Source organism: Acinetobacter sp. YH12021 (genome assembly GCF_013420145.1).
Taxonomy (GTDB): domain Bacteria; phylum Pseudomonadota; class Gammaproteobacteria; order Pseudomonadales; family Moraxellaceae; genus Acinetobacter; species Acinetobacter towneri.
The window spans coordinates 1-55116 of sequence record NZ_VOYT01000014.1 but is presented as its reverse complement, the minus strand read 5'-3'; the positions used below and the strand labels follow the sequence as shown (position 1 = coordinate 55116).

Annotated in this window: 55 protein-coding genes and 2 pseudogenes; 35 read left to right on the top strand and 22 right to left on the bottom strand. The window is 41.9% G+C overall.

Going from position 1 to position 55116, the window contains the following annotated elements; translation table 11 throughout:
• The first annotated feature begins 114 nt into the window (after positions 1-114).
• The 12 genes from FTT91_RS10975 (at position 115) to FTT91_RS10920 (ending at position 8634) form a co-directional block, all read left to right on the top strand.
• Entirely contained in the window at positions 115-741 is a 627-nt protein-coding gene (locus FTT91_RS10975; protein ID WP_180169409.1) for a P-loop ATPase, Sll1717 family, read from the top strand.
• Between the two features lie 115 nt (positions 742-856).
• Positions 857-1000: a zinc ribbon-containing protein gene (locus tag FTT91_RS10970; protein ID WP_004972403.1), complete on the top strand. Its 144-nt coding sequence runs from the start codon at positions 857-859 to the stop codon at positions 998-1000.
• A 106-nt stretch (positions 1001-1106) separates the two neighbouring features.
• Positions 1107-1679, top strand: coding sequence for a DUF4126 domain-containing protein (locus FTT91_RS10965; protein ID WP_180169408.1), 573 nt, complete (start codon positions 1107-1109; stop codon positions 1677-1679).
• A gap of 564 nt (positions 1680-2243) precedes the next feature.
• The gene (locus tag FTT91_RS10960) at positions 2244-2495 is read left to right on the top strand and encodes a DUF6868 family protein (protein WP_004972400.1); all 252 of its coding nucleotides are present in this window, start codon (positions 2244-2246) and stop codon (positions 2493-2495) included.
• 119 nt (positions 2496-2614) lie between these two features.
• Positions 2615-3328, top strand: a complete 714-nt coding sequence (locus tag FTT91_RS10955) for an SIMPL domain-containing protein (protein WP_004972399.1) — start codon at positions 2615-2617, stop codon at positions 3326-3328.
• A 151-nt stretch (positions 3329-3479) separates the two neighbouring features.
• On the top strand, positions 3480-4145 hold the full coding sequence (locus FTT91_RS10950; RefSeq protein WP_104853295.1) for an RluA family pseudouridine synthase: 666 nt from the start codon (positions 3480-3482) through the stop codon (positions 4143-4145).
• A gap of 281 nt (positions 4146-4426) precedes the next feature.
• Entirely contained in the window at positions 4427-5359 is a 933-nt protein-coding gene (locus tag FTT91_RS10945) for a DUF5660 family protein (RefSeq protein ID WP_180169407.1), read from the top strand.
• 185 nt (positions 5360-5544) lie between these two features.
• A complete protein-coding gene (locus FTT91_RS10940) occupies positions 5545-5922 on the top strand; it encodes a ribonuclease E inhibitor RraB (protein WP_004972392.1) in 378 nt (125 codons plus the stop codon).
• 115 nt (positions 5923-6037) lie between these two features.
• On the top strand, positions 6038-6403 hold the full coding sequence (locus FTT91_RS10935; RefSeq protein ID WP_180169406.1) for a DUF488 domain-containing protein: 366 nt from the start codon (positions 6038-6040) through the stop codon (positions 6401-6403).
• A 93-nt stretch (positions 6404-6496) separates the two neighbouring features.
• Entirely contained in the window at positions 6497-6838 is a 342-nt protein-coding gene (locus FTT91_RS10930) for a zinc ribbon domain-containing protein YjdM (protein ID WP_004972388.1), read from the top strand.
• Between the two features lie 240 nt (positions 6839-7078).
• Entirely contained in the window at positions 7079-7420 is a 342-nt protein-coding gene (locus FTT91_RS10925) for a YegP family protein (RefSeq protein ID WP_004972386.1), read from the top strand.
• A gap of 146 nt (positions 7421-7566) precedes the next feature.
• Positions 7567-8634 carry a DUF1176 domain-containing protein gene (locus tag FTT91_RS10920; protein ID WP_180169405.1) on the top strand — a complete coding sequence of 356 codons (1068 nt, stop codon included), beginning with the start codon at positions 7567-7569 and terminating at the stop codon, positions 8632-8634.
• A 331-nt stretch (positions 8635-8965) separates the two neighbouring features.
• Here FTT91_RS10920 and FTT91_RS10915 read toward each other — a convergent pair whose 3' ends face one another.
• A complete protein-coding gene (locus FTT91_RS10915; protein WP_180112135.1) occupies positions 8966-9901 on the bottom strand; it encodes a tRNA-dihydrouridine synthase in 936 nt (311 codons plus the stop codon).
• Between the two features lie 316 nt (positions 9902-10217).
• On the bottom strand, positions 10218-11027 hold the full coding sequence (locus FTT91_RS10910; protein WP_004972376.1) for an inner membrane protein YpjD: 810 nt from the start codon (positions 11025-11027) through the stop codon (positions 10218-10220).
• 139 nt (positions 11028-11166) lie between these two features.
• Between FTT91_RS10910 and ffh the strand changes: the two genes are divergently transcribed.
• Complete coding sequence (gene ffh / locus FTT91_RS10905; protein ID WP_180169404.1) at positions 11167-12576, top strand: signal recognition particle protein; 1410 nt, start codon at positions 11167-11169, stop codon at positions 12574-12576.
• 136 nt (positions 12577-12712) lie between these two features.
• Here ffh and FTT91_RS10900 read toward each other — a convergent pair whose 3' ends face one another.
• Positions 12713-13453 (bottom strand): type III pantothenate kinase, encoded by a 741-nt coding sequence (locus FTT91_RS10900; protein WP_004972372.1) that lies wholly within the window; start codon positions 13451-13453, stop codon positions 12713-12715.
• The gene (locus FTT91_RS10895; RefSeq protein WP_004972369.1) at positions 13450-14217 is read right to left on the bottom strand and encodes a biotin--[acetyl-CoA-carboxylase] ligase; all 768 of its coding nucleotides are present in this window, start codon (positions 14215-14217) and stop codon (positions 13450-13452) included. The genes FTT91_RS10900 and FTT91_RS10895 overlap by 4 nt, the downstream gene beginning before the upstream one ends.
• Before the next feature lie 28 nt (positions 14218-14245).
• On the opposite strand from FTT91_RS10895, the gene FTT91_RS10890 reads away from it, so the two are divergent.
• From FTT91_RS10890 to ligA, 5 genes are all read left to right on the top strand, one after another.
• Positions 14246-15055 carry a sulfite exporter TauE/SafE family protein gene (locus FTT91_RS10890; protein WP_004972366.1) on the top strand — a complete coding sequence of 270 codons (810 nt, stop codon included), beginning with the start codon at positions 14246-14248 and terminating at the stop codon, positions 15053-15055.
• A gap of 219 nt (positions 15056-15274) precedes the next feature.
• Positions 15275-15970 carry a GntR family transcriptional regulator gene (locus tag FTT91_RS10885; protein ID WP_004972365.1) on the top strand — a complete coding sequence of 232 codons (696 nt, stop codon included), beginning with the start codon at positions 15275-15277 and terminating at the stop codon, positions 15968-15970.
• Positions 15971-15980: 10 nt separating this feature from the next.
• Entirely contained in the window at positions 15981-19445 is a 3465-nt protein-coding gene (gene smc, locus FTT91_RS10880) for a chromosome segregation protein SMC (protein WP_180169403.1), read from the top strand.
• 1 nt (position 19446) lies between these two features.
• Positions 19447-20496, top strand: coding sequence for a cell division protein ZipA C-terminal FtsZ-binding domain-containing protein (locus tag FTT91_RS10875; protein WP_179988528.1), 1050 nt, complete (start codon positions 19447-19449; stop codon positions 20494-20496).
• A gap of 183 nt (positions 20497-20679) precedes the next feature.
• Entirely contained in the window at positions 20680-22716 is a 2037-nt protein-coding gene (gene ligA / locus FTT91_RS10870; protein ID WP_004972359.1) for an NAD-dependent DNA ligase LigA, read from the top strand.
• Between the two features lie 86 nt (positions 22717-22802).
• Here the strand turns inward: ligA and FTT91_RS10865 are convergent, their stop codons facing one another.
• Positions 22803-23864, bottom strand: a complete 1062-nt coding sequence (locus FTT91_RS10865) for an aldehyde reductase (protein ID WP_004972358.1) — start codon at positions 23862-23864, stop codon at positions 22803-22805.
• 324 nt (positions 23865-24188) lie between these two features.
• Between FTT91_RS10865 and bfr the strand changes: the two genes are divergently transcribed.
• The 6 genes from bfr to bioD all read left to right on the top strand — a co-directional run bounded on the left by bfr (position 24189) and on the right by bioD (position 29575).
• A complete protein-coding gene (gene bfr, locus FTT91_RS10860) occupies positions 24189-24653 on the top strand; it encodes a bacterioferritin (protein ID WP_004972356.1) in 465 nt (154 codons plus the stop codon).
• Between the two features lie 188 nt (positions 24654-24841).
• Complete coding sequence (locus FTT91_RS10855; protein WP_096902085.1) at positions 24842-25573, top strand: alpha/beta fold hydrolase; 732 nt, start codon at positions 24842-24844, stop codon at positions 25571-25573.
• A 99-nt stretch (positions 25574-25672) separates the two neighbouring features.
• The gene (bioA, locus tag FTT91_RS10850; protein WP_180169411.1) at positions 25673-26956 is read left to right on the top strand and encodes an adenosylmethionine--8-amino-7-oxononanoate transaminase; all 1284 of its coding nucleotides are present in this window, start codon (positions 25673-25675) and stop codon (positions 26954-26956) included.
• Positions 26953-28110, top strand: coding sequence for an 8-amino-7-oxononanoate synthase (locus FTT91_RS10845; protein ID WP_180169402.1), 1158 nt, complete (start codon positions 26953-26955; stop codon positions 28108-28110). The genes bioA and FTT91_RS10845 overlap by 4 nt, the downstream gene beginning before the upstream one ends.
• 8 nt (positions 28111-28118) lie before the next feature.
• Positions 28119-28928 carry a malonyl-ACP O-methyltransferase BioC gene (gene bioC, locus FTT91_RS10840; RefSeq protein WP_180169401.1) on the top strand — a complete coding sequence of 270 codons (810 nt, stop codon included), beginning with the start codon at positions 28119-28121 and terminating at the stop codon, positions 28926-28928.
• The gene (gene bioD, locus FTT91_RS10835) at positions 28925-29575 is read left to right on the top strand and encodes a dethiobiotin synthase (RefSeq protein ID WP_178319274.1); all 651 of its coding nucleotides are present in this window, start codon (positions 28925-28927) and stop codon (positions 29573-29575) included. The genes bioC and bioD overlap by 4 nt, the downstream gene beginning before the upstream one ends.
• 367 nt (positions 29576-29942) lie before the next feature.
• Here bioD and rluB read toward each other — a convergent pair.
• The 5 genes and pseudogenes from rluB to FTT91_RS10810 form a co-directional block, all read right to left on the bottom strand.
• A pseudogene (gene rluB, locus FTT91_RS10830) lies at positions 29943-30863 on the bottom strand (23S rRNA pseudouridine(2605) synthase RluB); the annotation flags it as partial.
• A 41-nt stretch (positions 30864-30904) separates the two neighbouring features.
• The gene (gene scpB, locus FTT91_RS10825) at positions 30905-31498 is read right to left on the bottom strand and encodes an SMC-Scp complex subunit ScpB (protein WP_096902078.1); all 594 of its coding nucleotides are present in this window, start codon (positions 31496-31498) and stop codon (positions 30905-30907) included.
• Positions 31495-32289: a ScpA family protein gene (locus FTT91_RS10820; RefSeq protein WP_180169400.1), complete on the bottom strand. Its 795-nt coding sequence runs from the start codon at positions 32287-32289 to the stop codon at positions 31495-31497. The genes scpB and FTT91_RS10820 overlap by 4 nt, the downstream gene beginning before the upstream one ends.
• Before the next feature lie 234 nt (positions 32290-32523).
• Positions 32524-33141 (bottom strand): L-threonylcarbamoyladenylate synthase, encoded by a 618-nt coding sequence (locus FTT91_RS10815; protein WP_168525101.1) that lies wholly within the window; start codon positions 33139-33141, stop codon positions 32524-32526.
• A gap of 91 nt (positions 33142-33232) precedes the next feature.
• A complete protein-coding gene (locus tag FTT91_RS10810; protein WP_104853112.1) occupies positions 33233-33895 on the bottom strand; it encodes an elongation factor P hydroxylase in 663 nt (220 codons plus the stop codon).
• Positions 33896-33993: 98 nt separating this feature from the next.
• Here FTT91_RS10810 and FTT91_RS10805 point away from each other — a divergent pair, with 98 nt between their 5' ends.
• The 6 genes from FTT91_RS10805 to lysM all read left to right on the top strand — a co-directional run bounded on the left by FTT91_RS10805 (position 33994) and on the right by lysM (position 37777).
• A complete protein-coding gene (locus tag FTT91_RS10805; RefSeq protein ID WP_179993626.1) occupies positions 33994-34551 on the top strand; it encodes a DUF177 domain-containing protein in 558 nt (185 codons plus the stop codon).
• Positions 34552-34627: 76 nt separating this feature from the next.
• Positions 34628-34813, top strand: coding sequence for a 50S ribosomal protein L32 (gene rpmF / locus FTT91_RS10800; protein WP_000290730.1), 186 nt, complete (start codon positions 34628-34630; stop codon positions 34811-34813).
• Between the two features lie 204 nt (positions 34814-35017).
• Positions 35018-36004 carry an ACP S-malonyltransferase gene (fabD, locus tag FTT91_RS10795; RefSeq protein WP_096902067.1) on the top strand — a complete coding sequence of 329 codons (987 nt, stop codon included), beginning with the start codon at positions 35018-35020 and terminating at the stop codon, positions 36002-36004.
• Positions 36001-36735, top strand: coding sequence for a 3-oxoacyl-ACP reductase FabG (fabG, locus tag FTT91_RS10790; RefSeq protein ID WP_019837736.1), 735 nt, complete (start codon positions 36001-36003; stop codon positions 36733-36735). Before fabD ends, fabG begins: the two co-directional genes overlap by 4 nt.
• An 83-nt stretch (positions 36736-36818) precedes the next feature.
• A complete protein-coding gene (gene acpP / locus FTT91_RS10785; protein ID WP_001279871.1) occupies positions 36819-37055 on the top strand; it encodes an acyl carrier protein in 237 nt (78 codons plus the stop codon).
• 248 nt (positions 37056-37303) lie between these two features.
• Positions 37304-37777 carry a peptidoglycan-binding protein LysM gene (gene lysM / locus FTT91_RS10780; protein ID WP_004972325.1) on the top strand — a complete coding sequence of 158 codons (474 nt, stop codon included), beginning with the start codon at positions 37304-37306 and terminating at the stop codon, positions 37775-37777.
• A gap of 326 nt (positions 37778-38103) precedes the next feature.
• Here lysM and FTT91_RS10775 read toward each other — a convergent pair whose 3' ends face one another.
• From FTT91_RS10775 to FTT91_RS10755, 5 genes are all read right to left on the bottom strand, one after another.
• The gene (locus FTT91_RS10775) at positions 38104-39387 is read right to left on the bottom strand and encodes a ribonucleotide-diphosphate reductase subunit beta (RefSeq protein WP_178319240.1); all 1284 of its coding nucleotides are present in this window, start codon (positions 39385-39387) and stop codon (positions 38104-38106) included.
• A gap of 28 nt (positions 39388-39415) precedes the next feature.
• Entirely contained in the window at positions 39416-39895 is a 480-nt protein-coding gene (locus FTT91_RS10770) for a hypothetical protein (RefSeq protein ID WP_180169399.1), read from the bottom strand.
• Positions 39896-39917: 22 nt separating this feature from the next.
• Positions 39918-40046, bottom strand: coding sequence for a preprotein translocase subunit YajC (locus FTT91_RS10765; RefSeq protein ID WP_180169398.1), 129 nt, complete (start codon positions 40044-40046; stop codon positions 39918-39920).
• Positions 40047-40078: 32 nt separating this feature from the next.
• The gene (locus FTT91_RS10760; RefSeq protein WP_180169397.1) at positions 40079-40393 is read right to left on the bottom strand and encodes a hypothetical protein; all 315 of its coding nucleotides are present in this window, start codon (positions 40391-40393) and stop codon (positions 40079-40081) included.
• 104 nt (positions 40394-40497) lie between these two features.
• Positions 40498-43332 (bottom strand): ribonucleoside-diphosphate reductase subunit alpha, encoded by a 2835-nt coding sequence (locus FTT91_RS10755; protein WP_180169396.1) that lies wholly within the window; start codon positions 43330-43332, stop codon positions 40498-40500.
• A 589-nt stretch (positions 43333-43921) separates the two neighbouring features.
• Between FTT91_RS10755 and bfmR the strand changes: the two genes are divergently transcribed.
• Complete coding sequence (bfmR, locus tag FTT91_RS10750) at positions 43922-44638, top strand: response regulator transcription factor BfmR (protein ID WP_096902057.1); 717 nt, start codon at positions 43922-43924, stop codon at positions 44636-44638.
• A gap of 62 nt (positions 44639-44700) precedes the next feature.
• Positions 44701-46368 carry a sensor histidine kinase BfmS gene (bfmS, locus tag FTT91_RS10745; protein WP_373686115.1) on the top strand — a complete coding sequence of 556 codons (1668 nt, stop codon included), beginning with the start codon at positions 44701-44703 and terminating at the stop codon, positions 46366-46368.
• A 99-nt stretch (positions 46369-46467) separates the two neighbouring features.
• Here the strand turns inward: bfmS and putP are convergent, their stop codons facing one another.
• The 5 genes from putP to FTT91_RS10720 all read right to left on the bottom strand — a co-directional run bounded on the left by putP (position 46468) and on the right by FTT91_RS10720 (position 51288).
• The gene (putP, locus tag FTT91_RS10740) at positions 46468-47958 is read right to left on the bottom strand and encodes a sodium/proline symporter PutP (RefSeq protein ID WP_180169395.1); all 1491 of its coding nucleotides are present in this window, start codon (positions 47956-47958) and stop codon (positions 46468-46470) included.
• Positions 47959-48179: 221 nt separating this feature from the next.
• The gene (locus FTT91_RS10735) at positions 48180-49037 is read right to left on the bottom strand and encodes an SPFH domain-containing protein (protein WP_004972306.1); all 858 of its coding nucleotides are present in this window, start codon (positions 49035-49037) and stop codon (positions 48180-48182) included.
• A gap of 1 nt (position 49038) precedes the next feature.
• Positions 49039-49524 carry an NfeD family protein gene (locus FTT91_RS10730; RefSeq protein ID WP_096902094.1) on the bottom strand — a complete coding sequence of 162 codons (486 nt, stop codon included), beginning with the start codon at positions 49522-49524 and terminating at the stop codon, positions 49039-49041.
• 130 nt (positions 49525-49654) lie between these two features.
• Complete coding sequence (locus FTT91_RS10725; RefSeq protein ID WP_180169394.1) at positions 49655-50572, bottom strand: patatin-like phospholipase family protein; 918 nt, start codon at positions 50570-50572, stop codon at positions 49655-49657.
• A gap of 62 nt (positions 50573-50634) precedes the next feature.
• Entirely contained in the window at positions 50635-51288 is a 654-nt protein-coding gene (locus FTT91_RS10720) for a 1-acyl-sn-glycerol-3-phosphate acyltransferase (RefSeq protein ID WP_004972299.1), read from the bottom strand.
• A gap of 227 nt (positions 51289-51515) precedes the next feature.
• Here FTT91_RS10720 and FTT91_RS10715 point away from each other — a divergent pair, with 227 nt between their 5' ends.
• Positions 51516-52799, top strand: coding sequence for an MFS transporter (locus FTT91_RS10715; protein WP_180169393.1), 1284 nt, complete (start codon positions 51516-51518; stop codon positions 52797-52799).
• A 272-nt stretch (positions 52800-53071) separates the two neighbouring features.
• Here the strand turns inward: FTT91_RS10715 and FTT91_RS10710 are convergent, their stop codons facing one another.
• Complete coding sequence (locus tag FTT91_RS10710) at positions 53072-53749, bottom strand: YetF domain-containing protein (protein WP_180169392.1); 678 nt, start codon at positions 53747-53749, stop codon at positions 53072-53074.
• Positions 53750-53900: 151 nt separating this feature from the next.
• Between FTT91_RS10710 and FTT91_RS10705 the strand changes: the two genes are divergently transcribed.
• A complete protein-coding gene (locus tag FTT91_RS10705; RefSeq protein ID WP_180169391.1) occupies positions 53901-54275 on the top strand; it encodes an endonuclease domain-containing protein in 375 nt (124 codons plus the stop codon).
• 165 nt (positions 54276-54440) lie between these two features.
• Complete coding sequence (locus FTT91_RS10700; protein WP_180169390.1) at positions 54441-55016, top strand: AAA family ATPase; 576 nt, start codon at positions 54441-54443, stop codon at positions 55014-55016.
• Here FTT91_RS10700 and FTT91_RS10695 read toward each other — a convergent pair.
• A pseudogene (locus tag FTT91_RS10695) lies at positions 55006-55116 on the bottom strand (IS5/IS1182 family transposase); the annotation flags it as partial. The gene FTT91_RS10700 and the pseudogene FTT91_RS10695 overlap by 11 nt on opposite strands.

Genomic DNA, 55116 nt, shown 5'->3' with positions numbered 1-55116 from the left:
CGCGACTCATGAGTGCTCGGTTATATGCGGGCCAATTGGTTGTGCGGTAGATTTTGTGTGTAGGCTTCTTCATTTGAAAATTATATCGCTGAAAAAGCCTTTACAGATAGGTTTGTGCAACAAAGCCAAGCTAAATTAAAAGTTGAGCGTGATTATAATCAATTAATTGAGTTGGTCTTTGATAGTCCTATATATTGGAATGAAAAAAGTAATGCTCATATCTTTGATGCAATTAATGGCTTTTCAAATAAGAGACCAAGATGGATGCTTCAATTATGTCAGCTATCGGGTGAAAAAGCTTATAATGAAAGTAAGCTAAATAAAAAAGTTAAATTAGATCATTTTCAATATGCTTTGGAAGCTTTCGGAAGAAAAAGAAAAGATGATTTAATTAAGGAACATTCTCATCAATTTGAAGAGTTAAGCCAATTAATAGATGCTTTTAGAGCTATGGATAAGGAATTTAACTATTCGTATGTTATACAGGTAATTGAAAGAAAGTATATTAAGGGAAGAGAAAAATCAGAAATTCCTAAAATTGATGGTGTTGTTTATACTCATCCTGAAGAGTTAGCTGATTTTCTTTATAAAATTGGCATATTTTCTAGAATTCATAACGATCGTATAAAATTTACTCACTTTGTGGATGATCCAGATCTATTTAGATCAATAGAAAACCAGAATGATGAGATTAATTGGTCAATACATCTAGCTTATAGGGATTTTTTAAAAATCAGATAATTATAAAATTTAACTTCGCCCAACTGCCCTCATCACCTGTCAAAATGGACAATAGACAATCATCACAGAATAGATATACTGGATTGACCATTTCTAAACCACACGGAGAACAAAGATGGTAACTGCAGGTGATAAACCAGGAACAGGCTTCTATTTTTGTGTCCAATGCGGGCATCGCGTTTACTTAGAAATTGGTACAGACCGTCTACCACCGTGTACCAAATGCCATGGCACCCAATATAACAACAAGGTTGCCTAAGCTACACGACATAAAACAGCAGATCCTGTTTTAATCTAAAGCCCTATCACCCGATGGGGCTTTTTGCTATTTTAGCCATAGAAAACCCAAGGCAATGAGGTACAACATGGAAACAATACTCGGTTTATGTGTCGGCATTGGGCTAAGTGCTGCCAGTGGTTTTCGGGTTTTCGTACCTTTATTGGTTATGAGTGTTGCCGCGCTCATGGGTTGGTTTGAACCCTTAAAAGGTTTTGAATGGTTGGCGATGCCTGCTGTTTGTCTGGCTTTGACCGTGGCAACAATCAGTGAAATTGCTGCGTATTATGTACCGTGGGTTGATAACTTACTCGATACCGTTGCAACGCCTGCCGCCATGATTGCAGGTACACTCACCACAATGGCTGTAAGCAGTGGCGAAATGTCGCAATTTGCCAGTTGGGCTTCGGCCATTATTGTCGGTGGTGGAACAGCAGGTGTGGTGCAAATGAGTACAGTTGCGGCACGTGGTGTATCAACCGCAACCACAGGCGGTGTTGCAAATCCTGTGATTTCTACAGGAGAGTGGATTGGGGCTGCCGTACTTTCAGTGTTGTCCTTCATTGTGCCTGTATTGGTGGTTTTTGTGGTGCTCCTGACCTTAATTTGGGCAATTCGCTGGATTCGAGGAAAAAAGAAAGTTGTTGAATCCTTCACATAGGTTTGTGGTCAGTTTGAAAATATTTTAAAAATAAATGTGGTAATAAATTTAATATTTGAGCTTTATTTGATGATTTAAGTGCATAAAAAATGTCTATTTGGAAAATTTTTTAAAATATGACTTAAAAAGTGATAAAAATTTTAAAAATTAATCAAAATAAAATCATTTCGGGGAAACAATCCCATCCTCAAATCACTACTATATATCTCAAGGGTGTGATGGGGATCGAAAAGAGTAGATTGCTACCAGTTGCGTACAACGTGCGTGTAGTACTTACCCAAAAGGTCTCGATTCGGCTTAGGACGCTATAAACCAGAAGTTTATAGGCTATAAGATCATGGCTTATCCAGCATGATAGTTGAAGTAAACCACAGTTGTTTTCCCTAACACCCTAAAGAATATTGTTAAAAATATAAAAAACAAAACAAGATCAAGACAATAAAATCCAGACAAAATAAAAGCTTAAATGAATTTTAAACCATCTTTCTGCTACAAAACTCCCATCAAATTTTTCATTCAAATCTGTTAATTTGCAATAATCATCTACATCTAATTAGGTGTGATATGAGTGTTGATTACGATTTTTGGTGTCGTTTATTACTGACCTGCGCACTGATTAACTATGCCATTTTAATGCTGTGGTTTGTGGTGGTGATTTTCGCGCATGACTGGCTGCGACAGTTACATGGCAGATGGTTCAAATTGTCAGATGCAAGTTTTGATGCCATTCATTATGGCGGCATGGCAGTCTATAAAATTGGGGTATTGCTATTGAATATTGCGCCACTCATTGCGCTGTATATGATGCGACCTTAATTTAAAACTCTATAAACAAGCATCGAAAAGCATAGAAACAACCGCTTTAGACAGTACATTAAAAACACACGGTCATTGAAATAGAGGCGAAAAGCCCGCAATTTGAGGAGTTGGCAAACATGAATCAATTTAAACCTGCATTGATTTTAGGCGGTCTAATTTGTTTGGGAATGGTGCTCGCAGGTTGGATATTGGGCAATAGCGCACTCAAAATTAAACAATATGAGCGTGTGGTTTCAGTCAAAGGTTTGTCTGAACGTGAAGTAAAAGCCAATGTCGCGGTGTGGCCAATTCGTTTTAGTACCGCCAGTCAAGACTTGGCCGCGCTGTACGACACCATGCAAAGCCAAACATCCCAGATTCAAAACTTTTTAAAAAATGAAGGTTTTAGTCCTGAAGAAATCACCATTGCTGCTCCTGTAATTACCGATAAATACGCCCAGCAATATGGTGGCGATGGCAATGTTGCTTTGCGTTATACCGCACATCAAACCATTACGGTCTATACCAAAAATATTGATAAAGTGCGCAGCGCACAAAGCCGTTTGGTCGATTTAGGCAAAAATGGAATTGCCTTTGGTGGTGAAGACTACGGGCAACGTACCGAATATTTATATACACAACTAAATGACATTAAACCTGCCATGATTGAGCAAGCCACACAAAATGCCCGCAGTGTTGCAGAAAAATTTGCCGCAGATTCTGACAGTCGTCTAGGTAAAATTAAATCAGCCAATCAGGGTGTATTTAGTATTGAAGATCGTGACAGCAACACGCCATATTTGAAAAAAGTACGTGTGGTGTCTACGGTAGAATACTATTTAGCAGACTAAGTTTCGCAGACTAAGTTTGACAGATTAAGCTTGGCAGACTCAGCCAATTTAAAATCTAAATCTTTACACTAAAAAGTACATCGCCCGACTGAATTGACAGTTCGGGCTGTGCTTGATATTTTGCCCGCACCGCTTTGTATGCTGTATGTTCATGGCTTTAAACGACAACTTTATTTATGCACCTCCACAAGATCCCTTAGTAATTGTCTATGAAGATGACGATTTATTGGTGATTGATAAGCCCGCAGGTTTATTGTCGGTGCCTGGGCGTTTGCCCGAACATCAGGACAGCGCATATTTAAGAGTACTCGCAGATTATCCTCAGGCAAAAATTGCCCATCGTTTAGATATGGCGACCTCAGGCATTCTCATGTTCGCCAAGCATCGTGATGCAGAAGTCGCATTGAGTAAAATGTTTCAGGCGCGAACAGTAGAAAAAAACTACATTGCTTTAATTCAAGGCAAACTTGAAGGTGAGGGCAGTGTCGATGTGCCTTTAATTACCGATTGGGAAAACCGTCCACGCCAAATTGTGCATTTCGATTTAGGCAAGCCTGCGCAAACGCTGTATCAGGCTTTGGAATATTGTGCGGTTGAAGATATTACCCGTGTATTGCTCACCCCGATTACAGGGCGCTCACATCAGTTACGAGTACACATGCAATATATTGGACATCCCATTACAGGCGATAAGTTATATCATCCTGAACCGAAAAAAAGCACTTTAGGTCGGATGGCGCTGCATGCTAGTTATTTGGCTTTTACGCAACCGTTAAGCCAAATTCCTGTTGCAATTCGGGCACAGCTTCCTTTTTAGAGATTTTTGGATTCAATTTTTCTAACAGGCGCATATTTTTCAATTTTTTTGTGAAAATACTCAAAAATTGGGATAGTCTTCGTGCCGCTAACTCGCTAACGTATCCTTAGAGCTGTCGTTATTCATTTGCCTTGGCATAAATAAAGGATGTGAATAACTCGCTGTTTTAAAACTTTGTGTTTTTGAGTGTGGTGGGCTGTCAAAGCGGGTTAGAAAGCGTCTTTAAAAACTGAAGATGGTTTTTCAAAATATGGCAGACCAATGCGGGTGGGAGAAGTTATATGCTGTATATATTGGGTGCAATCATTATTGTTTTGGTGGTGATTATTTTTTGGCAATCTCAGCGCCGCCGTGAGTTGTCTGCCAGCATTCAATCTTTACAAAGCAATTTAGACCGCACTCGCTCCAATTTGGCGTCTGATGAGTTGGAAAGTAATGAATTAGAGCATCAGCTGACTGTGCTACGCATCGAAATAGGCAGTTTAAAAGATCGTTTAGAAACCTTGCAGCACTATCAACATATTTTAGACGTTGAGCAATATGTATTAGAACGTCGTCAACAAGTAGAAATGTTTGTAGAAATGATTAAATCCGAAGCGGAAAATACGCGGGAGCAGTGCAAGCAACAAGTTGAAAAAGTCCGAGATTTTTTAGCCGAGCATGAGCAAAAAACCAAAGCCAAAACGCTTAAAACAGCACAAGATCAATTGGGTGCTTTTTATAACTTGGTTGAAGAACGTCAGCAACTCGAACAGATTATGACCGCGCTGTATCATAAAATTGAACATCATACGCCTGCTTTTCAGTTGCCTGCACAGCAGCTATTGGATGATCTGATTGAAGGTTATGGCTATAGTGATGCAGCACAACACCTGCAGCAAGTACGACACAAGATTCAAGATGCGGTCAAAAATCAAGAAGTTGCGCATTGTGCTTTTGTCGATGAGCAACGCCGTCTAGCGGCAGTGACTTTGCTGGCTCAAGCATTTAATAGTAAAGCAGATTTATATTTGGCGCAGCTGACTGAACATAATCTGGCTGAATCGCTTCAAGCTTTGCAGGATGATTTTACTTTGCTGAATCATTATGCGGCTGCATTTGGACACGCAAAAATTCTAGACTCTTACTTAACACTTCGACAAGAAGAATTAAAGTTTGCTGCTTTACTGTTGGCATTTAAACAGGAAAGCATCTTGTCAGATGCCACAAATTAAACTGGCTGCAAATGCTTAAAGCAATTGTAGTGTCATGTAAAAGCAAGCTTCTGGGTAATTCAGACTAAAGTCAGTGTAAAACGAGATGAAAATTGAGTCCTTCGGGCAAATTTGTGCTATGTTGAATTCACTATTTTGTCACTTGCCAGATATATATTGGCTAAAAAGATAACAAGGATATTCGCATGACACGTGACTATGAGCAATTCCCTGATGATGATAATGGCAATGTACTTTGGCAAATGCATGAAGATGGGGATGACCTGACAGAGCCACATGAGATTGAGTACTCCATCGCTTTTACCACACAAGAACAAGCTGAAAAATGTGCTTTGTATTTGTTGGCCGAAGAACAAAAAATTTCATTATTCCAAGATGAAGAATCTGACGCAGTTGAATGGATCATTACCATTTATGTTTACATGGAACCAGAGTATTCAGACATTGTCGATTTAGAGCAATGGTTCAGCAAAATTGCTGAAGAACATGGCGGTGAATACGATGGCTGGGGCTGTATGGCTTACGTCTACGATGATGAAGACGAAGACGATTACGAAGATTAAATCGGGTATCTGAAAAGCATGTGTTGATCACATGCTTTTTTATTTGTGATACATAATCTGCTGCCTAAAACTTTGGCGCTGATGACGTCATCATAAAAGATGCAGAGGTGCAAATATGGATATTGCAATGAAACGCGCTTATCTTGAAGCGACTCAGGCAGATGGAACACGGGTGCTGGTTGATCGCTTATGGCCGCGTGGTGTGAGTAAAGAACGCGCTCGTATTGACTTATGGCCCAAAGAAATTACGCCTTCGACTGGGCTGCGTAAATGGTATCATCAAAACCCTGAACAACATTGGGATGAGTTTCAGCAGCGTTATATAGCTGAATTAGAAGAGCAAGAAGAGGCTTTACAGGCGTTGTGTGAACTGGCACAGCAGCAAAAAATCACTCTGGTCACAGCAGCTAAAGATGAGCAGCACAATCATGTAGTGGTATTAAAACGCGTGATGCTGCAACGCTTAGCACAGTCCAATTAAAGAGTTTTATTTGATTATCCTTGTGCTTTATAAGGATTTTAAGTTTATGAAAATTCAGTAAAAAATGCTATAATATAGTTTTTGAGGTTTTTTATGTCTTTGCCAAATTGCCCAAAATGCCAATCAGAATACACTTACCAAGATGGCGACCTACTGATTTGTCCTGAATGCTCACATGAGTGGAAAGAAGGGGAACAGCTAGAAGAAACTGCTGCTGTGATTAAAGATGCAAACGGCAACGTGTTGGCAGATGGCGACACGGTAACTGTAATTAAAGACCTGAAAATTAAAGGTTCTTCGGCTGCTGTAAAAGTGGGAACGAAAGTGAAAAATATTCGCTTAATTCCAGATGCAGCAGATGGTCATGACATTGATTGTAAGATTGATGGCATGGGGGCTATGAAATTAAAATCTGAATATGTGAAAAAAGCTTAAGTTTAAGCAGATTTCAACAGCGCAGGCGACTTGAGTTGCCTGCGCTTTTTTATGGAGTTTATAAAAGTATTTTAGTATTCAAATTGAGCAACAATAACTTTAAGAGTGTACAAAATTAATACTGTTTTCTTGTGCCTAAGTCCTTTATATTTTAAGTGAAAAGAATAATTTTTAGGCAGTTTAAAGCCTAGCATCATTCAACAACACACTTCACCACTCATAAGAAAACTGGGGGCAAGTATGTCAGGATGGTTTGAGATTTCACAAGCAAGCAATGGTCAGTACCGCTTTGTACTTAAAGCTGGGAATGGCGAAATTATCTTAACCAGTGAACAGTATAAGGCGAAAGCATCGGCAAAAAATGGCATCGCTTCGGTACAAAAGAACAGTCAGGATGATGGGCGTTATGATCGACTGACATCTAAGAATGATAAGCCGTATTTTAATTTAAAAGCTGCCAACCATCAGATTATTGGTACGAGTCAGCTCTATACTTCTGAACAATCACGTGACAAAGGAATTGAGTCAGTGAAAACCAATGGCGCAAGCACCACGGTCAAGGATTTAACACAGGAATCGTAATTTTTTACATTAAATCTTGATGTTCAATTGCATTAGAAAAGCATACTCTGGCGTGCTTTTTTATTGAGCTGAGTAGGCAAGGTGCTAAATTTAGCTTTGATTGAGCCGTTGAATTATAGATGACCATTTCAGGAGTTGCGAAGATTATGAATTTCAGATGCAATCTAAAAATATTGCTGGCGATCAGTGGTTTATTCGGTAGTGTTGGTATTTTTGCAGCACCGATCACTGCTGAAAAAACGATTGCTTCAAGCCAGTCGACTGCTTTGCAAGGACTGTATTTTCAGCATCAAGATTGGGAGTTGGCCTGTGATAATACAGGAACCTGCCGTGCCGCAGGCTACCAAAGCGATGATGATTTTGAACAACCGATCAGTATGTTATTGACCCGTCAAGCAGGTGCAAAGAGTGCTGTACAAGGGCAATTGCAAATTCAAGAAGATATTGCTCAAGCGACTTTATTTTTAAATGGACGCACTTTGCAACAATTAAACTTTCATGAAAGTATCGCCAATTTATCTGCTGCCAGTGTGCAAAAGCTGTTGGCGCAGGCGCGTCAGCATGTCGTGATCGAGTTAAAACATGGTCAACAACGCTGGAAATTGTCTGATGCAGGCATGAGTGCAGTGTTGCTAAAAATGGATGAATTTCAAAAACGTGTGGGTACAGACTCCGCAATATTGGCAAAAGGCAATCAAGCATCCACGCAGGTCTTAAAAGCGCAAGCGATGCCTAAAATTAACATTCTCATGCAGCCTCAACACCGAACCGCCAAAGCACAGGTGCTTACCGCGGCCAGTGCAGAAAAGTTATATCCAATTTTACAAAAAACCGTAGATCGTGAAGATTGTTATATGCTGTTTGAACCTGAACAAGCAGAACAGCAGATTCATACTTATCTCTTAAATCAAGATAGCGTGTTGGTTGAGGCAAGCTGTTGGCGAGGGGCTTATAATTGGGGTGTGGCTTATTGGGTTATGGATAAAAAACTGCAAAAGATACAGCAATTTGTAACTGATTCTGCTTCAGAATTTAGCAATGGACAGATTTTTGCCTATCAAAAAGGGCGTGGAATTGGCGATTGTTTCAGTCAAATTGAGTGGGCGTGGAATGGTCAGCAGTTTGTCAAAAGCTATCAATTCGATGCAGGACAATGCAAAGGTTTTGCAGGCAGTGCATGGGAAATGCCAAGCTTTGTCAGCAAGGTTGAATAGCCGATATTCACTAGGGGCTTTTGACATTTCATAAATGGCTTGCGCTGTAGGCTAAAACTGAGCAGATCAGGCATGAAACGCAAGTAATAGCGAGACTATTGCTAAGTTTCATAACACAATCTGAGAAAGTTTTAGCCACAGCCTTTCAGGGCGAGCATATTTTTTGCTGCTATTGCGTTATGTGCCAGTCATTTAGAATGACTAAATTTCCTGTCCCATGCCTTATATCAGCTAAAAAATATGCATCGCCGCAAACATAGACGAATTGTCAGCAGACCCTAATAAAAGCTGAAATTTTTTAGATGAAGCTTGAGTTTGATGGATTCAATGTTTAAGTCGTGTGCGCGACTAATTTTTCAATGATTTCATCCAGCTTTTTCAGACGCTTGATTTCATCCCACAAAGCTTTGGCTTCGGGATAATGTTTCGACATCATGCCGAGCCATTGTTTATAACGTCCCAGCATCCCAATTTCTGTTTTGGCAGGGCCGTGAATAAAGCGAATTTGTAGTTGCAGCAAATCTTGCCAACTCAGCAAAGGCAGGTCTGAATTTTGACGAATACATTGGGTCAAGTCTGGGGTGGTGACCGCACCACGACCAATCATCAAATCTTCACAGCCCGATTCTAACTGGCATTGTTTGGCATCGGTATTGTTCCAAATTTCACCATTGGCGATGACGTTAATCTTCAAGGCTTCACGAATAGGACGTAGCTGATCCCAAAATGCGGGAGGCGTATAGCCATCGGCTTTGGTACGTGCATGTACTGTAACCCATGCTGCGCCTGCATCTTCAATGGCGTGCGCATTTTCTAGCATGAAGTTCCGATCCATATAGCCTAGACGCATTTTGGCGGAAACTGGAATATGAGCAGGAACGGCATCGCGAACCGCTTTAACCAGTTCATATACTACTTCGGGTTCATCGAGTAAAACTGAACCGCCACGATGCCGATTGACTGTTTTGGCAGGGCAGCCAAAGTTCATATCAATTGCAGGTGCACCCATAGCCGCAACTTTGGCTGCATTGGCGGCTAACATTTCAGGATTATTCCCCAAAAACTGAACATGCACAGGCGTACCTGCCGCAGTTTTGCCATTGGTGAGTAGTTCTGGGCAATAGGTGTGGTAGATATGGTCTGGCAAAATGCTGTCTGTGACCCGAATAAACTCTGTTACACACCAGTCAAAACTGCCTACAGACGTGATTACATCACGCATGATGGGGTCGGTTAAGCCTTCCATGGGTGCAAGAATCAGTTTCACAAGATGCTGCCAGTTCAAACAAAAGTGGAGTTATACGTTTTTTTCTGTGGGTTGTCTAGGAAAAGGGTTTTGAATTGAAGTGGTTGTAGCTAAGGTTCTGGTATTTAAGCTGTTTTATTTGACACAGTGATCTGTATCTCAAGTTTTATCTAGTCCATGCAGTTGATGTGCATCCTAGACTAGATCTTTTAATTGAGTTCTTACATCGTTAGAAATCATTTAAATGATTGGCTTAATTTAAACAGCCCATTCCCCCTCGACTATGCTATTAAATAATTGATCATCCTACACTTTGAATGAGCAAAATAAAAACACCTTACTTACTCAAAATCATTTCCAACACAAATTTAGAACCAATAAAACCGAGCGCCAATAAAAAGAAGCCAATAATGGTAAAGCGAATCGCTTTTTGTCCACGCCAGCCAAACTTATAACGCCCAAGTAACAACGACCCATAGACAAACCAAGAAATAATACTAAAGGCAGTTTTATGTGCTAAATGCTGTGCAAAGAAATGTTCTACCGTAAAGAAACCAAAACCTAGTGCGACTGTGAGTAAGGCAAAACCTGCAATCAACATATCAAACAGCAAAGATTCCATATCTTGCAAAGACGGCAGCAAATTTACCCAAACCCGACGTTTTTGTTTGTTTTTCAGTTCGCGGTTTTGAAACCACATGAGCACGGCATGAATGGTCGCCATCAACAATACGGCATAAGCAGACAGCGATAAAATAATATGAATATCTAAACCAATCGAGTTTTGGTTAATAAATAAATTATGTTGGCTGAATGAAAAACCTGCAATTAAACCCACTGCTGCTACAGGAATACCAATCAAATTTAGCGCAATTACAGGTCGGTAACTGCTGAACAGCAAGCTCAATAACAACATTAAACCCGCAGTAAATGACATTAGGTTAAACACGTTGTAGTTGACACCCATCGGCGTCCACATATCGTTATACAACACGGCAGCATGCAGCAATAAGCCCAAACTGAGCAGAGAACGAATAAACCAGTGATTTGGCGCACGTTTAGACATTAAATGTGAAAATAAATACCAAAAAGAACTGGTATAAGCGATTAATGCTAAAATCGTATAAACCAAGGGGAGACTGATCATGTCAAACCTTTTTCAGGATGATGAATATTCATTTATATAAATTCGATGCGAACTACAGTATCCTATAGCATCTTGTGCATAAATTTTCTATTTTAAAGAAACATTTTTTTGCTAATGGCTATTTTAAGCGGAATTTGCAATGTTTGATACCTTAACAGAACGACTCACGCAGAGTTTAAGAAATGTTACTGGCTCAGGGCAGCTAACCGAAGACAATATTAAAGATACGTTGCGTGAAGTACGTATGGCACTTCTTGAAGCCGATGTGGCGTTACCTGTAACTCGTGAATTCATCGCGAAAGTTAAGGAAGAGGCATTGGGTCAGGAAGTGATGACTCAGTTATCCCCTGGTCAGGCGTTCGTCAAAATTGTCTATGACGAACTCACAAAAATGATGGGCGAGGCCAATGAAAGCCTTGACCTTGCTGCCAAGCCACCGGTTGTGGTGTTATTGGCAGGTTTGCAGGGTGCGGGTAAAACCACCACTGCAGCAAAATTGGCACGTTTCTTACAAGAACGTCAAAAGAAAAAAGTGGCGATGGTGTCTGCCGACGTTTACCGTCCTGCGGCAATTAAACAGCTACAAACGGTTGCAGGCGAAGTTGGCGCAATTTTCTTTGACTCAAATGCCAATGAAAACCCTGTCGATATTGCCAACCGTGCCATCGAACAGGCAAAAATTCAGTTTGCTGATGTGTTAATTGTCGATACTGCAGGTCGTTTGCACGTCGATGACGACATGATGGAGGAAATCAAGGCATTACATTCAGCGATTAAACCGACTGAAACCTTGTTCGTGGTCGATGCCATGACGGGTCAGGATGCGGCAAATACAGCCAAAGCCTTTAATGATGCCTTGCCATTAACGGGTGTAATCCTTACCAAAACTGATGGTGATGCGCGCGGTGGTGCAGCACTTTCAGTTCGTGCGATTACAGGTAAACCGATTAAATTCTTGGGGATGGGTGAAAAACTCGATGCCCTAGAGCCATTCCACCCAGAACGTGTTGCACAACGCATTTTGGGCATGGGTGACGTGCTGTCTTTGGTCGAAGAAGTTGAACGTAAAATCGACAAAGAAAAAGCCGAAAAAATGGCGAAAAAACTGCAAAAAGGCGGCAGCTTCAACTTTGAAGATATGCTGATGCAGTTTGAACAAATGAATAAAATGGGCGGCATGATGGGCTTCTTAGACAAGTTGCCTGGCATGAGCAACTCAGGTATTCAAGATGCAATTGCGCAAGCCAATCCTGAAAAGCAAGTGAAAAAGATGGAAGCGATTATCCAGTCGATGACCATCAAAGAGCGTCGTAACCCAGACCTGATGAATCCAAGCCGTAAAAAACGTATTGCTGCGGGTTGTGGTATGGATGTGTCAGAAGTGAATAAGTTGATCAAGCAACATGCACAAATGGCAAAAATGATGAAAAAATTTGCCAATCCATCGGGCATGGCAAAAATGATGCGTTCACTGGGCGGTTTACAAAAGCAATTCAGTGGCGGCGGTATGGGGCCATTGTTTGGTGGCAACGACCCAACCAAGAAATAATTGTTAAAAACATCTTAGAATCAAAGTGTTAAAAAAGCAGGCGCATAAAAATGCGCCTGCTTTTTTGTTGTTCTTTATTCGTAGATGACAGCTACACCGAAAGATTTATCAGCGTAGATGGAGCAATGTTTGGTTTTTAGTGCACTTCATGGGTTGCATATTGAATATAACGCTGCAAACCTTTGAGCAATAAATCTTGCTCGACTTGCGGTTGATATTGCTGCAAGAATTTGGCAAACAGCGGTGCATCGCCACCCGTTAAAATCAGTTTACGTGGTGACTGTCGAATTACATGCTCAATGGTGCTGAGCAAGCCGAGTAAAATACCATGATGAACAGCATCAATGGTGCTGCGTCCTGGGGTGAGTTCATCAAATGCAGCATCGGGAATTTTAATGCCTTTGGTGTTTTGAATCAGTGCATCACGTTGCAAATATAAGTTCGGTAAAATATAGCCGCCTAAATGCGTCAGTCCATCCGCCAAATCAATAGTCAGCGCCGTACCACAACTAATGACACAATAATTTTCTTGTGGGTCATTTGCCACGGCAAGCACTTGCAGCCAGCGATCTATCCCCAGTTGTTGAATATCATATTCACAATGCAAACCTGCATAATCTGCATGCACTTTGGCATAAATTACAGGCACATTCAGGGTTTTTAAAATCAAGTGAATGCGTTGATTATTCTTCTGATCTTGTACCGATGACACGCCTACTTTATGCACATTCAGACTTTTAAAGTGTTGAATCAAACCCAGCAACAAATCGGCAGGAGATTGCAAATGCAATTCTGCTTCATGTTCGATGATGCGGTCTTGTTCGGTGACCCAATATTTCAGGCGGGTGTTACCAATATCTAGCCATAAATTTTTCATGAAGATGACTCGGCATGATCGATAGGGCGTAAACGTCCCTGATAAAAAACTTCAAGCCCTTGTGCCGTTTCAATTTGCACTGCACCATCATCCTGAATGCCTAAAAAAGTACCCTGACAAGTACCTTTAAAATGTTCAAATTCAACTTGTTGTTGCATAAATGCGGCATGATGATTGAAGCGAGATGCCAAATTATAGCAATCGTGATTAAACCAGTCGCAGGCTTGTTGAATGGCAAGATAAAGCTCTGCGATCAGGCGCACACGATCAATAGATACCAAACCCAGTTCGGTTAAAGATGTGGTTTTTTGATCAATAACTGCTGAGCTGACAGGTGCAAGATTAAGCCCAACCCCAACAATGACTTGCTGTGCAGAAATTGGCTCAATTAAGATGCCGCCCCATTTGCCTTGCGGGCTGTATAAGTCATTTGGCCATTTTACTTGTAGATTCAGCGCCTGTAGACTCGGCATTTGCAAGATATTTAACGCAATTTCTAAAGCCAAACGCCCATTTACAGGTGTTCGTAAATTTAGCAATGTGCTTAAATAGATGTTCCCTTCGGGTGATACCCATTGCCGTTGACGTTGTCCTCGACCATGCGTTTGTCTGGTACTGCATACCAAGACACTCTGCACACCTTTTTGTGCAATTTCCCGTACATCATCATTGGTGGAAGTGGTAATCGGCTTCAGGATGAGTACTTCTGGAAGCTGTCCTGCTTCTGTGAGTTGTTGTTGCAGTTGTCGGGTTTCTACATCCATACGAATTTACAAATAGTGGAATATATTTATGGAGTTAATCATATATTTATTGATTGGTGCAATTGCTGGATTTGCAGCAGGGCTGTTTGGCGTGGGCGGCGGCTTAATTATTGTGCCAATTTTATATATTGTGTTCACTCAACTCAATTATGACCCATCGGTGTTAATGCACATGGCGGTGGGGACATCATTGGCAACCATTATTGTAACTTCGATCAGCTCAGTTACGGCACACCATAAAAAAGGTGCGGTGATGTGGCCTGTATTTCGTAATCTTGCGCCTGGTTTAATTGTGGGTGCATTTGTTGGTGCAGGTATTGCCGATTTCCTTTCGGGGCAAGGCTTACAATTATTAATTGGCGGTTTTGCACTGTGGGTGGCTTTTAAGATGTTTAGAGGCGCAAATATTGCGGTTGATCCTTCACATCATTTGCCTTCAACTGCAAAGCAAGTCATGGCGGGCGGTGGGATTGGCATTGCCTCTGCAATTTTTGGGATTGGCGGTGGCAGTTTAACAGTGCCGTACTTAAACCGTTACGGCGTGGTCATGCAAAAAGCGGTAGCAACCTCAGCCGCTTGTGGTTTGCCAATTGCGGTGGCGGGCGCATTAGGCTTTATGTGGTTTGGTAAGCAAGCCGAAGTTGCAGTACCCAATACCATTGGTTATATCCACATTTATGCATTTATAGGCATTAGTGTGATGAGCTTTATTACTGCCAAAGTTGGTGCGAAAGTGGCACATTTGTTATCGCCAGCGATGTTGAAAAAATGTTTTGCCTGCTTGCTGACCACCGTTGGCTGTTATTTTGTATATCAGGGTATGCGAGTATTTTTCTAAGTTGAGTCGCTATTTTCTTTGTTTTAAGCCATGTAAAATTGGCTCTAGCGCCATGAAATTGTCGGACAATGTCATGGCGTTGTGATCTGTTTCGCAGTAAAAAGAAAGATGCTTGTATCGGAGCTATGCTTGCAGTCGAAGGATGATCCTGAGATGTCTTAAATGAGAGTAGCTCCGAATTTTCATCACTGCATCTTATAAAAACAAGATAGGAACAGTATGCAACAACAAGAATCAGAAAGTTTATCGGAACAAATTGCCCGACACATCGCAGAACAGATTATTAGCGGTGATTTGGTTGAAGGTGAGCGTATTCAGGAATTGCGCATCGCCAAAGAACTGGACGTGAGTCGTGGTTCGGTACGTGAAGCGCTGTTGTTATTGCAACGTACTCATCTGATTGAAATTTTTCCACGTCGTGGTGCAATTGTGTCGGAAATGTCGGCACAGCAAGTCCGAGCTTTGTTTGACAGCAGCAGTTTGTTATTGGGTTATATTGTGCAGCGTATTGCGGACACGTGGCGAATGCATGAAGCCGAAGCCTTACAACAACTTTTGCTGCAACTGGCAGAGCAATGTCGCTTGGGCAATACTGAAAAGTTTTATGATTTAATTTTTCAATATCTGGCACGGCAGCCTGATATGGTGGGAAATTTATATTTAATGAAGTTCTATCAAGAGTTATTGCCATCGTTAAGACGCAGTTACTTTTTGACCTTAAATACTTCGCGTCGGGAGTTACAAGAATCTTTTGAATTATTTAAACTGGTGAGTGATGCAATTTTAAGCAGAAAATCACAACAAGCCACTTTATTTATGGAAGATTTTTGCCGACACTTGCGCAACTTGGTGTTGGAATCTCTGACCCGTATGAAACAGATCGAGCTTGCATGGGCAAGACGTTCACGCCGTTAATTGGGACATTATGCGTTTAAGCAGTTTAAAACTTTCTGGCTTCAAATCTTTTGCCGACAGTACGACCTTACATTTTAAAGCCAACCGTACCGCTGTGGTGGGGCCGAATGGTTGTGGTAAATCCAATGTGATTGACGCCATTCGTTGGGTGATGGGCGAATCTAGTGCGCGCCAGTTGCGTGGCGGCAGTATGCAGGATGTAATTTTCACAGGAACTGCCAAACGCAAACCTGTAGGTGTAGCCAGTGTTGAACTGCGTTTTGACAATACCTATGGCAAATTGGGCGGTGCTTATAACGCCTATAATGAACTGTCGGTACGTCGGCAGGTCAACCGTGATGGTAAGTCTGAATATTTTTTAAATGGAACCAAGTGTCGTCGTCGTGACATCACCGATATTTTTCTGGGTACAGGTTTAGGCCCGCGTTCTTATGCAATTATTGAACAGGGCATGATTAATCGTTTGGTTGATGCTAAACCTGAAGAAATGCGGGTGTTTATTGAAGAAGCGGCAGGCGTGTCACGTTATCAGGCGCGTCGTCGTGAAACCATGCTGCATTTGGATCACACCACGCAGAATCTGGCGCGTTTGGAAGATATTGCTTCAGAACTAAAATCGCAATTAAAAACCTTAAAACGTCAGTCAGAAACAGCAATTCAATACAAAGCGCTTGAGAGCGAAATTCGCACCATTAAAGTCGAAGTGTTGTCTTTTCAGTGTGAACAAAGTGCACGTTTACAGCAAGAATATACCCTGAGTATGAATGAGTTAGGGGAAAGTTTTAAATTGGTGCGCTCTGAGCTGACCACTTTGGAACATGACTTAACTGCGACTAGTGAGTTGTTTCAGCGTTTGATTCAGCAATCGACACCGCTACAGCAAGAATGGCAACAGGCAGAAAAGAAACTGGCTGAACTGAAAATGACTTTGGAACAAAAACAAAGTTTGTTTCAGCAAAATACCGCGACTTTATCGCAGCTTGAACAACAAAAAGCACAAACCAAAGAGCGTTTGCAGTTGATTGAATTGCAGCTAGAGAGTTTGGTCGATCAGCAAGAAAACCAACAGGAAAATCTACAGCAGCAAGATCATTTGGCGCAGCAGCAGAGCCAGCAATTTCAGGATTTAAAAGCACAGCAACAAACCCAAGCTGCACAATATGCCCAAGTCAAAGCGCAAGTAGAACAGCAACAACAAAAGCATGTGCACATGCAGGCGCAAAGTGAGCAGTTAGCCAAAAATATCAGCCGTATTGAACAGCAAAAACAAACCCTGACACAGCAGTTTGCACAAATTCAGCCGCAAGATCAGCAAGAGAGAATGCAACAACTGCAAGACGAAAAGACCCGCTTGCAGGCTGAAATGCTAACACTAGAACAGAGTATTCAAGACAGCACTCAGCAACTCGCCACGTTGCAGACCAACTATAATGAGCACAAAGCACAGTGTGCGACCTTAAAATCTGAGATTCAGATTTTGCAGTCAGAACAGAAAAACCTCAATCAATTGCTCATTAAGCAAAGTCCAAAAGCCCAAACCGATGTGGTGCAGTTGATGCAAGTATTACAACTTGCAGATGTGGCGAAACCACATGCCAATTTAATTGAAAAGTTCTTGGCTAAATGGTTATCTGCGCAGGTGGTAGAAGCAGATATTGAATTTCAGGACAGCCGCGCACGTCAGCTAAAAATTCATTTGGCTGTAGATTCAAAAACATCAAAAATACAGCTTTCGGGGTGTGAGTCGCTCAGTGACTGGATTGCATCACCGCAAAGTAGCTTGTGGCAAAGTGTCGCAATTACAGAAAGTTTATCGCAGGCTTTGGCATTGCAAGTGCAATTACAAGCAGGGCAGTCTATCCTTAGTTTAGATGGTTATCATGTGGGAGCAGACTGGGTAATCGGGCTGTTTTATGATGAAGCGGCACAGGCAGGGCAAGGGGCATTAAGCCATCGGATTCGCTTGGATGAAATTGAACAGGCGTTGGCGTTGCAACTGCCACAATATGAGCAAGCAGAACAGCAACTGCCTGAATTGCAGCAACAGGTAAAACAGTTGCAGCAGCAATTGCAGCAACAACAGCAACAGCTCAAACAGCAACAACAAGCCTTGCAAACGCTAGATGTGCAAATGGCGAAAGCCGAAAGTGCGGCACAGGCTTTTGCAGTACAGCAACAGCAATTACAGCATCAATTGGCACAATTAGATGAGCAGCTTGAAGAAGATGCCATGCAAAAAGATGATCTGGAAATTGATTTGCATGCTTTGGCTTTTAAACTTGAGCAAGCCTTACCGCAGTATAAAATCTTGCAATTTCAGGTCGAGCAGCTGAATGAGCAGCTGGATAGTTCACAGCAACAGTTTCAGCAGCAGCAACAAGAAGTGGATCTGTTACGTCGTCAAGCGGTACAAACTCAGCAGCAAATTGAACTGTTAGAAAAAGATGCCACTTTCTTAAAAGCACAATATCAACAAATTGTGGCGCAAATGGAACAAGCCAAAAAGTTTGTCGATCCTGTTCAGTTGGAATTGCCTGACTTGGAAACTCAGTTTTCAGAGCAGCAGCAGCAGACTGAAAAGCTGCAAAAAACTTGGCAGGAATGGCAAGTGGAATTGAACAGTGTGCAGTCCAAACAGCAGCAACTGACCGAGCAACGGCAGCAGCAACAGCAGCAAGATGAACAATTACGTGCCAAACTCGAAGAAAAGCGCTTGGCATGGCAATCGGCAAAGTCGGACTATCAGCATTATTCTGAACAGTTAAAAGATTTAAACAGCGAGATCATCACAGGTTTACAGATTGATGTCACTGCGCATCAACAAAAACTGGCGAAAGCACAGCAACAGTTTGATAAATTGGGTGCGGTCAATTTGGCGGCTTCGGAAGAATATGAAGAAGTATCTGCCCGTTTTGCAGAATTAAGCCATCAAATTGAAGACTTGGAAAATACCGTTTCTCAGTTGCAGGCGGCAATGAAAAGTATTGATCAGGAAACTCGTAAACTGTTTATGAACACTTTTGATCAGGTGAATACCGAATTGCAGGAGCTGTTTCCTAAAGTCTTTAATGGCGGTGAAGCGAGTCTGAGCTTGGAAGATGACTGGCAATCTGGGGTGAAATTGATGGCGCGTCCACCGGGTAAGCGCAACAGTTCTTTGGCCTTACTTTCAGGGGGTGAAAAAGCACTGACAGCTTTGGCTTTGGTTTTTGCAATCTTCCGTTTAAACCCAGCGCCATTTTGCGTACTCGATGAAGTTGATGCACCGTTAGATGATGCTAACGTGGGGCGCTTTTGTAATTTAGTAAAAGAACTTTCTGAACAAGTGCAATTCATTTACATTACACATAATAAACTTGCTATGACGATGGCAACCGACCTCTTAGGTGTAACCATGCCTGAACCGGGAACCTCAAAATTAGTAACCGTAAATTTAGAAGAAGCCGCAGAATACGGCCTAGTCGCGGAGGCATAATATGGAAATCACCACAATCGTTGGAATTGTCATCGCTATTGTGATCATGGCGTTTGGTTTGAAAATGATTCTAAAAAAACCTGTAGATTCAGCGCCATCCTTAGATTCGGAACTGCAATTTAATGCAGAAAGCCAAAAACCGATTATTCCACGCCATGTACGTGACCAATTGCAAAGCGACGCTACGCCACCGCGTGTGGAGCCGACTTTAACGGTAGATGAAGTTACGCAAGATGCGCCTGCCAAGTCTGAACCACAGGCTTTAACGGATGATGTCGTGGCTTCTTCAAGCACAGAAACTGACAAAGTTGAACCGAGTTTGCAGGCAAATACAGAAAATTCTGAGCTTGATCCATCCACAACGATATCGAAGTCTGAAGTTGCACAAGACACGCCAAGCCCGACAGCGACAACTTCAGAATATTCATTATCGGATGAAATTCAGCAAGTGATTGTAGAAACTGAACCGAATGCGCAGACTGTCGAGCAAAACAAAGCTTCGACTGAATACAGTCTGAATCAACACATTGAAACTGCCGAAATTTCAGAATTTAATGAAGAAAGCAGCATTTTAGATTCGCATTTGCATGAACAAAAAATCATGGATGAAGAAAGTGCCTTGGCAACCGCTGAATCTTTTATCGCGCTGAATGTCTTCCCTGAACGTCGCATACTTTCGGGCGATAAAGCCTTAAAAGTCTTGATGAAATATGGTTTACGTTTCGGTGAAATGTCATGTTTCCATCGCTATAACGAAGATGGCACTAAATTATTATTTTCAGTTTTACAAATTAATGATGAAGGCGCAGATGGTTTTGATTTAGAAACTTTATCGAGCGAACAAGTTAAAGGTTTAGCGTTCTTCCTCGCTTTGCCGCACAGCGATGTGCAAAATGCCTTTGATACCATGGTCAGCATTTCAGGACTGATTGCACGTGAAATTGATGGAACGGTCTATGACCAAAACCATTTAGAGTTTACTCCACAATTACGTGAACACTGGCGTCATCAGGCGATAGATTATCGTGCTGGTCAGGCAAGTCATGTCTAGAATTGCGATCTCGTACTGGGTATAAGCTACGTCAAGTGTTTGGCAAATGAACTGAGTGCAGTAGGATAAATTGCAACTTTGCAGCCGCATTTTTATAATGTGCGCAGCAATACAAGCTGTAGCATGCGCTACATAGAAAAAATGGAGGGCGGAACAAGACCGCCCTTTTTTATGGTGGAAAATATGTCTGTAGATTTAACCGTCGTGGCGCAAATGCGTCAATTGATTCAACTGCTTGCCAAGCACAATCATGCCTATTATGTGATGGATCAACCGACAATTGCAGACAGTGAATATGATCAGCTTTTCCATCAACTAAAAGCGTTGGAACAACAGTATCCAGATTTAGTTCAACCCGATACACCGACCAATAAAGTCGGTGGCACACCTTTGGCAAAGTTCACCACGGTTACACATGCTGTGCCAATGTTGTCTTTAGGCAATGTGTTTAATCAGGAAGAATTATTTGCCTTTGCAAGACGTGTCGAAGAGCGTTTGCCCAACCAAAATATTGAATACGATGTCGAACTCAAATTTGATGGTTTGGCGATTTCACTTTGGTATGAACATGGTGTTTTAGTGCGTGGTGTGACCCGTGGTGATGGGGAAACAGGGGAAGACATTACCCACAACGTCAAAACTATCCGCAATTTACCGAAAGTTTTGAGTGCGACAGAAACGGCTATTCCTGAATTTTTGGAAGTGCGTGGTGAAGTGTTGATGCCAAAACTTGGTTTTGAAAAACTCAATGCGGCCAATACAGCCAAAGGTGAAAAAACCTTTGCCAATCCACGCAATGCAGCAGCAGGCAGTTTGCGTCAGTTAGACCCGAATATTGCGGCTTCACGTCCTTTAGCATTCTATGCTTATGGCATTGCGCAATGTGTGCCGCCTCATGGACAAAGCACCATGTCCGACAGTTTGGCATGGTTGGGGCAGTTTGGTTTTGAAATTGGCGAACGTCATTTTGTCTGCAAGAGCATTCAAGATGTTCAGGCGGCCTATGAGCAAATTAACCTTGAGCGTCCGAATTTAAGCGTTGAAATTGATGGCATGGTGGTCAAGGTCAATGACTTGAAACAGCAACAGCAATTGGGCTTTTTAAGTCGTGAGCCGCGCTGGGCGACTGCCTATAAATTCCCTGCAGTTGCCGCTTTAACCACCATTGAAAATATTGATTGGCAAGTGGGGCGCACAGGTACGTTGACGCCTGTGGCACGTTTAAACCCCGTTGCGGTAGGTGGTGTGACGGTATCCAATGTTACTTTGCATAATATTGGTGAAATTCACCGTTTGGATGTGCGTTTAGGCGATACGGTCAGTGTTTACCGTAGTGGTGATGTGATTCCCAAAGTTGAAAAAGTCTGGCCTGAATTTCGCCTTGCCGATGCGCAAGAAGTGCATTTACCTGAACAATGCCCTGTGTGTGATTCGCCTGTGGTGATGCCTGAAGGTGAGGCTTTGGCGCGTTGTTCAGGCGGTTTGTATTGTGCGGCACAGCGTATTGAAGCGATTCGTCATTTTGTGTCACGTAAAGCCATGGATATTGAAGGTTTGGGTGATCGTTGGGTGGAGTCATTACTGCATCTGAACTTGCTACAAAATGTGGCTGATATTTATCATTTACACGAACACCGCGACACTTTGCTCGGCATTGAAAAAATGGGTGAGAAGTCGGTTCAAAACTTGATTGACTCGATTGAAAACAGCAAAAAAACTACTTTGGCTGCGTTTATTTATGCCTTGGGAATTCGTGGTGTGGGCGAAACCACCGCGCGGATGCTTGCCAATACTTTTCAGACTTTAGAGGCTTTGCGTGAAGCTGATTTAGAAGCGTTAAAGAAAACTCCAGATGTGGGAGATATTACGGCAGAATGGATTTTGGACTTTTTCCAAGCGCCGCATAATTTAGAAGTGTTGGATCGTTTATTAGCTGCAGGCATTCATTGGGATGCTCCGATTGCACCGACACGTCAGCCTTTGAATGGTGAAAGTTGGGTGATTACAGGGACGTTGAGCCAAATGGGACGCGATGAAGCGACTCAGTTGTTGCAGGCTTTGGGTGCACGGGTGAGTGGTAGTGTTTCGGGTAAAACCAAATGTGTCGTGGCGGGTGAGAAAGCTGGCTCAAAGCTGGAAAAAGCCGAGAAGTTGGGTGTGCAGGTCATGAATGAAGCTGAGTTTATTCAGCTGATGCAGGAATATGGTGTGCTTGAATAAGCATCATCCTACATTTTATCCACTAATAGGTACAAAGGCACTTCAACGATGAAGTGCCTTGGTTTTTACTGAGAGAAGTCGAAGGTTTAACGTTTCTTCACAATGCCATCATCAATGAGTTGCTGAAAATGTTCGACTAGACTGGTTTCAATATTGCGGTAGTGCATACCCAATTCACGCTGACTTTTTTCCGCATTAAAATAAATTGGGTAGCCCATATTCAGTTCCACAAATTTACGGGAAAAACCAAGTAGAGGGCCAAAGGCTTTAAAGGCAAATTTAGGTAACTGATTGCGTGGGAAAGGGTATTTACGTCCAAAGTGCTGCGCTAAAATTTTGCCCATTTCCAATAAGCTGAGTGTGCCACCGCTAATAATATAGCGACCTTCAGCAGCAGGGTTGAATGCGGCCTGAATGTGAGCATCGGCAACATCACGCACATCGACAATGCCATTCCACATAGCAGGGACACCTGCCAAGGTCATACCGTTGGCAAACTGCAATAACACTTCCACGCTGCCCGATTGGGTGTTTTTGGTCAACGATGGGCCAAGCACCAAAGCAGGGTTGATACAGACCAAATCCCAGCGGTTTTGTGCCTTTGCCATTTCCCAAGCTTTGCGTTCAGCTGCCACTTTTGAATAAGGATAAGGCTGATGCTCAGGGCTGCTGCTAGTATTCCAGTGACTTTCATCAAAGCGATTATTGGCCGTATTTAAAATATCAATCGCATCGCCATAGGTTGCAGCAATACTTGAAGTCACCACTACACGCTTTACCGATGCAGTACGATTAACGCTGTTTAATACATTTTCGGTGCCTATGACGGCAGGTTCAATAATGTCTTTAACTGCATCTTTATAATTGGTGACCACAAAAGGCGAGGCCATGTGCAGCACGATTTCACAACCTTGCATGGCGGCATCAAAAGCACCTTCTTCAAGTAAGTTGGCTTGGAATAATTGTAAGTTGCCTGTGCTTTTTGCCGCGATATCAGTCAGATGTTGAAAACTGTGGGTTTTATTCAGATCACGCACCGTCGCGTGTACGGTATGTCCTTGTTCAAGCAGGTTTTTAATGACCCAACTGGCAATATAGCCTGTTGCGCCTGTGACTAAAATGGGTGCAGATGTATTTAGATTTGTCATTATTTTAAGAAAGTGATGGAACTCGTGACTATCATAAAGCAGCTGGGTTTTAAAATCCGCTTTTTAGGCGTTTTTTACGATACTTGAGCGTCAAAGTATGGTTTCTTTCAATATTTACAAAATGATGCAAAATCATTGTATTGTCATTTTTAAAGCTAAGTTTTGCCAAGCAGTTGTTTTATATATGGGAATTTTTAAGTTATATTGCAAATGCGTATGTTTCTCATTTTAATTTTATAAAAATCATGGGTTTACAATAATTAACTTTTGCAATTTTGCCTGAATGTGTCCATAATGACTGGATTAAGAAAGGGAGTACAGCAAATGCGTGGCAATCCAGAAGTCGTAGACTATTTAAATATGTTGATTGGTGGCGAACTGGCTGCTCGCGATCAATACCTGATTCATTCGCGTATGTATGAAGATTGGGGTTTAAGCAAAATTTTTGAGCGCATTGACCATGAAATGCAGGAAGAAGCGCAGCATGCCGATGCTTTAATTCGTCGTGTATTGTTCCTTGAAGGCACTCCAAATATGCAGCGCGATGACATCGACGTGGGTGAAGATGTGGTGTCTTGCTTAAAAGCCGATTTAAAACTGGAATACGAAGTACGTGAAAAATTGGCGCAAGGCGTAAAATTGTGTGAAGAAAAAGGCGATTATGTCAGCCGTGATATGTTGCGTCAGCAAATGACCGACACAGAAGAAGATCATACGTACTGGTTGGAAAAACAATTACGTTTAATTGAATTGATTGGTTTACAAAACTACATTCAATCGCAAATGTAATCTGATCAAAGCAAAATAGACCAAAACCCGATTTATGATAAGTCGGGTTTTTTTATAGATCGGTTTTTATAGATTGGCTTTTTTATATCAATTGGTTTTTTTAAGGATGTATCTTGGTGCTTTGCAGATGTCGATTGAGCCGATTCAGTATTATACTGAGGTGATTTTCTAACTTGAGAGCAAGCCACGTGCAACAACAGATTTTATTGATTACAGGCTGGGGCGGTGGTACTGCACTCTTAAATCCGTTACAGCAAGCCTTAACTGCACAAGGTTTTCGGGTTGAGCTCATCAATATTTTTAACGCTACTGATGCTCAAGTCATGCAGCAACAGGTTGAATTTGCACGTCAGTTTGATGTAATTATGGGCTGGTCACTGGGTGGGCAATTGGCAACGCTACTGGTCGATGCGATTGCCAGCCAATATGCAGGATATAAAACCTTAATTACCATTGCATCCAATCCGTGTTTTGTTGCACAAGCCGATTGGGATACCGCTATGCCACAAGCCACGTTTGCCCAGTTTAAACAATCTTTTGCACAAGACCCAATTCTGACCCTAAAGCGTTTTGGTTTTATGGTGTGTCAAGGTGTCACTAGTAGTAAAACCGACCTATTACAATTACAAAGTTTGGTTCAGCCACAGCCACAATCTTTGCTTCAACACGGTTTGGATTTATTGGAAAACTTAAACTTGGTGACTAAGCTTAAAAATTATACAGGTCTGCAGTATCATCTTTTTGCCGAGCAGGATGTTTTAGTTGATTGCAAAGTTGCAGCTAAACTGCAAAATTTAGCTGCAAAGTTTTTAAGCGTAGATGTTTTGCAAGGCTCGCATGGGCTGCCATTGTTCCATGCCGATGAGTTGACTAGCAAAATCTGCCAATATTTACAGAAAAACCCGCCAACAGGTCCATAAGTGACAAATCTCGCAATTTATTTTATCTGTAGACAGGTTTAAGATTTAGCACATCAAGTTTTTTACAAGATCAAGGATGATGGTGGGATGACAGAACAGATGGATTTGGCTTTTGATCGTGAACATCTTTGGCATCCTTACACCTCTATGACTCAGCCCTTAACAACCTTTAAGGTTAAGCGGGCATTTGGCAGCACCATTGAACTTGAAGATGGTCGCCAGTTGATTGACGGCATGTCATCGTGGTGGTGCGCGATTCATGGCTATAACCATCCTGAGCTGAACCGTGCTGTGACTGAGCAACTCGACAGTATGGCGCATATCATGTTTGGTGGATTGACCCATCGTCCTGCTATTGAGTTAGGGCGTTTGTTGCTCGAAATTACCCCACCGAGTTTAGATAAAATTTTTTATGCAGATTCAGGCTCCGTCGCCGTTGAAGTGGCGCTGAAAATGGCGGTGCAATACTGGACTGCACAAGGCAAAACTGAAAAAACCAATTTTATTACCACCCGTTCTGGCTATCATGGCGATACATGGAATGCCATGTCGGTTTGTGATCCTGTTACAGGGATGCATCAGGTTTTTGGCTCAAGTTTGGCGCGTCGTTATTTTGTATCTGTACCACAAACAGGTTTTGACCAAGAGTGGAATCCTGCCGATATTGCAGAATTGGCACAAAGTTTGGCCGAGCATCATCAACAGATTGCCGCCATGATTATTGAGCCGATTGTGCAAGGTGCAGGCGGCATGCGTTTTTATCATCCTGAATATTTGCGTCAAGCCAAATTGCTCTGTGAACAATATGATGTGTTGTTAATTTTTGATGAAATTGCCACAGGTTTTGGGCGTACAGGCAAGTTGTTTGCATGGGAACATGCTCAGGTCGAACCCGATATTATGTGTATCGGCAAAGGGCTGACAGGCGGTTATATGACTTTGTCTGCCACATTGACCACGAAGCATGTTGCAGAAATGATTTCGCAGGGTGAGGCAGGTGTGTTTATGCATGGCCCGACCTTTATGGCAAATCCACTGGCTTGCGCGGTTGCAGTAAAAAGTACCCAATTATTATTAGAACAAGACTGGCAAGCCAATATTCAACGTATACAACAGCAACTTGAACAGCATTTAACACCATTGGCTAATTTGGCATGGGTGCAGGATGTGCGAGTTTTAGGTGCAATTGGTGTGGTAGAACTTAAACATGCTGTCGATATGCAAAGCCTGCAACAAGAATTTGTGCAACGTGGTATTTGGGTACGTCCTTTTGGTAAATTGGTCTATGTGATGCCGCCGTATGTGATTACAGCAGCAGAACTAAATACTTTATTGCAGCAATTGGCTGAGGTGGTGACAGGTATGCAAGGAGCGAGCGCATGAGTTTACTCGATCACTATGCAGAACAGCTTGATCAGCTTCGCCAACAGGGCAATTTTCGTCAATTTCGCAGCAATCAGCAGCAAGGTAAAACAATTGAAATTCAGCAACAGCAGATGCTGAATTTATCTTCCAATGATTATTTGGGTTTAGCCGCTGACTTGCGCTTACGTGAACAGTTTTTTGATGAAACACCGAATGCACAGCGTTTAATGAGTGCATCTTCATCACGTTTACTGACTGGAAATTTCCCTGCCTATGAACAGCTTGAAGCCACATTAACGCAATTATTTCATGGGCGAGCTGCCTTGCTGTTTAATAGCGGCTATCACATGAATATTGGTATTTTACCTGCATTGGCAGATGCGAAAACCCTAATTTTGGCCGATAAACTGGTACATGCCAGCATGATTGACGGCATTCGTTTGTCATCTGCCAAATATTTGCGTTATCGGCATAATGATTTGGCACATTTGCAGCAATTGCTGATGCAATATCATGCTGATGACAATTATGAACGCATTATTGTGGTGACTGAATCCATTTTTAGTATGGATGGTGATGAAACTGATTTAGCCGCATTGGTCGCGCTGAAACAGCAGTTTGCCAAAGTTATGTTATATGTCGATGAAGCACATGCGATTGGTGTGCGTGGGCAGCAAGGTTTGGGCTGTGCCGAACTATATGACGTGATTGATGCCATTGATTTTCTGGTCGGGACGTTTGGTAAAGCTGTTGCTTCAGTTGGGGGATATTTGATCTGTGATCCGATTATCCGCGATTACCTGATTAATCGAATGCGCCCGCTAATTTTTAGTACCGCACAGCCACCTATTTGTATGGCATGGACGCAGTTTATGCTGAATCAGATTGTGCACATGCAGACACAGCGTCAGCATTTGGCTGCTTTGAGCTTATATATGCAGCAGGGGATTCAGGCCAAAGGTTTTACCTGCCCATCGACTTCGCAAATTGTACCTGTGATTATTGGCGACTCTACTGCAACTGTAAGCAAAGCCCAACAGTTACAGACTGCAGGTTTTTATGTGATGCCTGTACGTCCGCCGACTGTACCGCAAGGCAGCTCACGACTGCGGATTTGTTTAAATACGCAATTTGAAACGGCAGATTTAACACAGTTACTGGATTTGCTTTGAGTGTGCGTATGCGTATAGATAAGGCACAAGTGGCACAGCGTTTTGCCCGCGCTCATCAGAGTTATAAAACGCATGCCGTGGTACAGCAGCAAATTTGTCAGCAGTTAATGGCAAAAATGCAGCAATATATTGTGCAGCAAAAGTTGTCAGATCAACCTCAGCCTTGCTTTGAAAACGTCTTGGAAATCGGCTGTGGTTCAGGGAATTTAACCGACTTGCTACTGCGTGAATTTCAAATTCAACACCTGATTTTAAATGATTTATATGCCGAAGTGTTAAAAACCTATCTGTATCATCCGCAGTCAACTACTACGCAAATACATGGCTTAATTGGCGATATAGAACAGCTCGATTTTCCGCAGTCTTTGGATTTAATTTGTTCGAGTTCGGCTTTGCAATGGGTGGAAGATTTTGGAGCATTATTGTGCAAGGCGAATCAAGCGTTAAAGCCGCAAGGGTATTTGTGCTTTTCGACGTTTGGCCCTCAAAACTTGACTGAAATTAAGCAATTAACAGGTCAAGGCTTACATTATTTGAGTATGGATGCGTTACAACAACAGCTTAAACAGCAGGGCTTTGAAGTATTACACTGTTCAGAGCAGCTTGAATCATTAAGTTTTGAACATCCCAAACAGATTTTGCAGCATTTAAAAGCCACAGGTGTCACGGGTACAGCACAAGGGCAGCGTTGGAACAAAACGACTTTAACCGAATTTTATCGGGGCTATGAACAGTTTAGTCAGCAGCATAGCTCACAGCAAAAAAGTTATACGCTCACGTATCATCCTATTTATTGTCTTGCACGGAGAATGCCATGACAGCTCAAGTCTATTTTGTGAGTGGTATTGATACAGGGATTGGCAAAACCTATGCCACGGGTTATTTAGCCAAGACCATGAATGAACAGGGTATTCAGACCATTACCCAAAAACTGATTCAAACAGGCAATCAAGACGTTTCAGAAGATATTGAGCAGCATCGTAAAATTATGGGCAGTGAATGGTTGCCTGAAGATGATGACAAGCTCACCATGCCTGAAATTTTTAGTTATCCTGCTTCACCGCATTTGGCTACACAAATTGATGGTCGTGAGATTGATTTTGCTAAAATTGAGGCTGCAACTGCGCAATTGGCGGCAAAGTATGATGCGGTATTATTGGAAGGTGCAGGCGGGCTCATGGTGCCGCTGACCACAGACCTGCTCACCATCGACTATATTGAGCAAAAACAGTATCCTGTTATTTTGGTGAGTTCTGGTCGTTTGGGCAGTATTAACCACACTTTGCTCAGTTTGGAAGCTTTAAAAACACGTGGTTTGAATTTGCATGCATTGGCATATAATTTGAACGATGAATCACAAGACCCTTTAATTTCGCAGGATACTGCCAAATATTTAAAAAATTATTTGGCAAAAAGCTTTCCAAAGGCACAGTGGATTGAAATTCCTGTATTGCCGAATATCTAATCCTTATTATTTTTTTCCAACAAATTTGCCCAATAAAAAAGCCACACATTCATGTGTGGCTTTTTATCAATTTGGCATATTTCAGCTTTTAGAATTTTTTAAAGCTTTTATTGCCAAACGGTTTGCGTGGTGCATTTTCGTCACGGCGTTCACGGTTGCCGTAGCTGTTACCATCCTGACGTGGTTCTCGGTTGCCGTAGCTATTGCCATCTTGATGACGTTCACGGTTGCCATAGCTGTTACCATCTTGGCGACGTTCACGGTTGCCATAGCTGTTGCCATCTTGGCGACGTTCGCGGTTGCCATAGCTGTTACCATCTTGACGACGCTCACGGTTGCCGTAACTGTTACCGTCTTGGCGTGGTTCGCGGTTGCCGTAACTGTTACCGTCCTGACGACGTTCACGCGGTGCAAAACCTGTGTTTTGTGCAGCTTCTTCGGTGTCACGACGTTGCTGACGCAAGAAACCACCACGACGAGCCGCCAATGGTTTTTCCTGCATACGCTCATTGCGACGTTTTGCCATGCCGTACAAACCTGTGCCTTGACGTGGTTTTAACTCAACCGCTTTGGCAAGGTTATCGATGTCATTTTTATCTAATTCCATCCAGCGACCTGTACGCAATTCACGCGGTAAAATCACGGTACCGTAACGAGTACGTAATAAGCGGCTGACTTTCAAACCTTGTGATTCAAAAATACGGCGAACCTCACGGTTACGACCTTCTTTAACCACCACTTGATACCAGCGGTTAATACCATCACCGCCAATTTCAGAGAAAGATTCAAACTTGGCAGGGCCGTCATCTAGCACGACACCGCGCAGCATGTTGTTTTTCAGTTGTGGCGTCACTTCACCCATAACGCGAACCGCATATTCACGTTCAATTTCGTTAGATGGGTGCATTAAACGGTTGGCGAGTTCACCATCATTGGTAAATAACAATAAGCCTGTCGAGTTAATATCCAGACGACCAACCATCACCCAGCGATCATTTGCAATTGCAGGTAGGTTGTCAAATACAGTTGGGCGCTGTTCTGGGTCATTGCGTGAGCAAATTTCGCCTTCTGGTTTGTAATAAATCAGAACACGACGACGAATTTCATCTTCAATTTGGAACTGAACTTTACGACCATCGATGCGAAGCTCATCACCTGGTTCGATTCGTTCACCCACTTGGGCAACTTGGCCGTTGACACTCACACGACCAGCGGCAATGACTTCTTCCATATAACGGCGAGAACCCAAGCCTACTCGTGCGAGTACCTTTTGCAACTTTTCACTCATGACAGCACAACCTTAGAAATGATCATCAACAGTTTACCTATTCAAGACACAGACGCAGATGCATCGAGTGCCATGAAAGCTTCCTTGGCATCCTGTAGGGGAGGCAATTGGCTTAAGGAATTCAAGCCAAACGCATTTAAAAATTGGGGCGTTGTAACTAACAACGCAGGTCTTCCTGGGAGTTCTCGAAAGCCAGATTCCTTAATCCAGTTCCAGTCAAACAATGTACGTAAAATTTGACTATTGTTTGATACTCCGCGAATTTGTTCAATATCTGCACGGGTCACAGGCTGGTGGTAGGCAATCACGGCCAATATTTCCAGCATAGAGGGTGAAAGTCTAGTCGGACGTTCAGGCCACACCTGTGTAATAATTGTACGATACTTTGCCCGCACCTGAAAACGGAAACCTTGTGCGGTTTCGATCAGTTCAATCGAGCGACCATGTTGTAACATGGCCAATTGTTGTAAAAACTGGCGTAATTGCGCTTTGCTATATTTATCTTGAAAAGCTTCTTTCAGACGCGCTAAAGACACAGCACTGTCACTGGCAAAAATAATTGCTTCGAGTTGCATCAGCACTTCATGCTGTTGTTCGCCTTCAGACAAGCTCGAAATTATGGGTTCTGGATTCATGCCTGCGCCCCTTGAATGCTCAATGGTGCTTCAATCCCACTGCTGATAATGCACACTTTTTGCTGGCGAGTCAGTTCTAAAATCGCCATAAAGGTCACAACCATGCCCATGCGTCCCTGACTTGGTTTTAGCAACGCATCAAAACTCAGTACTTCACCCGATGCGAGTTTGGCTTCAATAAATGCAATCCGTTCTTCAAGTAAAACAGGTTCTTGCAAAATTTGATGGGTGACAGGTTCAGGACGATTAAAAATGCAGAACAAGGCATCACGTAATTGATCGGCTGCATAGCCGACATTATTGACTGCGGTATGCCCTAAGCTAAGATTGGTAGCAAAAGTATCGCGTTCTAAAACAGGCATTTGCCCCAAGCGTTCAGCTGCTTGTTTGACTCTTAAATAGGTTTCTAAACGGTCAATCAGCTCTTGTTTTGGGTCTTTTTCAATGCTGCTGATACTGGCAGGTTTAGGCAACAATAGGCGGGATTTTAAATCGGCCAGTAATGCCGCCATCACCATATAATCGGCAGTCAGTTCAATATTTAGCGATTTCATGGCATCCATATACGACAGATATTGCGATGCAATCGGGGCAATATCTAACTGGAGTAAATCGAAGCCATTTTTTTGAATCAGGTAAATTAGAAAGTCGAGTGGTCCTTCGAAATGCTCTAACAGAATTTCAAATGCTGCAGGAGGAATATATAAATCCTCTGGAATCGACTCTTGCCATTCATCTAACACACGAATGTGTTGGGCAGGTTCCATCGCATTGTGGAGGGATTGATTCATTACAGTATTGGGCCACGCGAATTTTCAAAAGCATGCAAACGCTATTTCCGCTTTAGATAGGAGGAGCGGTAGAGAAATAGCACAAAATTAATAGCGGCTAGTCTAAAGGATATCGTGGTTGAAATAAATCTGTTCTACAGCCAAATGTCAAAAAAAGCCAAAAATAAATAGGGGTATTTTCTTGGGTGATGATATTGCGAAGGTAATAAATACAGGCGTTAATAAAAGGAGTGCTTATTCAAAAGCACTCACATCACCCACACCACGACGTACAATTTGCGGGCTGTCACCCGACAAGTCCACAATACTGGTGGTGCTGAGTGTGCCTAAGCCACCATCAATCAGTACATCTATGCGTTTGCTGAGCTGTAAATCAATCTCGTAAGGATCATCTAAAGGGTCTTCCTGACCTGGTAAAATCAGGGTACTGGTCAGTAAAGGTTCACCCAGCTCTTTCAGCAGCATGCGGCAAATTGGATTGCTTGGAATACGCAAACCAATGGTTTTTTTATTCGGATGCATTAAGCGACGTGGCACTTCACTGGTCGCAGGTAAAATAAAGGTCGTCACCGCTGGGGTATTGTTTTTTAGTAGACGATACATGGCATTGTCTACTTTGGCGTAGGTGGCAATGTCAGATAAATCGGCACAAATAATGGCGTATTGGTGTTTAGCACCTAAACCACGAATTTGTGAAATACGCTCCATCGCATTTTTGTTACCAATCTGGCAACCAATTGCATAGGCAGCATCGGTTGGATAAACCACCACATCGCCCGCGCGTATGCGTTCAACCGCTTGGCTGATGAGACGCGGCTGCGGATTTTCAGGATGTACTCTTAAATGCAACATATGAATTCCCTCAGTGCGTAATTGTGTTCGTCGCTTCATTATGAAAGGGGATGGATGTCACTTGCAATCATTGCCCCATGCTTTATTGCATTTAATCTAGATTTTTACGTTCAAATTCTTCAATTTGTAATGTTTTGCCACCTCGGGTACAGTAACAAATACATTCAATCAAGCGTTTTGCATCGCGTGGTAATTTGGCTTCGCCATTAAAATAACGCTGCACTTGTGCAAAGACATTGTCTTTAAAAGTGCTGCCATCTCCACCTTCACCCGTCAGGTTGTCTAAAGACACGCGGAATTTACGCCCAAACGCTTGAGCAAACAGCCATTCTATTGCCTGCGGCTTTATTTCGACTTGTTCAAACAAGGCTTGTTGTTCTTGAGTGCGACCATCGGGGGCATACCAATAGCCTAAATCGGACAATAGGCGGCGTTGTTCACCTGCAATGGTCCAGTGGCTAATTTCATGCAGTGCACTATTAAAGAAGCCATGCGCAAATTGAATTCGTGCAGGTTGGTCTGTTGTTGCAGGAAAGTACTCAGGTTCAAAGTCACCTTTGACCAAGTTCACATTTAGGTGGGAAAACCAGTGATTAAAGTGTAAGATGAGCCAGTCCACCTGTTCCGCTTCTGTATTCAGTTTGGCCCAGTCCGAGAGTTGCACTTGGGGGGGCGAAGTGTCAGAATTGGTGGTTGGAAGTGTGCTCACAAGTGATGAAAAATTCACTTCTGTTTGCGGCTGCAACAGATGCATGACTGTGTTACCCAAAATTGGTCTGTCTAAATAAGTACAAAATTGTATCTTAATCTTTGACAGAGTACTGATGAATTTGTAGAATTGCCGCCTTAATTATGTCAGCAAATACCTTTCCGGCACAGATTGAGCCGTTTAAATGGGCTGAACAGGGCTTTACATGGTCAGGTAACCTGCCATTGTCTCGCTTTGCTCGTATCGCCCGTGAAGCTGTTGGATCAATTGATGATCAATTGGTTAACATAGACTGTAAGCTATCAATGGATGCGTATCATCGCATTGCATGGCTAGATGGTCATATTGAAACGAAAGTTCCAATGGAATGCCAGCGTTGCTTGGGTTCTGTAGAAATAGACCTCGTTTCAGATTTTCATCTAGCTCTTGTGGATGATGAGTCACTGATAGAGCGCTTGGATGAGGATGCTGATTTCATTGTTTTAGGTGAAAGTGAAGCCACCTGCAAAGGCGATTATGACTCGCCAGCGACGGCTAATTTACTGACACTTATAGAAGATGAATTGTTATTGTTGTTGCCTTTATCTCCTAAGCATGATGCTTGCGAGCATAAGCATCAACCTGCCATTCAGAACATTGCTGAAGAAAAACGTGATAATCCGTTTGATGTTTTGGCAAGTTTGAAAGGTAAACTTAACTGAAAATTATGTTATAATTTCCAGTTAAGACAACTCAATTTGTTCTGATCCATTTTTTCGATCTTTGTAAGGAGCCATCATGGCCGTTCAGCAAAACCGTAAAAGTCGCTCTCGCCGTGACATGCGCCGTTCACATGACGCTTTAACCGAGAATGCATTAACTGTAGACCAAGCTACTGGTGAAACTCATCGTCGTCACCACGTAACTAAAGATGGTTTCTACCGTGGTCGTCAATTATTCGCTAAAGCAGCAGATGCTGAATAATTGGTGATGTATTAAGCGTCAAGCTTAGTAGAAAAAATGGGAGCGTAAGCTCCCTTTTTTTGTGCCCGATTTTTGTTGTATTTGGCAATTACTAAAAGCAAAATTAAGTGTTAAATTTTCGCTCCATAACTGAGCTTACATGAGAAGGTGTGGATTGTAGCTGCTAAAAACTACAATTTGCGCATCTTAATTAAAGGATTTTTTATGTCTGCTAAACGACTCGAGCAAGCAGCTCAAGCCACTAAAACTGCATTTGTCTTTCCTGGTCAAGGCTCACAAAAAGCCGGTATGTTGGCTGAGCTTGCAGAACAGTTTAGCGGTGTGCGCGAAACATTTGCAGAAGCCTCTGAAGCAATTGGCTTTGACTTATGGCACATTGCACAAAGTGGTGAAGGTTTAGACCAAACAGAATTTACTCAGCCGGTATTACTCACTGCAAGTATCGCATTATGGCGTGTGTGGTTAGAGCTGGGTGGTGTTGCACCAAAATACTTGGCAGGGCACTCATTAGGCGAATACAGCGCATTGGTTGCAGCAGGCAGCCTAAGCTTGGGCGATGCAGTCAAATTGGTGAACTTACGTGGTAAGTTAATGCAAAATGCTGTACCACAAGGGCAGGGCGCTATGGCGGCTATTTTGGGTCTTGAAGATGCCAAAGTGCTAGAGCTATGTGAACAAGTCAATGTGCAAGGTCGTGGCTCGGTAGAAGCAGCGAACTACAACGCGCAAGGCCAAGTCGTGATTGCAGGCGATAAAACTTTAGTCGAAGCTGTGATGGCATTGGCTAAAGAAAATGGTGGCAAAGCTATTGCACTGCCTGTATCTGTACCTTCGCACTGTTCATTGATGAAACCTGCGGCAGAACAGTTTGCACAAGCTTTGGAACAAACTGCCATTGAGCTACCGCGTATTCCTGTAATACAAAATGTCAACGCTGGAATCGCGGCAGATGTTGCGCAATTAGGTCAGGCACTTACTGCGCAATTGTATCAATCGGTGCAGTGGACACAAACTATGCAATATCTACAAGATCAAGGTATTGAATATATCGTGGAATGTGGCCCAGGCAACGTATTGGCGAATCTTGCGAAGCGTTTACCGAATATCGAAAAAGCATTCCCACTCGACACACAAAGTCGTATGGAAGATGCACTAAATGCCATTTTAGTGGCAGAAGGGAAAATTGCATGACACAAGAACGTAAAGTTGCATTAGTCACAGGTGCAAGCCGAGGGATTGGTGCAGCCATCGCTCAGCAACTCATTCAAGACGGTTTTTTTGTGGTAGGTACTGCCACTTCTGAAGCGGGCGCAGAAAAATTATCGGCAAGTTTTGCAGAAAACGGTGCAGGTAAAGTATTGGATGTCCGTGATGGTGCAGCCATTGATGCCTTAGTTTCTGACATTGAACAAAGCTATGGTTCAGTTTTGGTATTGGTCAACAATGCGGGTATCACCAAAGATAATTTGTTACTGCGTATGTCAGAAGATGATTGGGATGACATTCTCAACATTCACTTAAAGGCAGTTTACCGTTTATCTAAACGTGTCTTGAAAGGCATGACCAAAGCACGTTTTGGACGCATTATTAATATTAGTTCTGTGGTGGCACATTTTGCGAACCCAGGACAAGCCAACTATTCTGCGGCAAAAGCCGGTATTGAAGCATTCAGCCGAAGCCTTGCCAAAGAAATGGGCAGTCGTCAAATTACAGTAAACTCGGTTGCGCCGGGCTTTATTGCAACTGAAATGACAGATCAGTTAAGTGAAGAAATTCGCAAAAAAATGAGTGAGCAAGTGGCATTAAACCGTTTAGGTGATCCACAAGATATCGCAAATGCAGTGAGTTTCTTGGCTTCTGACAAAGCCGGTTACATCACTGGTACAGTGTTACACGTAAATGGTGGTTTATACATGAGCTAAGCTCAAGTATAAACTTTCAAAATTTTATAGATTCAATTAAACTAACGGCATTAAAAACGCCACAAGCAATGAGGAGAATTCCTGTGAGCGATATCGAACAACGCGTTAAACAAGCGGTTGCAGAACAACTTGGTCTTAAAGCTGAAGAAATCAAAAACGAAGCATCTTTTATGGATGACTTAGGTGCTGACTCTTTAGACTTAGTAGAGCTTGTAATGTCTTTCGAAAACGATTTTGACATCACAATCCCAGACGAAGATTCTAACGAAATCACAACAGTTCAATCAGCAATTGACTACGTAACTAAAAAACTTGGTTAATTGTTGATTTCAGCACTGCTGAAATGAAAGCCACCGCAAGGTGGCTTTTTTATGTGCTGGAGTTTTTAAAATAAAACATGAAAAACGGCTTGTTTTTTGAATATGTGATGCAGTTTACATTTTGTTACCAAGCTAATGTCTAATCACAACCGAAGTGGCTTATTTTTTAGTTATAAATAAATGAGAACATCGTGCTCATGCAAATGAGTGACGCTTTATAACAGCAGAAAAGAAAATAGGAGTACCTCATGGGTCTTTTTGATTTTGTAAAAGGGATTGGTAAGAAAAATACAGCACCTGCAGAGCCACAAGCTGCACCAAGCACACCTGCAGAACCATCAGCACAAGAAATTGCCAATAAACTTTTGGGGCATGTGAAAAGTTTAGGCTTACCTGTGACAGGTTTATCGGTGAGTTATAACGCAACTACTGACTTAGCGACAGTGCGTGGACAGGTCAACAGTCAGGCAGACCGTGAAAAAATTATTCTTGCAGTGGGTAATATTGACCATGTTGCACAAGTAGATGATCAACTCACAGTTGCAACCCCAGAACCAGAAAGCAAGTTCTATACAGTAAAATCAGGCGATACCTTATCTAAAATTTCTAAAGAATTTTATGGGGATGCCAACCAATACAACAAAATCTTTGAAGCTAACCGTCCATTACTAAAAAATGCCGATGACATTTTCCCAGGACAGGTGTTGCGTATTCCTGCATAAATGTGAGCAGCCTGAATAAAGGCGCGTGATGCGCCTTTCTTTATTTTGTTTTTTGTCGTTTTTGGGCTGTTGGATTATTGTCCTATTCTCATAATGAACAAAAGAAGTAAAAAAACGGCATTGTTGTATAAATATTTTGTAAGATAACGATTTTTAAAGGTTTATGGAAATTTTAAAAATAAATAAATTAAAAAAATCAAATTGTTAGGTATTTGCACAACCTAGCCATTAAATACTCGATCGTATCTTTAAAAAAACCGCCATGAATGGCGGTTTTCTCAATGACAACTCATGTGTCTCACAACGATATTTTATGTGTCGCGATATTACCAGCTCAATGCACCGCCAGTCTGGTAATCGGTCACACGCGTTTCAAAGAAGTTCTTCTCTTTACGCAAGTCCATCATCTCAGACATCCATTGGAACGGATTGTTTACGCCAACAAACTGTTCAGGTAAACCGAGCTGACTTAAACGACGGTTACAGATGAATTTCAAATATTCTTCCATCATACCTGCGTTCATACCCAATACGCCACGTGGCATAGTGTCACGCGCATATTCAATTTCAAGCATCGTGCCTTCAAGAATCATTTGAATCACTTCTTGCTGGAATTCTGCAGTCCACAAGTGCGGGTTCTCAATCTTGATTTGGTTAATCATGTCGATACCAAAGTTCAAGTGCATAGATTCATCACGTAAAATGTATTGGAATTGCTCTGCAACACCGTTCATTTTGTTACGACGACCCATCGACAAGATCTGGCTGAAACCGCAGTAGAAGAAAATACCTTCAAGTACACAATAGAATGCGATCAAGTTGCGTAGCAAAATTTGGTCGTTTTCAGGTGTACCTGTTTTGAAAGTAGGATCACTTAAAGATTGCGTGTACTTCAAGCCCCATGCTGCTTTACGTGCAACCGATGGTACTTCGCGGTACATATTGAAGACTTCACCTTCATCCATACCTAAAGATTCGATGCAGTACTGGTAAGCATGAGTGTGAATCGCTTCTTCAAAGGCTTGACGCAAAATGTACTGGCGGCATTCAGGGTTGGTAATGTGGCGATAAATTGCCAATACCAAGTTGTTTGCAACCAATGAGTCTGCAGTAGAGAAGAAACCAAGTGAACGCATAACAATGGTGCGCTCATCTTCAGTTAAGCCATTTTCAGACTTCCACAACGCGATGTCGTGGTTCATGTTGACTTCTTGCGGCATCCAGTGGTTTGCACAACCATCTAGATATTTTTGCCATGCCCATTCGTATTTGAACGGTACAAGCTGGTTTAAGTCTGCACGACAGTTGATCATGGCTTTATCATCAACCTGTACGCGCGATGCACCCATTTCCAGTTCTTCAAGACCAGGAGCAACGTCCAATTGATCTAGAGCGTTAGATGCTCTTGCCAACGGATCGGTTGAATCTGTTGTTCTACTTCTAGGGGCTGCAGCGGGTTGTGCAGCTGCCACAGTCGTCTGTGGTTGCTCTGCATGAGATACCATCTGCGTATCATGCGCTTTTTGCGGCTCGACGGGCGCAGACTTGTGTTCAGGAGCAGCCGGTTTTTGCGAATCATCTTCGAAATCGTCCCAACTTAGGATAGACATAATTTATCTCACTCTAATCTTAATTTATTTATGTGACAGTTTTAAACACTAAAACATAGATCAGGCACAGCAATACCATCACTCCAACCGTTAATCCCAACATGTTTTTTAAACGTTTAAGATTGACTGGAGAGGGAAGTGAGTTTGGGGTTAATAATTTGCCTGTTTCATCATAAACAGCCACAGCCCTTGCGCCACTCGCTAACCCTAATTCCTGCAATGCCCGTATTTCCACCTGTGTTAAGCCTGCTTCTGTTCGTTCCATAGCCTGAATAAACATAATGGGTGCTGAATCTAAAAAGCTAAATTTGCCTTGTTTTATCAGCTTGGTCAGTGTGTCTTCAGCTATGCTGTAGTTACCCAATAAAGAACGAGGATGTGAAAAGGAAGCGGACTCAGCCATTTGCCCTGTAACAGAGGAAACACCAAGTACCATACGATTTATATAAATCTTGATGAGAACTGCATTTGAGTTAGCATATTTTTCTAAATCAAGTTGAAGTGTCATCTTATCTTCCTAAGCAATCACTTTATTGATCTTGCTTACGCTGCTGTTTCCGAATGGCTAAAAATGCATAAACCATCGGTACATAAAAGAAAATAAAGGAAAAAACTAGAACCGCTAGTCCTAACTGATAGTTATGAGTCATTTGGAACATAGCTTTTCCTTTATTTAGCTAAATAGTATTTATCAAAACATAAAACTATTTGAGTAAGCTGATACCAATATATTGCTAATGATCTGATAAATGCTTGGCAAGACAATGAACCAAACAAACTGTTTAGCAAACCATAAAGCAGTTTTATAAAGTTTTTGCTTAGTTTTTTCATCTGGAAAAACTGATTTTCCAATATGAATTAAATATTTATACAGCATTTCTAAGAGTCTTTGAATTTGAATCACAGACAAAGAAAGTGTTTCAAATTTTTCCATGCGACTTTTATGTTTTGCTTTTTCCTTTTTGGTAAGCTTAAGCTCTTTACCAAAGATATCTTTCTTCTTCATAAATCCTCAATATAGAAAACTTATGCTACATGTAGCCCATGCTCTGAAGACTCATCAGTAGGCTACAGAGGTAGCCTTTTTCCGATGTCGATACCTTTAGTTAATTACTGACACGCCTCACAATCAGGGTTGTCAATACTGCATGCTTGTGGCACTGGCGCTGCATTCGCAAAGCCATCTTCCTCTGCAGGAACTTCTGGTTTTGCTTCAGGTGCTGCAACCGCGGCTACAGGCGCTGCCGTAACTGTTGCAGGTTTCACTGCGTTCAATGCACCTGTGTTAATGGTCGATTTCTCTGCAGAAGTCGCACCTAATGCACGTAGGTAATAGGTGGTTTTCAGACCACGTAACCATGCCATCTTGTAAGTCAGGTCAAGTTTCTTACCGTTTGCACCTGCAATATACAAGTTCAACGATTGCGCCTGATCAATCCATTTTTGACGACGTGATGCTGCATCTACAATCCAACGTGGTTCAACTTCAAACGCAGTCGCAAAAATTGCTTTAAGTTCTTCAGGAATACGTGAAATTTTTTGTACTGAACCTTCAAAGTGTTTCAGGTCGTTAACCATCACAGAATCCCACAAATCACGCGCTTTCAATGCACGAACAAGATAAGGGTTGATTACCGTAAATTCACCAGACAAGTTCGATTTCACATATAAGTTCTGGAATGTCGGCTCAATAGACTGAGAAACACCACAAATATTTGAAATAGTTGCTGTTGGTGCAATTGCCATCACGTTTGAGTTACGCATACCATCTTTTTGAACTTTGGCACGTAGGCTGTCCCAATCTAAACGCTGTGTACGGTCAACTTCAAACATACGCTCAGGACGTGATTTCGCTACGATGTCTAAAGAGTCGATTGGCAGGATGCCTTGATCCCACAATGAACCTTTAAATGTTTCGTAAGTACCACGCTCAACCGCCAAGTCACTTGACGTTTGAATTGCGTAGTAGCTAATTACTTCCATAGACTCATCGGCAAAATCAACCGCAGCATCTGAACCATAAGCCAAGTTCATTTCATATAGCGCATCTTGGAAGCCCATGATGCCCATACCCACAGGGCGATGCTTCAAGTTTGAATTTTTCGCTTGTGGCACTGCGTAGTAGTTGATGTCGATGACGTTGTCGAGCATACGTACTGCAGTTTTAATAGTACGTGCTAATTTTTCACGGTCTAACACACCACCTTGAACGTGTTGCACAAGGTTGATTGAACCCAAGTTACATACCGCAATTTCATCTTGGTTAGTATTGAGGGTAATTTCAGTACATAAGTTAGATGAGTGCACTACGCCAACGTGTTGTTGCGGTGAACGTAAGTTACATACGTCTTTGAATGTGATCCACGGGTGACCTGTTTCAAACAGCATTGACAACATTTTGCGCCATAAGTCCTTCGCACGAAGTTTCTTATGCAGCATGTTGGTTTCTTTGGCAATGCTTTCGTAGTACGCATAACGCTCGGCAAAAGCTTCGCCCGTCAAGTCGTGCAAGTCTGGTGTTTCAGATGGCGTAAACAATGTCCATTCTGCATCTTCAAAGACACGTTGCATGAACAAGTCAGGTACCCAGTTGGCTGTGTTCATATCATGGGTACGACGACGGTCATCCCCTGTGTTTTTACGCAGCTCTAGGAATTCTTCGATGTCTAAGTGCCAAGTTTCTAAGTACGCACATACCGCACCTTTACGCTTACCACCTTGGTTGACCGCAACAGCTGTATCGTTAGCAACTTTAAGGAACGGAACAACACCTTGAGATTTACCGTTTGTTCCTTTGATGTATGAGTTCAAGGCACGTACTGGCGTCCAGTCATTGCCTAAACCACCTGCCCATTTAGACAGCATTGCGTTGTCACGCATTGCACCATAAATGTTGTAAAGGTCATCAGAAATTGTAGTTAAGTAACAGCTTGATAACTGTGGACGTAGCGTACCTGAGTTAAACAGGGTAGGCGTAGAAGCCATGTAGTCGAAGCTAGACAATAAGTTATAGAACTCGATTGCACGTGCTTCACGGTCATCTTCATTAAGCGCCAGACCCATCGACACACGCATAAAGAACAATTGTGGAAGTTCAAAACGTACGCCATCTGAGTGAATGAAATAACGGTCAAATAAAGTTTGCAGACCTAAATAGGTAAACTGGTTTGAGCGTTCAGGCTGAATCGCTGCAGCAAGTTTGGCAAGGTCAAACTCAAGTAAGTCTGCAGAAAGCAAATCAAGTTCTACACCTTTTTTCAGGAAAGTTTCTAATGCTTCGCCTTCAGGTGTATCTGTTGCTAAACCTAAAAATTCTAAGCCTGTTGCGACCAAGTCATTACGCAATAAACGCGCAGTCACATAGGTATAGTTCGGCTCTTGCTCAATACGGGTACGAGTCGCCATCATCATGGTGGTTGAGATGTCAGACTCTTTTACACCGTTGTAGAGGTTTTTCACGGTTTCATCAATGATGGCATCTACATCAATGCCTTCTAAACCTTCTGCCGCTTTATTCACGGTTGCTTTTAACGCACCTAAATCTAGTGGTTTAAGCTGACCGTTTGCATCAGTGACTTGTAAAGTTGGGTGATGGTTTTCACCTGCTTGCTTACGTGCTTCTGAGCGTTGTTCACGGTAGATGACATAAGCACGAGCAACTTTTTGCTCGCCTGTACGCATGAGCGCAAGTTCAACTTGGTCTTGAATTTCTTCAATGTGAATGGTTCCGCCAGACGGTAAACGGCGGTTGAATGTGTTCAACACCATTTCAGTCAGTTGTTCGATCCGATCATGAATGCGGCTTGAATCGGCGCTTTGTTGACCTTCTACAGCCAAAAACGCTTTGCCAATTGCAACTGCAATTTTTTCAGCATCAAAAGCGGCAACATCACCAGTGCGTTTAATCACTTGTAATTGACCAGGGGTTGAGGTGATTACGCTCATGTCAGCATAGCTCCATTGTCATCTATTGTTATGTTTATGGACCATTAAACTGGGCAAAATTTAGGCCGCAGTGATTGAGGGATAAACACAAGACTTAGTGGTTTAAAATTGAATTGAACACAAGATACGGGAAAATTGAGGGTAGATCAATATTGACTTTTTCTTTTAAATTTTGACTGATTTGGAATTAAGATTGTTCTCAAAAATACCGTTTTTTGTCCTTTGGGCTATAAGCCTTATCGGGCAAGGGCATAGCATAGCAAAGCTCGGAAAAACTGCTTATAGATAACCTTGTGGATAACTTGAAAAGTTAGGAGATAATTTTTCCAAAGGCGGCAAAGGCTTGATCTAGTGCAAAAAATACCCATTTTGTAACTTTATATTTCTTAAATATGTTTAAAAATCACCAAAACTAGAAAAGTGCTATAAATTCAATGCTTAATAAAAATATAACAAAATAATACGCAGATGTATCAGTTTGGTGAACAGTATCTTGTTTACAATGTAAACGTGTGTATATTGCAAATTATATCAAGACCTATCTCTCAGATTTTAAAAGGATAGGTCGAATCCAATAAAGGGACAGGTTATGAGTCAAGAAGAAAAGTTACCAAAAATTTTAATTGTTGAAGATGATGAACGCCTTGCACGACTTACGCAGGAATACTTAATTCGCAATGGTTTGGAAGTTGGGGTAGAACCAGATGGCAACCGTGCGATTCGCCGTATTATTGCCGAGCAACCTGATCTTGTGGTGCTCGATGTGATGTTACCAGGTGCCGATGGTTTAACCATTTGTCGTGAAGTTCGTCCACATTATCATCAACCAATTTTAATGCTGACTGCGCGTACTGAAGATATGGATCAGGTGCTAGGTCTGGAAATGGGTGCAGATGACTATGTTGCAAAACCTGTGCAGCCGCGTGTGTTGTTGGCGCGTATTCGTGCTTTATTGCGCCGTACCGACAAAGTGACTGAAGATGAAGTGGCACAGCGCATTGAATTTGATGATTTAGTGATTGATAACGGTGGTCGTTCTGTAACTTTAAATGGTGAATTGGTTGATTTCACCAGCGCAGAATATGACTTGTTATGGTTATTGGCTTCAAATGCAGGGCGTATTTTATCTCGTGAAGATATTTTTGAGCGTCTGCGTGGTATTGAATATGATGGTCAAGACCGTTCAATTGACGTGCGTATTTCACGTATTCGTCCAAAAATTGGCGATGATCCTGAAAATCCAAAACGTATTAAAACTGTGCGCAGTAAAGGTTATTTGTTCGTTAAAGAAACCAACGGCATGTAATACGCTTTTTTCTGAGTCAAATAATGACTCAAATATAAAATAAGTCACATAGGACGGGTTTTGTGCTTAAACACAGTATATTCTTGCGCATATATGCAGGATTGGTGATCTTAGTTGCAGTAGTTGCCATTTTGGCGTACTTATTGGTGCAAATCATCAACTATCAGCGTGCGCAAGAATATCGTGAGTCTTTAACTGATGGTATGGCTTATATTATTAGTGAAGGGATTGCACGACAGCAAAACGAACAGCAAAAGAAAGACTGGATTTCTGATGCATCCGATTTGCTGGAATTGCCCATCTACTATGTGCAGGCAGACAAAGTAGATTTGTCGCGCGCAGAGCTTAGACGGATTAAAGAACGTAAAGCGGCTGTGCGCTATAATGCCGAAAAAATGATTGCCTATATTATTTTGGGTATGAAAGATGATCCAAATCATTATTTATATATCAAGGCAGATAAAATTACAGAACGGCAAATGAAAGCTTTGCCGATTTTTGTTTTAGATTATTTGGTGTATTACCCGGGTCAGGAAAAAGAATATCTAGCCAAAATTCAGCAGCACTTTTCTTATCCAGTCAATATTAAAAATATTCAGGAACTGCCACTCGATTCTGAACAGATTGGGCGTTTAAGACTCGATCACAGCATTATTTTATATCGTGACAATGCCACCGTGCGTGGTACAACCATCTCGATTGTGTCACCGATGCCAAATTCACCCTCAGAAGTCTTGGTTTTAGGGCCTGTGCCGTTATTTAACTGGATGCCATTCCAGTTGGCAGCAGGCATTACCTTGCTCAGTATGTTTATGTTGAGTTTGGGGGTTTATGGTCTGATCTTGCCTATGCAGCGTAAGATTCGCCAAGTGAACTATGCCTTAAACCGTACTAAATCGGGCGATTTAAACATGCGTTTGCCTGTAGATGGCACAGATGAAATGGCAAGTTTGGCATCTAGCTATAACAGCATGTCTGACCATATTCAGCGTTTGATTGAAGCGCAGCGTGAACTGATGCGCGCTGTATCGCATGAGCTGCGCACGCCTGTGGCACGTATTCGTTTTGGTATGGAAATGCTGGCAGAAGAAGATGATTACGAATATCGCTTACAGCAAGTCGAAATGATTGATAAAGATATTGAGGCTTTAAACACCTTGATTGATGAGATCATGACCTATGCCAAACTTGAACAGGGCATGCCATCTTTAGAAATTGAAAAGATCGTTTTGGTTGAAGTGCTAGAGCAGGTGGCTACGGAAACAGAAGCATTGAAAACCCAAAAAGATATTCAATTGCTTGCCCCACCTGTGACTTTGGAAGTGGAAGCTGAACGCCGTTACTTGCACCGTGTGGTACAGAACTTGGTGGGCAATGCAGTCCGTTACTGTGACCATAAAGTCTTGATCAGTGGCGGTATTAACGAACAAGGCATGGCCTATGTTTGTGTGGAAGATGATGGGCCGGGGATTCCCGAACAAGACCGAGAACGTGTATTTGAAGCCTTTGCTCGTTTAGATGACAGCCGCACCCGTGCTTCAGGTGGTTATGGTTTAGGTTTGTCTATTGTAAGCCGCATTGCTTATTGGTTTGGTGGCAAAATTGAAGTCGATCAGAGTCCGAACTTGGGTGGTGCACGTTTTATGATGGTTTGGCCTGCCAAACGGTTTAGTAAGGCAAGAAAAAAAGCCGCAGCAGAGAAAGAGAAAACTACAGATTCATTGACTTGATTTGAGTGTACTAAAACTTTTCTCAGACATAAAAACCAGTGCAGTTCAAGGCACTGGTTTTTTATCGCTTTTTTATCTCTATGCAGATCAATCTATAACTTAGTGCGATTCTTTATATAGCTGATCGGCCTGTTCAAAACGGTCTGTCACTTCATGACTTGGCGCTTTGCCCAATAAACTCACTACGACAATCGCAATCCAAGAACACACAAAGCCTGGAATAATTTCATAAATACCTGTATCTGCCCAAAGGTTTTTCCAGAGAATAACCATAAGTGCGCCGACAACCATCCCCGCCAATGCACCGTTTAAAGTCATGCGTTTCCAGAATAAAGACAGAATAATCAGTGGGCCAAATGCTGCACCGAAGCCTGCCCAAGCATAAGAAACCAATCCCAAAACTTTGGATTCAGGATTACCCGCCATCCAAATAGCAAGCAGCGCAATCATGAGTACCATGCCGCGTCCGACCCACACCAATTCATTTTGTGAGGCATTTTTACGCAGGAACGATTTGTAAAAATCTTCGGTTAAAGTACTTGAACAGACCAAAAGTTGACAGCTTAGGGTACTCATCACAGCAGCTAAAATTGCAGCCAGTACCACACCTGCCACCCACGGATTAAACAGGATTTTGGTCAGTTCCATAAATACTGTTTCAGGGTTGGCATTGACCACACCTGCCAGTTCAGGATGTTGCTGGAAGTAGGCGATACCAAAAAAGCCCGCAGCCACCGCACCGCCTAAACATAGTGTCATCCATGTCATGCCAATACGACGTGCATTCGGAATAGACTTGACTGAATCAACTGCCATAAAACGCACTAAAATATGTGGCTGTCCAAAATAGCCTAAGCCCCATGCCATGAGGGAAATGATCGCGACCCAGCTTAAATCTCCGACTAAATTCAGCGCCTGCGGACGAGCCGCTTCTAAAGCAAGTGTGACTTGGCTTAGGTCAGAAAAGCTGAGTAGGGTAATGATAGGGGTCAGCAAGAGCGCAAAAATCATCAAGCCAGCCTGAATGGTGTCCGTCCAGCTGACTGCCAAGAAACCACCAATAAACACATAGCTGATGGTGGCAATAGCACTAATCCACAATGCAGTGCTATAAGGCAGATCAAACATACTTTCAAATAAACGCGCACCTGCAACCATGCCCGAAGCACAATAAATCGCAAAGAAAATTAGAATTACGCAGGCAGATACAATCCTTAAAATTTTTCTTTGATCATTAAAACGGTTAGAAAAATAATCAGGCAAAGTCAGTGCATTGTGCTGTACTTCGGTGTGTACTCGTAAACGACCTGCCACCAAAAGCCAGTTTAGCCATGCGCCAATAATCAGACCAACGGCAATCCACATTTCAGACAAACCTGAAAGATAAATGGCACCGGGTAAGCCCATCAGCAACCAGCCACTCATATCGGATGCGCCTGCAGAAAGTGCAGTGACAAAACTGCCAAGACGACGACCACCTAAAATGTAGTCCGAGAAATTTCGAGTCGCGCGATAAGCCAATAAACCAATGACAATCATGGCGACAATATAAAACAGGAAAGTAATAATGGTGGGGTTGAGTGCGCTCATACAGTATCCATTTGGGTTTTGGACAGTCGACTAAAATACAGACCGCTGCTAGATGTGAGTCACTCAATTTGGTGAGTGCAGAGATCTCATCTGCGGTGCTGATTTCATCAAGAAACGCGAAATTTAACCATACATTAAAAAATATTTCAGATTTTTTTCTGAATGGGCATAAAATAGGCAGCTTGAAAGCTGCCTATCATCTTGATGTTTATCTGATTTGCTTATGGATTATTGCGACCCATAACACCACGAATGGTATTCAGGACATCTGCAGGTAAGACCACAGTTTTGGCATTGTTGGATTTCGCCATATCTTGCATGGCTTTTACATATTGCTCACCCAATAAGTACGCCACAGGAATTTCTTTATCACCTACCGCAGAGCTGACCATTTCAATGGCACGTTGAGAAGATTCTGCCAATACAACTTGCGCTTCTGCATCACGACGTGAAGCTTCCAAACGACCATCGGCTTCTAAAATAGCCGCTTGTTTTTCACCATCGGCTTTGGTTACGGTAGCACGACGCTGACGTTCTGCTGCAGCTTGTTCTTCCATAGCTGCCTGCATGGTATGCGATGGTTTAATATCCTGAATTTCTACAGTTTTAAGGGTAATTCCCCAGTCTGAAATATCATCAGAAATGGCTGCTTTGAGTTTGGCTTTGATGTGATCGCGCGAAGACAAGGCATCATCCAAATCCATTTCACCCACAATAGAACGCAATGAGGTTTGAACAAGGTTTTGAATCGCCCAAGTATAGTTTTCAATGCCATACACTGCTTTTTCAGGAGTCGTGAGATTAATGTACGCTACCGCATTCATGAGCAGAACTGCGTTGTCACGGGTAATGACTTCCTGAGATGGAATATCTAATACAATATCTTTGGTGGTGACTTTATAGGCCACTTCATCGACATAAGGAATGACGAAGTTAAGTCCCGGTGCAAGTGTGGTGTGGTATTTACCCAGACGTTGCACAATCCACTTATAACCTTGCGGAACAATTCGCACGCCTTTAAAAATGGTAATTCCAACAAAGGCTAAAATCGCTAAAACAATAATAGATCCACCAGACATTTTAATTTCTCACTTTTTCGTTGTCATGTGCGCTGTGATGCGGCTGCACCACCAAATCATTACCCAAAATATCAATCACGCGAATACGATCTCCCACTTGCACAGGGCTTGTGGTGCGGCAGTTCCATTCGTCTGAACCAAGTACGGGCATCGGGAAACGGACTTTAATTTGATCATGTTCCAAGTTGGTTTGAATAACCATGCCAATTTGTCCAATAGTGGCTTCGCGTGACAAGCCTGCTTTGGTTTTATCGGTAGATAAGGGTTTGATAAATTTAAACCACGCCAAGGTACACAGTACCGACAAGATAATCCACATCACCAATTGGGTAGTGGTACCCATCATGGGGAACATCCAGTATAAAATACCGACCATGACTGCCCCAATGCCAAACCATAAAGCGGCAAACGCAGGCAAGACCAGTTCTGAAAGCATTAACAGAACGCCTAGTACAAACCAGTGCCAAGGTTCAAGAACGAATTCCATACATCTACTCGCGTATTTTTTACGATTGGTTAATTCTAATTGCTTAGAGAAACGCATCGACTTAAAAAGATGCGCTCTCATCACTTTAACAGATCAATAAGTTTATGAATATTAAAAAAATCACTGAATCTTAAAATTTCGGACGCGGTGCAGGTTTCAGCGCGGCAGGTGATTTTTTAAAGTGAGTGATGGCTTGCTGAATTGCTTTGACCTGTAATTGTGCAGCTTTTTCACCTTCTAAAATTGTTTGGTTACTGGCTTTTAAATCCAGTGTGCCAATATGTCCAACTTTTGGTTGAATCACGATATTGGCCTGCGCCAATTCCTGATTGATACTTTGCTGCCCCATAATATTTAAAGTTTGATCGAGTAAGCCCCACATATTTACAGGTTGATTACCTGTTGGACGTGCTGAAATATCAACAGCAATCACCAAGTCTGCCCCCATGGCTTTGGCGGTTTCTACAGGAATCGGGCTGACCAGACCGCCATCGACATATTGTGTTCCACCAATGGTGGCTGGTACAAAGACATTCGGAATACTGCAAGATGCACGAACGGCTTGACCTGCATTGCCTTTAATAAAGTCGGCTTTGCGGCCATTATCTAAACGTGTGGCAACGGCTGCAAAACGAATTGGAAACTTTTCAATCGGTTTGTTGGCCACGTGTTGATTGACATAATCTTGCAGTTTTTGTCCTGCAACAAAACCTTGACGGCTTAATGTTAAATCACGAATGTCAGATTCTTTAAACGTCAGGGCAATGTGCTGAAGCTGATAAGGACTTTTACCACTGGCATATAAACTGCCGACAAAGCTGCCTGCACTGGTGCCTGTGACAATTTTTGGTTTAATCCCGTGAGACTCTAAAACTTTAATGACGCCAATATGTGCAAAACCTTTAGCACCACCGCCACCCAGCGCCAGTGCAATTACAGGTTCACGTGCTTGGATAGGTGTGGTGCTTGGCGGTGTTTTTGTTGTTTTGTCGCAGCCAGCCAAAGTTAGAGCTAGTACGCCCACTAAAGAATAACGAATCAGTTGCATATCAAATCTAAATTTAGATCAAAGAATATTGCGCCCATCTGAACAAAAAATAGAAACTTTGACTAGCCCTTTTTCAAAAGCTTTTGTAACGGTTTTGCCAACCAATGTGGATTTTTAGCCGAAAACTTGCCGTGATATTGCGTATAAATTGCATCTAAATCTTGAGCATAATCGCCCGTAGGATGAAACACGCCCAAAATATGAATGGTTTTGTGTGCATAATCAAAAGAGAACATCACAATTGGGATATTGGCGCCGTAGGCAATATGGTAAAAGCCACTGCGGATATTTTCGGCTTGTTTACGTGTGCCTTCGGGCGCCATACCAATCCAGATTTTTTCTTTTTTTCGTACAATCTCAATAATATCTTGGGTATGTCCTTGAGGAGAATGGCGCACCACAGGAATTACCCCAATCCAGTTTAAAAGTGGCTTGAGTGGGGTTTCAAATAAAGTGTGCTTACCAAAAATAGTAATTTGAATACCTAAACCGAGTAGGGCGGTAAAACCATGCCACGCATCAATATTTGACGTATGCGGTGAGATAATAGCAACTGCTTTGGGCAAGTTGGGAAATTCGCCCACCATTTGCCAGCCTTGCGCCAAAAAAATATTTTTAAATAAAGCACGACTGCTGGCTGTTCCACGTTGTGGAACTTGGTCGGGTAACTGTGGAAATTGCCGTGCACTGCGTGCAAAAGGATTGGTGATTTTCATGAATGCGATGTCATCCTGACGTGCGTGATTAACAACAATAAATACCCAATATCATGACGCATGAATCTAAATCTATTCAAGATATTAGACTTTCGCTTTGTCTGATTCATTGGCAAAATAGTCGAAATCTGAATGTGAAAGTGATGAAAAATAACAATCCATTATTCAAAATTTTAGTGTAGTACTGCGTTTTTTTGATCTTTTGCCCATATCTAAATTGAGATGCTATGCCCAATTTGCGCCAAACTTATTTGTTGTTATTTTCTCTGTATTGGGCGCAGGGCTTGCCTGTTGGTTTTATGACCCATGCCTTGCCTGTGATTTTACGTGCGCAAGGTGTGTCTTTGGCACATATTGGCGGTTTCGGTTTGTTAATGCTGCCATGGTCAATCAAAGTGTTTTGGGCACCTTTGGTGGATCGCTTTGGACATTCATATTTTGGGCATTATCGTAGCTGGATTTTGCCGTGCCAGTGGCTGAGTGTTTTGGTGCTGATTGGGCTGTCCTTTTTACCGATTGAGTCCTTAAATCATCCTATATATTTGTGGGTGTTTTTTGTGGCTTTGCTCGGTATGAACTTGGTCGGTGCAACCCAAGATATTGCCACCGATGGTTTGGCGGTCAATATTTTACAAGCCAAACAGCAACATTGGGGTAATACCTTTCAGGTGGTTGGTTCACGACTGGGCTTTATTGTGGGTGGTGGTGCAATTCTGTGGGCATTGGATTGGCTAGATTGGCAAAAAACTTTCTTAATTTTAGCGGGATTGGTGTTTTTAAATACCTTGCCAATTTTAATGTTTAAAGAGCCACAACATGCTGCTAAACAAGTGCTTGTTCAAGCTCAAAGTAAAATGTCATTTCACGCACGTCTTGCTGCGATTCGTGAATATCTGCGCTATTTTGTGGAAACGCCTGTACTGTACGCATGGCTATGGGTGTTACTCAGCTTTAAAATTGCCGATGGTTTGGCTGGCCCTTTATTAAAACCTTTAATGGTAGATTTAGGCTTAAGCTTTTCTCAAATTGGCATTTATGTGACCATGTTGGGAGCAATCGCCGCTTTGTTGGGTGCAGGCATCGCAGGGTTGATGCTGAAATGGTGGTCTAGAGCGCATGCCCTCATCATTTTTTCTGTGCTTAAAATTTTGAGTTTAGTGGCCTATGCTTATTTGGCTGAATTGTATGAACAGCAAGTTGATGTTGCACACTGGCTGATTTATAGCATTAATGCTGCAGAAGATTTGTGCTCTGCCATGTTACTTGTGGTGATGCTGACCTTGATTATGCAGTACAGCCGTAAACAATACGCAGGGACCGACTTTACATTTCAGGTTGCGATTATGGCGACTGTGAGCGGGGTACTCTATACCCTGAGTGGAATGTTGGGCGATGCTTTAGGCTATGCGAATTACTTGCTGTTGATTTGTGTTGTTGCGATTTTATGCCTTGTCACGATCTGGAAATGGGCAAAGCTTGCGAAAAGCGCTCACTCATCCACGCTCGAATAAGAAGATAGATCATCAAGACAGAATGACAGGCTTAAACCACTTTAAAAAATTCATTGAGTGGAAAAAATAAAAGCGACCTTTAAAGAGTCGCTGGAGTATAAAAGGTATCCACATTGAAGCAGATACCGATCTCGTTTTTGTGATTTTCAAAAATTATTATTTGCGCTTTCAGTGCTTCACTTCGGCAGCGCAGGTAGTATAACTTTTAATTATGACAATCCTGCGACAACTTAAGTCGCATAGAAATATGTTGCAGGTAAAATCAGCATATTCTAGCTGCGGTATGGAGTATTGATTGCCTGTGTCCATTGTTGGTGATTACAACGCGGACAGATTTCATTGGCGTGTTCAAGTAAACGGACATGCCCGCAATACATGCAGGCATAATAAGTGTGTGGTGCTATGCGGTACACGGGTTGGCAAGCTTTAGGAAATAAGGGTAAACCATAGCGTGTGGCATCACCATGAAAAAATAACATGCTGAATTTGCCATCAGTTTCTAGTAAACCGACACGTACTTGTCCCAAATGCTCCACACCTTGTTGGCGCATTTCGGCAAAGAATTCATCATGCGACATTTTGCCGTATTTAATTTTTTCTAAGACCAGTTCGCCATTTTCTACAATATACAGCGATTTACCTTCAATCAAATCTTCAAAGGGTTGGTATTTCATCATGAGCCATGTGGTCAGGCGATACATTCCAATCACTACTGTCATCACCACCAAGGCGTGTACCAAAGGTAAATCTTCCGTGAACATGGGATCGCCCGCAATAGAACCGAGCGATAAAATAATGGCCAATTCAAAAATAGAAAGCTGGCGTACTCCGCGTTTCCCTGTAAGGCGCAAAAATATAATAATCATGCTAAACATGAGTGCAGCACGAATCATTAATTCGGCAACAAATGCCCATGTAGTATCGTGAATAAAGATGGTAAACCAATCCATAGATTGTCTATTTTGTTATTTTGATGCTTGATACTATGCTTAAATTGAGTGGGTAAAATAGTGGTTTTGAGTAAATAACTGCAATTACTTGAGTGGTTTAGGAAAACAAAAAAACTGTTATATTGTCTAAAAACTATAAATACAAAAAATAATGAATCAAAAGATGAATTCACAACTATTACAATTTGCCAAATCTATGCGTCATGTTGCTACGGATGCTGAAAATTTGCTGTGGCAAATACTCCGTGCCAAGCGTTTTATGAATCTGAAATTTCGTCGTCAGCATGTAATTCAACCTTATATTGTGGATTTTTACTGCCATGAAATTGGTTTAGTGATTGAGTTGGATGGTGGTCAGCATGGAATGGATGATGCCATTGAATATGATACTGAACGGACAAAGTTTTTAGAGGCTTTGGGTTTCGTTGTTGTGCGATATTGGAATCATGATGTGTTGGGACGGATGGAGATGATTTTGGAACACTTATGGCAAGTATGTTGTAAATTGAAAAATACCTTTCCCTGAGTTGTACTAGGCTTTTTTTAAAGAAATGTTTTAACATTTGCTAAAAAATTACATATTAATTTCATTAAATAAAATGAATGCTTTAGTAGAAAAAAAATTATAAATCAAATAGTATTCGCTTAGGTTTATGAAATAAATTACTTTTTAGAGTTAGAGATAAGGTGTATGAAGCTAGAAAAATTCATAATAACTAAGTTAAACGGTTATCAAAATGTTGAAATACATATTGAAAACAATAAGAAGATATTAGTTGCAGAAAATGGTTCAGGGAAAACCACAATTTTAAATATATTATTTTGTTGTCTTACTAACAATACATCTAAATTAAAAGGTTTTATTTTTGAAAAAGCTGAATTAATATTTTCTAATGGGAAAGTGATAAAATTTTATAAAGATGATTTAGAACAAAAATATAATGAAAATTTTGATGATATTTGGGATAATTATTCTAGGTTAAAGCCAAGTGATTATTTTTTGATTAATGAAAAATTGAATAGTTTTTTTGAATTTGTAAATTTTATATTAGAATATTCTGGATATATAGATGTTGAAAAATTTATTGGTTTTTATGTACATACAATTTTTGATGTTAAATCAGATTATGCTAAAAAAAGATTTATACAAAACTATATAATTAAAAACTTAAACTTCGATGCTGCACGTATGCTTATTGATATTGATAAGCTAATTTTAAGTAAACCAGATTTATATAAAAGACCTCTTGCAAAAATCATTTTTTAATCAATTCCATGTTGTAAATTGCAGCAATCAAATTAAGGCGTAAACCCATGCGTTTACGCCGATTGCGATAACGTTCAGCAAGAATTCTAAAGGTCTTTAA

Coding starts and splice junctions, on each gene's coding strand:
- FTT91_RS10970 (WP_004972403.1), top strand. CDS start 857: ATGGTAACTGCAGGTGATAAACCAGGAACAGGCTTCTATTTTTGTGTC.
- FTT91_RS10965 (WP_180169408.1), top strand. CDS start 1,107: ATGGAAACAATACTCGGTTTATGTGTCGGCATTGGGCTAAGTGCTGCC.
- FTT91_RS10960 (WP_004972400.1), top strand. CDS start 2,244: ATGAGTGTTGATTACGATTTTTGGTGTCGTTTATTACTGACCTGCGCA.
- FTT91_RS10955 (WP_004972399.1), top strand. CDS start 2,615: ATGAATCAATTTAAACCTGCATTGATTTTAGGCGGTCTAATTTGTTTG.
- FTT91_RS10950 (WP_104853295.1), top strand. CDS start 3,480: ATGGCTTTAAACGACAACTTTATTTATGCACCTCCACAAGATCCCTTA.
- FTT91_RS10945 (WP_180169407.1), top strand. CDS start 4,427: ATGCTGTATATATTGGGTGCAATCATTATTGTTTTGGTGGTGATTATT.
- FTT91_RS10940 (WP_004972392.1), top strand. CDS start 5,545: ATGACACGTGACTATGAGCAATTCCCTGATGATGATAATGGCAATGTA.
- FTT91_RS10935 (WP_180169406.1), top strand. CDS start 6,038: ATGGATATTGCAATGAAACGCGCTTATCTTGAAGCGACTCAGGCAGAT.
- FTT91_RS10930 (WP_004972388.1), top strand. CDS start 6,497: ATGTCTTTGCCAAATTGCCCAAAATGCCAATCAGAATACACTTACCAA.
- FTT91_RS10925 (WP_004972386.1), top strand. CDS start 7,079: ATGTCAGGATGGTTTGAGATTTCACAAGCAAGCAATGGTCAGTACCGC.
- FTT91_RS10920 (WP_180169405.1), top strand. CDS start 7,567: ATGAATTTCAGATGCAATCTAAAAATATTGCTGGCGATCAGTGGTTTA.
- FTT91_RS10910 (WP_004972376.1), bottom strand. CDS start 11,027: ATGATCAGTCTCCCCTTGGTTTATACGATTTTAGCATTAATCGCTTAT.
- ffh (WP_180169404.1), top strand. CDS start 11,167: ATGTTTGATACCTTAACAGAACGACTCACGCAGAGTTTAAGAAATGTT.
- FTT91_RS10900 (WP_004972372.1), bottom strand. CDS start 13,453: ATGAAAAATTTATGGCTAGATATTGGTAACACCCGCCTGAAATATTGG.
- FTT91_RS10895 (WP_004972369.1), bottom strand. CDS start 14,217: ATGGATGTAGAAACCCGACAACTGCAACAACAACTCACAGAAGCAGGA.
- FTT91_RS10890 (WP_004972366.1), top strand. CDS start 14,246: ATGGAGTTAATCATATATTTATTGATTGGTGCAATTGCTGGATTTGCA.
- FTT91_RS10885 (WP_004972365.1), top strand. CDS start 15,275: ATGCAACAACAAGAATCAGAAAGTTTATCGGAACAAATTGCCCGACAC.
- smc (WP_180169403.1), top strand. CDS start 15,981: ATGCGTTTAAGCAGTTTAAAACTTTCTGGCTTCAAATCTTTTGCCGAC.
- FTT91_RS10875 (WP_179988528.1), top strand. CDS start 19,447: ATGGAAATCACCACAATCGTTGGAATTGTCATCGCTATTGTGATCATG.
- ligA (WP_004972359.1), top strand. CDS start 20,680: ATGTCTGTAGATTTAACCGTCGTGGCGCAAATGCGTCAATTGATTCAA.
- FTT91_RS10865 (WP_004972358.1), bottom strand. CDS start 23,864: ATGACAAATCTAAATACATCTGCACCCATTTTAGTCACAGGCGCAACA.
- bfr (WP_004972356.1), top strand. CDS start 24,189: ATGCGTGGCAATCCAGAAGTCGTAGACTATTTAAATATGTTGATTGGT.
- bioA (WP_180169411.1), top strand. CDS start 25,673: ATGGATTTGGCTTTTGATCGTGAACATCTTTGGCATCCTTACACCTCT.
- FTT91_RS10845 (WP_180169402.1), top strand. CDS start 26,953: ATGAGTTTACTCGATCACTATGCAGAACAGCTTGATCAGCTTCGCCAA.
- bioC (WP_180169401.1), top strand. CDS start 28,119: ATGCGTATAGATAAGGCACAAGTGGCACAGCGTTTTGCCCGCGCTCAT.
- bioD (WP_178319274.1), top strand. CDS start 28,925: ATGACAGCTCAAGTCTATTTTGTGAGTGGTATTGATACAGGGATTGGC.
- scpB (WP_096902078.1), bottom strand. CDS start 31,498: ATGAATCCAGAACCCATAATTTCGAGCTTGTCTGAAGGCGAACAACAG.
- FTT91_RS10820 (WP_180169400.1), bottom strand. CDS start 32,289: ATGAATCAATCCCTCCACAATGCGATGGAACCTGCCCAACACATTCGT.
- FTT91_RS10815 (WP_168525101.1), bottom strand. CDS start 33,141: ATGTTGCATTTAAGAGTACATCCTGAAAATCCGCAGCCGCGTCTCATC.
- FTT91_RS10810 (WP_104853112.1), bottom strand. CDS start 33,895: ATGCATCTGTTGCAGCCGCAAACAGAAGTGAATTTTTCATCACTTGTG.
- FTT91_RS10805 (WP_179993626.1), top strand. CDS start 33,994: ATGTCAGCAAATACCTTTCCGGCACAGATTGAGCCGTTTAAATGGGCT.
- rpmF (WP_000290730.1), top strand. CDS start 34,628: ATGGCCGTTCAGCAAAACCGTAAAAGTCGCTCTCGCCGTGACATGCGC.
- fabD (WP_096902067.1), top strand. CDS start 35,018: ATGTCTGCTAAACGACTCGAGCAAGCAGCTCAAGCCACTAAAACTGCA.
- fabG (WP_019837736.1), top strand. CDS start 36,001: ATGACACAAGAACGTAAAGTTGCATTAGTCACAGGTGCAAGCCGAGGG.
- lysM (WP_004972325.1), top strand. CDS start 37,304: ATGGGTCTTTTTGATTTTGTAAAAGGGATTGGTAAGAAAAATACAGCA.
- FTT91_RS10775 (WP_178319240.1), bottom strand. CDS start 39,387: ATGTCTATCCTAAGTTGGGACGATTTCGAAGATGATTCGCAAAAACCG.
- FTT91_RS10770 (WP_180169399.1), bottom strand. CDS start 39,895: ATGACACTTCAACTTGATTTAGAAAAATATGCTAACTCAAATGCAGTT.
- FTT91_RS10765 (WP_180169398.1), bottom strand. CDS start 40,046: ATGTTCCAAATGACTCATAACTATCAGTTAGGACTAGCGGTTCTAGTT.
- FTT91_RS10760 (WP_180169397.1), bottom strand. CDS start 40,393: ATGAAGAAGAAAGATATCTTTGGTAAAGAGCTTAAGCTTACCAAAAAG.
- FTT91_RS10755 (WP_180169396.1), bottom strand. CDS start 43,332: ATGAGCGTAATCACCTCAACCCCTGGTCAATTACAAGTGATTAAACGC.
- bfmR (WP_096902057.1), top strand. CDS start 43,922: ATGAGTCAAGAAGAAAAGTTACCAAAAATTTTAATTGTTGAAGATGAT.
- putP (WP_180169395.1), bottom strand. CDS start 47,958: ATGAGCGCACTCAACCCCACCATTATTACTTTCCTGTTTTATATTGTC.
- FTT91_RS10735 (WP_004972306.1), bottom strand. CDS start 49,037: ATGTCTGGTGGATCTATTATTGTTTTAGCGATTTTAGCCTTTGTTGGA.
- FTT91_RS10730 (WP_096902094.1), bottom strand. CDS start 49,524: ATGGAATTCGTTCTTGAACCTTGGCACTGGTTTGTACTAGGCGTTCTG.
- FTT91_RS10725 (WP_180169394.1), bottom strand. CDS start 50,572: ATGCAACTGATTCGTTATTCTTTAGTGGGCGTACTAGCTCTAACTTTG.
- FTT91_RS10720 (WP_004972299.1), bottom strand. CDS start 51,288: ATGAAAATCACCAATCCTTTTGCACGCAGTGCACGGCAATTTCCACAG.
- FTT91_RS10715 (WP_180169393.1), top strand. CDS start 51,516: ATGCCCAATTTGCGCCAAACTTATTTGTTGTTATTTTCTCTGTATTGG.
- FTT91_RS10710 (WP_180169392.1), bottom strand. CDS start 53,749: ATGGATTGGTTTACCATCTTTATTCACGATACTACATGGGCATTTGTT.
- FTT91_RS10705 (WP_180169391.1), top strand. CDS start 53,901: ATGAATCAAAAGATGAATTCACAACTATTACAATTTGCCAAATCTATG.
- FTT91_RS10700 (WP_180169390.1), top strand. CDS start 54,441: ATGAAGCTAGAAAAATTCATAATAACTAAGTTAAACGGTTATCAAAAT.